This window comes from Clostridiisalibacter paucivorans DSM 22131 (assembly GCF_000620125.1).
GTDB lineage: Bacteria > Bacillota > Clostridia > Tissierellales > Clostridiisalibacteraceae > Clostridiisalibacter > Clostridiisalibacter paucivorans.
The window spans coordinates 1-40,508 of the sequence record NZ_JHVL01000035.1 but is presented as its reverse complement, the minus strand read 5'-3'; the positions used below and the strand labels follow the sequence as shown (position 1 = coordinate 40,508).

The window sequence follows — 40,508 nt, the reverse complement described above, 5'->3', positions numbered from 1 at the left end:
AAGGATACTTCTGGTCCTTCTATAAATATACTTATTAAACTTATGACCATAGTTGCATTGGTATTTGCACCTCTATTCTTAAAATTTGGTGGATTACTATAATAAGATTAATCAAAGGGACAATCTCAGGATTGTCCTTTTTTAATGAATTATTTATAAATAGGGAACAATGAAAATGTAAGTTTTCCTATTTTATAATGATTTTATGGCATTTGAAAGTAAGTTTTGTTATAATCAAATAAGATAATTAAAATATAATGAGGTATAATTACTTTACTTTATTGAATATTAATATTATATGTATAGATTTATTTAAATTAAGTAGTGAGGATGGTTAAATGCATATAGATATAGATGGATTAAGGATTAATTACATATGTGAAGGTGAAGGAGAAAATGTCCTTATTCTTCATGGATGGGGGGCAAATATAGATACAGTTATACCTATATATAATCATATTAAAGATAGGTATAAGGTATGGGCATTGGATTTACCAGGATTTGGTCAAAGTGATAGACCTCTAACTGTATGGGGTTCTGAAGAATATGCTGACTTTATAAAAAAATTTGTAGATAAATTGAATATTAAGGATATAATACTTATGGGTCACTCCCACGGGGGCAGGGTATCTATAATGTTAGCCAATAAATATCCAGATATTTTAAGCAAAATGGTACTTATAGACAGTGCAGGTATAATTCCAAAGAGGAAACCTAAATATTATCTTAAAGTATATACATTTAAAATAATGAAGGGAATATATAATCTATTATTTTTTTGGAAGGAAAAGGATAAGAGATTAGAGAAGTTTTATAAGAGATATGGCTCACAGGATTATAGAGCGGCCGATGGAATTATGAGAAAAATAATGGTTAAAGTAATAAATGAAAACTTAAGACCATATTTAAAAAATATAAATGTACCAACATTATTAGTATGGGGAAGGGATGATGATGCTACTCCACTTTATATGGGAAAAATAATGGAAAATGAAATAGAGGGTAGCGGTCTAGTAGTATTGGATAATGCAGGGCATTATTCTTATATAGACCAGATGTATACATTTAATAGGGTTATAGATAGTTTTTTGGATAGTAGTAGTTAGGAGAGTGAAAAATGGATATCATTTTAAATAATTTAGGGATTATAGGAGCTATATTATTTGTTATATGGTTAATACCTATGTATTGGACATCAAGATATACATTACATATGATGCAATTGGAGGGATACAGAAATAATCAATATAAAAGGTGGCTAAAGGAATCTGGTAAAAATGTATTTTCAAATAAGGTAAGGAATAGTGCCATTGCGTTATTCTTATTAGAGATAATAGTTATACTAATAGATTCTAAGATACTTTTATTACCAATGATATTGTTGTTCTTACTATTTTGTTTTTTATTAGTGGAAGATTTTAAAAGTAAAAACGCTAAAAAGGACTTAGTATTTACTAAAAGGGCTAAAAGATTATTTATAGCTATTATAGCAATAAATTTAATTATTATGCTGATATATGGATTAGTTGTCATAAATTTTAGTGATAGACCCTTTGATCTTATATTAATAGGTTCATTACTTATAATTTATGGTATTCCTCAGACTATAATATTAGCCAATTTACTAGTATTACCCATAGAAAAAAGAATAAATAAATATTATTATGATATGGCATATAATAAAGTAAGAAACTTTGAAAATATGAATATAGTTGGTATTACTGGTAGTTTTGGCAAGACATCTACCAAATTTATCACTGCTGAAATATTAAGGCATAAATATAATGTATTAAACACACCAGAAAGCTATAATACCCCTATGGGTATAAGTAAAGTTATAAATAATACCCTTGATGATAGTTATGAGGCCTTTGTAGTAGAGATGGGAGCTAGGAATATAGGTGATATAGATGAATTAGCTAAACTTGTAGGACCTAAAATAGGTGTACTTACTTCCATAGGACCTACCCATCTAGAGACATTTAAAAACATAGAAAACATAATGAAAACTAAATATGAACTGATAGAGAATCTACCTGCTGATGGTATAGCAATATTCAATTATGATAATAAATATGTAAGGAAATTAGCAGATAAGACTTTTAAAGAAAAGATATTATATGGTATAAAAGACCATGAATATTTAGATATATATGCTAAAGATATAGAAGTTAATGAGGGCGGCTCTACTTTTATATTGTCAGATAAAGAAGGTAATAGTGTAAAGTGTAGTAGCAAATTGTTAGGCAAGCACAATATATCCAATATATTGGCAGGGGTAGCAGTGGCCAATGCAATGGGAATGAATTTAGATGATATATCTAAGGGGATATCTAAGGTAGAGCCTATTCCTCATAGACTACAATTAATCAATCCAGGTACAGGTGTGATTATTATAGATGATGCTTTTAATTCTAATCCTGTGGGTGCCAAGGCAGCGTTAGAGGTTTTAAATCAATTTAAAGAAGGAAGAAAGGTTATAGTTACTCCAGGTATGGTGGAATTAGGAGACAGAGAAGAAGAGGAAAATAAGGAATTTGGCAAGAATATAAGTAAGGTTTGTGATTTCGTAATACTAGTTGGTGAAAAGAGAACTAGGCCAATATACCAAGGTCTTGTTGAACAAAAGTTTAATAAGGACAATATATTTGTTGTAAAGACACTGGATGAATCCACTGGAGTTATTCAGAGTTTAGTAAAAGAGAAAGATGTAGTATTATTTGAAAATGATTTACCCGATAATTATAATGAATAAGGAGGATTTTTTGTATGAAAAAAAGGGTAGGTGTATTGTTTGGAGGTAGGACTGTTGAGCATGAGGTGTCAGTGATAACTGGCCTCCAGGTAATGGAAAATATGGATAAGACTAAATATGAACCTGTGCCTATATATATAGATAAAAAAGGAAAGTGGTATACTGGAGAAGAATTAAAGAAATTTGATACTTTCAAAAATAAAGAATTTGGCAATACAAAGGAAATAGTAATAACTGCTACCCATGATGATAAAAATCTATATAATCATCCCAATAAAATAGGAATGTTTTCTAAAAAGGTATTGGATAGTATTGATGTGATTTTTCCTGCAATGCATGGAACAAATGGAGAAGATGGAACTATACAGGGAATATTAGAACTTATAAATGTACCATATGTGGGGGCAGGAGTTATGTCATCGGCTGTAGGTATGGATAAAATTATTATGAAGTCAGTTTTTAAAGCGGAAGCCCTACCTATTGTTGATCATATTTGGTTTTATAGGAAGAAATGGATAAAAGATAGAGATACAATTATTAAAGATGTAGAAGACAAACTTGAATATCCTGTATTTGTAAAACCCGCAAATTTAGGTTCCAGTGTAGGCATAACTAAAGCCACAGATGTAGATAAGCTTATAGATGCTATAGAGGTAGCTATAAGATATGATAGAAAGATTTTAGTGGAAAATGCTGTTGTTAATCCCAGAGAAATAAATTGTGCAGTGATGGGTAAGGATGATGAGTTAAAGGCATCTTTCTGTGAAGAACCTTTGGGCTGGAAGGATTTACTTTCATATGAAGATAAATATATCAATAGCGATGTAAAAGGTGGAAAGGGTCAAAAGAGGGTTATACCAGCAGAGTTATCTGATAAGATGACAGAGGATATACAAAATTTTGCTAAAAGGGCATTTAATTCATTAGACTGTAGAGGTAATGCCAGAATAGATTTCTTAATAGATGAAAATGATAATATTTTTGTAAATGAAATAAATACCTTACCTGGTTCAGTTGCATTTTATTTGTGGGAACCTATGGGCATAACATTTAAGGATATGATAACTGAACTTATAGATATAGCTGAAGACGCCCATGGAGAAAAGAATGATAATATGTATTCCTATGATGTAGACCTATTTAATAAAAAGGCCAATATAGGAGGAGTAAAGAAATAAGGTATACAAAAAGGTATATTTAGTTTAATAACAAAGGTATTAAAATAGTTACTAATTTTGTAAAATAGTTAGTAGTTAGTAGCTAGTAGTTCGTAGTTGATGTAAAAAATCCTATGGATTTAATCATTAAACTAATAACTACTAACCATTAACTACTAATTTCTATATATGTTATAAATTTTACTAAATGTACTTTTGTTTTATACTTTTATGATGAATATATGTTTGACAATAATCTGTGCACACAGAAAGGTGTGCTTTATTTTTTGAAATAAGGGTATAAAATATATTATTAGGGAAAAATAGATGGAAAAGGACAAAAGGGATTGGAGGAATTTTATGAGTACTAAGGAAAAGTTATTGGCATTTATGGAGGAAAAGGCTTATAAACCTTTAGTTAATAAGGAATTGGCTGAAATATTTGATATAGATAAAGAACAGCGAAAATCTTTTTATAAAATACTAGATGAAATGGAAAAAGAGGGCCTAGTTATAAAGACTAGGGAGGATACTTATGGTATACCTGAAAAGATGAATTTAATAGTAGGAAAATTACAAGGAAATCCTAAAGGATTCGGTTTTTTATTGCCAGAGGACAAAGATTGTTCAGATGTGTTTATTTCTCCAAATGATTTAAATGGAGCATTGCATGGTGATAAAGTTATTGTTAGATTAAATAAAAAAAGTAATATAGATAGAAAGCCTGAGGGAGAAGTAATAAGGATTTTAGAACGGGCAAATGAAAAAATAGTGGGTACCTTTGAGAAAAACAAAAACTTTGGCTTTGTAATACCCGATGATCAAAGAATAAGTATGGATGTTTTTGTGCCAAAGAGTGAGATAAATAGTGCAAAAACTAATCAAAAGGTAGTAGTAGAGATAACAAGATGGCCAGAAAAAAGAAGGAATCCTGAGGGGAAAATAGTAGAGGTATTAGGATATATAGATGAAGCAGGTACAGATGTTTTGTCAATAGTTAGAAAATATAATTTATCAGAGGAATTTCCAGAGAAGGTTCTAAATGAAGCTGAAAACATACCAGAGAAAGTAAATGATGAAGATTTAATAGGAAGACTTGATTTAAGAGATAAGACCATATTTACTATAGATGGTGCAGATGCTAAAGATTTAGATGATGCTATATCTGTAGAAAAATTGGATAACGGCAATTATATGTTAGGAGTACATATAGCCGATGTAACTAATTATGTAAAAGAAAACAGCCCTTTAGACAAAGAGGCATTAAGTAGAGGTACCAGTGTATATCTAGTTGATAGAGTAATTCCCATGTTGCCAAAGAGGTTGTCTAATGGCATATGTAGTTTAAATCCCAATACTCCTAGATTGACTCTTTCAGTATTTATGGAAATAGATAAGAAAGGTAAGATAATAGACCATAGAGTAGCAGAATCTGTAATAGAAAGTAAAGAAAGGCTGGTATATACAGATATATCTGATATATTAGAAAAGGATGATGAGAATCTTAAAGAGAGATATGCTCATATAATGAAGGATATAGAAGTCATGGCAGAACTTTATAATATATTGAAGAAAAAAAGAGAAGATAGAGGAAGCATAGATTTTGATTTTGATGAAGCATATATAGTGTTAGATGAAGAAGGAAAGCCTGTAAATATAAAAAAGGCTGAGAGAAGAATAGCCAATGGTATAATAGAAGAATTCATGCTGGCTTGTAATGAAACGGTGGCAGAATATATGTACTGGTCTCAAATACCCTTTGTATATAGGATACATGAAGATCCAGATGAGGCAAAAATTAATGAGTTTAATAAATTTATATATAACTTTGGATATACAATAAAGGGTTTACAAAATGTGCATCCTAAAGACTTACAAATACTGATAAAGAAAATAAAAGGTAAAAAGGAAGAGACAGTTATAAATACTATTATGCTCAGGTCATTGAAAAAGGCTAGATATAGTGTGGAAAATGAAGGACATTTTGGGTTGGCAACTGATAATTATTGTCATTTCACCTCTCCCATAAGAAGATACCCAGACCTACAGATACACAGAATAATAAAGAAATTTATAAATAATAGAATGTCTACTAAGAAGATAGAGAAATTAAGAAAAATATTACCTGAAGTAGCTGATCAGTGTTCTCAGAGAGAGAGACTAGCAGATGAAGCAGAGAGGGAAACAGATGAGCTGAAGATGGTAGAATATATGAGTAAAAGACTAGGAGAAGAATATGAGGGTATAATATCAGGGGTTACATCCTTTGGTATGTTTGTGGAATTAGATAACACTATAGAAGGGTTGGTACATATAAGTACATTGACCGATGATTATTATACCTTTGATGAAGAGAATTATAGTCTTATAGGGGATATGACTAAAAAGACATATAGAATAGGTGATTTAGTAAAAATACGAGTAGCAAATACTAATATAAATAAAAGAGAGATAGACTTTATATTAGTTTAGTAGCCAGTGGGGTAATAGCTTTTCTTGACAGCATTGAAAAAAATGGATATTATATTAACAAAGATATGTTAAAGGGGAAGGAATAATCTATGAAACAATTACCTAAAATAAAAGTAAAGGGAACATTGACTGAAAGAACATTCGAGATTTTAAAGGATGCCATTATAAATCTTGAATTAAAACCAGGAGAATTGATAAAAGAAGAAGAGATATCCAAACAAATAGGTGTATCTAGAACCCCTATTAGGGCGGCTTTTAATCGTCTAGTATATGAAGGACTTCTTAAAATTGTTCCAGGTAAAGGTACATTTGTAGCAGAATTGACCGAAAAGCAAGTTGAAGACCTTTTAAGTGTTAGAGAACTATTAGAAGGTCTTTCCATTGAATTGGCGGCTACATTGAGAACAGAAGAAGATCTGAAAAATATGAGATATATATTACATAGACAGGAAGAGGCATTAACAGGGGAATTTAAAAGTAAGAAAGTTTTTTTAGATATTGATTCAGAATTACACAATTATATAGCTGGAATCAGTCAAAATGAATACTTGCAGAAGCAGTTATCAAGCATTCTTATGAATTCTAGACGTTTTTTAAATGCAACCACAGCAGATACATTTTTTTTAGAAGTGATAAGAGAACATAAAGAATTGTATAAATATATAGAAAATCAAAACACAGAAAAAGCAAAGGAACATATGCAGAATCATATCCATAATATCAAAATGCGTATGATCAAAAATTTAAATATTCAGAAGGATTAGTATGTCCATAGAATTGGCTTAAATTAATAATGTGAATTTTAAAAGTGTCAATACTAGGAAGTCTTATGAGACTCCGTAGTATTGGCACTTTTTATTTTGTCAATAGTTAAAAAAGTAACAATTAAGAATTTATAGAATTGATTGACAAATTAGAAAACTTTAAATATAATATACACATACAAGTATACATGTACATGTATACATAGAAAGGAGGAGAGTTTCTACTTTGTCAATTTTGTCTTTTATTTGAAGGAATTATTTTAAAGTATAAAAAATAAGGAGGATTAAAAAATGAAGAAGAAGCACGTGTTTCTGTTATTGGTACTAGTTATTGTACTTTTGACAGCTGGTATATTCTATAAAGAAGATTATAATAAAAAAAATCCCACTTCATCTGGTCCCATTGTCATTAGGCTTTCTCATGTAGCAAATGAGACATCTCCCATACACTTATCCTGTGTCTATTTTGAGGAAATTTTAGAAGAAAGATCTCAAGGTAAATTTGATGTACAAGTATATCCCAATAGCCAATTGGGTGGAGATAGACAAGCAGTGGAAGCAGTAAGCCTTGGATCTATAACTGCATCTTTTCCAGGAACAGCAGTTTTAGCTGGTTTTGAACCTAAATTTATGGTTGGAGACTTGCCTTTTATCTTTAAAACACGTGAGGCAGCATATAAAGCATTTGATAATGAACTAGGTTATGAACTAAATAAATTACTTGAACCACATAATCTTGTTAATTTAGGATATGGAGAAACTGGTTATAGACATATAACAAACAGCGTGAAAGCGATTTCCTCGCCAGATGATTTAGCTGGCATTTCTATTAGAACCATGGAAAACCCTATACATATGGCATCATTTAGAGCATGGGGAGCAAATCCTACTCCAATTAGCTTTTCAGAATTGTTTACTGCTTTACAGCAAAATACCATTGATGCACAGGAAAACCCATTACAAATAATAAGCTCTTCAAGATTTTATGAAGTACAAGATTATTTATCTTTAACTGGACATTTTTTTGCATCAGGAAGTTTATTATTTAATAAAGAATTTCTTGACAATCTTCCACAGGATTTAAACACGATGTTAAGAGAATGTGCCAGGGAAATGATTGAATATGAAAGAAAGATTACTCAAGAAATGGAAAAAGAATTTTTGCAAGAACTAGAGGCGGCAGGGATGAATATAAATGAGGTAAGTCCAGAACAAAAAGATTTATTTATTGAGATGTCACAATCTGTTTATGAAGAGTATGAAGATATGTTGGGAAAGAGGCTAATAGAATTAGCTAAAAAATATAATGATTAGAATAGGAGGGAAAACATTGAAAGTTTTGAAATGGCTAGATGAAAATTTAGAAACATATTTTCTTATTGGAACATTGGTATTCATGGTTGTGATTATTTCTTTACAAGTTTTTTTACGGACTTTTTTTGATTTTTCATTTACATGGGCTGAAGAAATTGCTCGGTATGTAATGTTGTATCAAATTTGGATAGGGGCTTCTCTAGCGGTGAAAGAGGATGCACATTTGAGGATCACTACTTTCAGAGATAAATATTCTAAAAAAGGAAAAATGAATTTTGAAATTTTTATTATAGTGTTATGGACAGTATTTGCTGGATTTATGACTATTAAATCGGGTCAATTAGTAAAGATATTGTTTAATAGAGGACAAGTATCTCCCGCTATGCAAATACCAATGGGATATGCTTATGCTTCCGTTACCGTTGGTTGTGGTCTGATGATATTTAGATTACTACAAAAACTATACCATGAGGTCAAAAATTAGAAATTTAGGAGGGGGTAAATAATGATAATTTTATTATTTATATTGCTAGCTGTATTTGTAAGTATTAGCTTGCCAATTGGTATATCACTTGGCTTGGCAACGTTAACTACTGTATTGTTTGCAACTAATATAGATCCAATTATGATTGCACAAAATTCTTTTACAGCTTTAGATTCTTTTACATTGATGGCAATACCATTTTTTATGTTGGCAGGGAATTTCATGAGATATGGTGGCGTTTCCAAAAGATTATTAAATTTAGCTGATCATGTAATAGGATTTATAACTGGTGGGCTTGGAATGGTAACAACATTGACTTGTATGTTTTTTGCTGCTATTTCTGGTTCGGGACCAGCTACAGTATCAGCAGTGGGATCTTTTATGATGCCAGCTATGAAAGATGAAGGATATGACGGAGGATATGCGGCAGCACTAACAGCTGCAGCTGGAACTATTGGTGTAGTTATTCCACCATCTATACCATTTGTAATTTATGGTGTAGTAACTGGCACATCTATTGGAAGTCTTTTTTTAGCAGGAATTATTCCTGGTATATTGATGGGAGTAGCTTTGATGTTTTTAAATTATAGAATCGCCAAAAAAAATGGATGGTCTGGTAAAGGTGATAGACCTACGTTAAAATCTGTTTTTGTAGCAGTAAAAGATGCATTTTGGGCATTATTAAGTCCTCTAATTATATTGGGTGGTATATATAGTGGATATTTTACACCCACAGAGGCAGCAGCTATTTCATGTGTATATACTTGGATTATTGGAACATTTGTATACAAAGAGATTAGGAAAAAACAACTATTTGATTGTTTAAAAGATACAGTTGTTATAGCAGGTGCAACATCATTTATGATTGGATTATCTTCAGGATTTGGAACTCTATTGACTATGGAACAGGTACCGGGAACTGTGGCAAATGCATTGATTAATTTTTCAAGCAGTAAATTAGTTATTTTATTGTTGATAAATATATTTTTACTAATAGTAGGAATGTTTATTGATAATATTTCAAGTTGTACTATTTTAGCACCTATATTTTTGCCAGTGGCAATAGCTCTAGATATTGATCCAATTCATTTTGGTATTATTATGACTATGAATTTGGCTATTGGCTTTATTACACCTCCATATGGAGCAAATCTATTTATTGCGTCAGCAGTTGGAAAGATACCTATGGAAGGTATTATTAAATATATATGGCCAATTATTGGAACTATTATATTTGTACTATTATTGACAACTTTTATTCCACAATTGTCCATGTTATTAGTATAAAAATTTTAAAAATAGGGGGAGTATAAAATGAAAGATTGTAATGAAAGATTGAAAGCAATGCCTTTTGGAGGACTATATGAGATATTTGGAAGAGCAAATAAATTAGAAGAACAAGGAAAAAGGGTTATACATATGGAAATTGGTAGGCCAGACTATGATTCACCAGATTTTGCTAAGGAAGGAGTAAAAAAGGCTCTAGATAAAGGACAAGTTCATTATACAGATATTAATGGTATTAAACCTTTAAGGAAAGCTATTTGTGAAAAGGAAGAAAGACGTTTTGGTCTTAAATATGATTATGAAACAGAAATCAGTGTAATGTGTGGAGCAGCAGAGGTTATAGGTGTAATTATGTTGACTATGTTGAACCCTGGAGAAGAAATTATTTGTCCCAGTCCTTTCTTTTCAGCTTATAGAGAACAAGCCATTATAGCTGGAGTTAAATTAGTAGAAGTACCCGTACTTATGGTTGATAATTGGGAATTGAGAATAGAGGAAATAGAAAAGAGAATAACTAAAAATACAAAGATGATATTACTTAATTCACCTAATAATCCAGCAGGATATGTCTTGGATAAGGAAAACTTACAGAAGATTGCAAACATAGCCAAAGAAAGGGATTTGATAGTCGTATCTGATGAATGTTATGATGAATTTATTTATGGACAAGAACATGTTTCTATTTCAACATTAGAAGATATGAGGGAAAGAACTTTAGTAGTAAAATCCACTTCTAAATCATTTTCCATGACAGGTTGGAGAGTGGGATATGTACTTGGACCGTTAAATGCAATCAAATATATAAATAAAGTGCATCAAAATTTTTCTACCTGTGTTACAGCATTTGCTCAATGGGGTGCTGTAGAAGCGTTTAAACATGGTGATAATTTTATTGATGATATGGTAAAAGAATTTAAAAGAAGGGGAGATTATCTATATGATGCCTTCACTAAAATAGATGGATTAAAAATGATAAAACCCAAGGGTGCATTTTATGCATTTCCTGATATCACAGCATTTGGAATGACTGAGACGGATTTTTGTAATTATTTAATGGATGAAGCAGGGGTTGTAGGAGTCCCAGGAACGGCCTTTGGAGATTATGGAAAAGGTCATATAAGATTGGCATATTGTCGTTCTTATGAAGATATTGTAGAAGCCTGCTATAAAATCAAAGAGGCTTTAGGAAAACTATAGTTTAGAGTTTAAATGAAATAAGATAAAGGACTATTCAATATATTTAAAAATGATTAGGAGGTAATATATATGGGAAAAAAAGTTGTTTTGAGTAGTGTATTAATAAACAATCCAACCTATGAGAGAGGTTTAATAGAAAAGGCAGGTCTAGATTTAGTATTTATACCAAATGACGATCAGGAGACATTTCGAAAAGAGGTAGTTGATACAGATGCTATCATAACAGCAGATAAGCCAATAACCAAGGAAATAATTGATTCTATGAATAATTGTAAAGTCATAGTGAGGCAAGGGATAGGATATGATACTATAGATACAGATAGGGCAAGAGAGAAAGGAATTGCAGTTTGTAATATTCCAGATTATTGTATAGAGGAGGTTTCAGATTTTACCATTACTTTAATGCTCAACTTGCTAAGACATATAAATACTTATGATAAGCATACAAGGGGAGGAGAATGGGATATACGAAGTATACACAAGATTAGTGAATTTCCCGAAATGAGAAGGTTATCAGCATTGACATTGGGCATATTTGGTTTTGGGAAAATTGCAAGACTAGTTGCACAAAAGGCAAGGCCCTTTGGATTTAGGATAATTGCAACAGATCCATATATTGATCCTAAAATTGCTGAAGATATGGGGGTAGAATTAGTTGATTTTGATACGGCCATAATAGAATCAGATATTATATCTATTAATACCCCTCTAACACCTGAAACTAAACATCAATTCAATATTGATGTATTTAAAAATATGAAATCTACTGCATATATTGTAAATACTGGAAGGGGACCTTTGGTTAAGGAAGATGATTTATATGAAGCATTAAAAAATAAATTAATAGCAGGGGCAGCATTAGATGTGACTGAAACGGAGCCACTTAAACCCGATAATAAATTGTTTCAATTGGAAAACTTAATTATTACGCCCCACGCAGCATTTTTTACAAGTGATTCAATGGAAGAATTGCGAAGAAGGGCATGTGAAGAAGTAATAAGAGTTTTATCAGGAAAAGAACCAGAAAATAGAGTGAATAAATAGATATAGATTTATGATTGAGCTGGATTTTAAAATTCAGCTCAATTGCTTTAATTGATGTTGATTTGGTGATACTATATATATTGACATAATACTATATATTTGCTATAATGAACGTTGCACATAAAAATACTGGATTTGGTGATATATATGGGTAAAGGGGAAAAAAAGATAGTAGCTAGAAATAAAAAAGCTAGACATAGTTATTTTATAGAGGACACTATAGAAACTGGTGTAGTTTTGGCAGGGACTGAAGTTAAGTCCATAAGGCAAGGAAAAGTAAATATAAAGGATAGTTATGCAATGGTAGAAAAGGGAGAAATATTCATATATAATATGCATATAAGTCCCTATGAAAAGGGTAATATATATAATAAAGATCCTTTAAGAAAGAGAAAGCTACTACTTCATAAAAGAGAAATAAATAAACTAATTGGGTATATAACTCAACAAGGATATTCGCTTATTCCTTTGAGTATATATATAAACAAAAGAGGGTTAGTTAAGATAGACCTTTCTATAGCTAAGGGTAAAAAATTATATGATAAAAGGGAATCCATAGCTAAGAGGGATGCTGAACTTAGGATGAAAAAGCATATGAGTTTAAAATATAATTAAAATATATACGGGGGCGAATAAGGCTTCGACGGGGATATGGAGTTTGGAGTAGCCAGATGTGGTTGGCTTGGTACCACATAAAAAAGCTAAGCACTAAATGTAAACGCAGACGAAAATTACGCTTTAGCTGCGTAATATAACGCAGCTCCCTCTTTAAAATAGTCCCGCCTATTTTAAAGTAAGGGCCATTATATGCGGGGAACTGCTTAAGGGATGCTCCGACCTTAGGTGGAACAATTGGAGATAGCCAATGAGAAAGCTTGTTGTTGAGCGTTCTTTGCGGCGAATATAAAAACAACAACTGTTCTGGGAGAAGCTCTTTGCAAAGTATCTTCGGACGTGGGTTCAACTCCCACCGCCTCCACCAAATAATAAATAGATAGTTTACATGACTGATTGGGATAGACCCAGTCAGTTTTTTGATTTTAAAAATGAAGATTAATAATTTCACTTTAGGGTAATATAAATATGCAACAATAACATGTTTATAATGTGGGGAGGAGATGTTTTGTCTTTTTATACTAGTATTTCAAAGTATTATGATTATATATTTCCATTAAAGAATGACAAGGTAAATTTTGTTTTAGATAGAGTACAAAAAAATCAAATAATATTGGATATTGGATGCTCTACTGGAGAGTTAACTAGAAGATTAAATGAGTATGGACACTGGGCTGTAGGTATAGATATTGATGCAGATATGATAGATATTGCCAAGGGATATGAGACTGAAAATCTAGCGTATTATGTCATAGATATGTTGGATATAGATGAGAAATTTTCAGATACTGAATTTAATCAGATTATATGTTTTGGAAATACATTGGTACATTTAAATAGCAAAGAGGAAATATTAAATTTTTTTAAAAAGGTAAAATCATTGCTGAAAAGGCAAGGAAAATTTAAGTTTCAAATAATTAATTATGACAAAGTATTAAATGAGAAGCTACAAGGATTACCAACAATAGAAAATGATAAAATAAAATTTGTGAGGAAATATAAACTAATCAATGGATTTATACAATTTAATACTAATCTTATTATAAAATATGAAAATAGAGAAATAGAAAATAGTATTATGCTATTGCCCATAAGAAAAGATGAGATTATAACTTTACTTACAAAGGCTGGTTTTGAGGAAATAGATATCTTTAGTAGTTTCAATAGAGATCCATGGGATATAAAAAAATTACCATTAGTAATAGAGGCTGAATAAAAAAGTTAAGAAAATTTTAAAAATAATGTTGACTTTATTATCATTACGATAGTATAATAATAAACAATATATTAAAAATAGTAAATGCAGTGAGGGAAAGAATGATGTCCTCCCTTTAACTACAGAGAGCCAACATTTGGTGAGAGTTGGTGTTAAATAGGATATAATGATCATTCCCGAGCAGATGATTCAAAAGGCCTTTAGGTCAAGTAGATGATTTCGGTATCTACCGTTATATGGATAGGGTTCAAGGTAAACCTTCGACCTGAAAAAAAGTTGCTTAAGTATAAATTATACTTAAGAATTAGGGTGGTACCGCGAGAATGCCCCTCGTCCCTAAGGTATATATAGATTATATATCTTAGGAACGAGGGGCTTTTTTATTTAAATTTTTAGGAGGTGTATCTATGGATAAAAAGGTGTGTGTCAGGGTAGATAATGGTTTGGACGTACTTATGAGGGTTGTAGGGGTATTGAAGAGAAAGAGATTTCAAGTAAAGGGTGTAAATATGGAGAATTTAGAAGATGCCAATTTTGCCAATTTAACCATTATTCTTGAAGAGAATATGGAATTAACTGCTGAAAAATGTATAAATCAGATGAAAAAATTAGTAAATGTATATGATGCAAGGGAAGCTTAAACATCAAAAATGAGAGGAGAATGATTAAAATGACAAAAGTATATTACGATAGGGACTGTAATTTTGAACTACTAAAAAATAAAAAAATAGCTGTAATAGGGTTTGGTAGCCAAGGACATGCCCATGCGTTGAATCTAAAAGATAGTGGTGCAGATGTGATTGTTGGATTGTATAATGGAAGCAAATCATGGAAAAGGGCAGAGGACAAGGGGTTTAAAGTATTGACTGTAGATCAAGCAACTAAGGAATCAGATATAATTATGATGCTTGTACCCGATGAAGTCCAAAGAAAGGTTTATAGCCAATATGTGAAGGAAAATTTAACTGAAGGAAAGGCATTGGCATTTGCCCATGGATTCAATATACATTTTAATCAGATAATACCTCCTAAAAATGTGGACGTATTCATGATAGCACCTAAGGGTCCAGGGCATCTAGTAAGGAGGGTATATGAGCAGGGAAATGGTGTACCCGCTTTACTGGCAGTACATCAGGATTATTCTGGAAATACTAAGGATTTAGCCCTTGCATATGCCATGGGAATAGGAGCAACTAGAGCAGGAGTACTTGAAACTACATTTAAAGAGGAGACAGAAACAGACCTCTTTGGTGAGCAATGTGTTTTATGTGGAGGTATAACAGAGTTAATAAAGGCAGGGTTTGATACCTTAGTAGATGCAGGATATCAAAAGGAAATAGCCTATTTTGAATGTCTCCATGAGATGAAGCTAATAGTTGATTTGTTGTATGAAGGTGGATTTGAAAATATGAGATATAGTGTAAGTGATACTGCTGAATATGGGGACTATATGGTAGGTAATAGAATAGTTACTGAAGATACTAGAGAAGAGATGAAAAAGGTATTAAAAGAGATTCAGCAGGGAAGATTTGCTAAAGAGTGGTTATTGGAAAATGAAATGAATAGACCCGTATTTAATGCAATAAAAAATAGGGAATTAAATCATCCAATAGTTGAAGTGGGGCAGGAATTAAGGAAGATGATGTCGTGGATTAAGAAATAGGAGGATGTGAAAAGATGGAACTTAATGGGGCTCAAGTAGTATTAGAATGTTTAAAAAATCAAGGAGTAGATACTATATTTGGTTATCCAGGAGGTGCAGTAATTCCCCTTTATGATGCACTTTATGATCAGGGACAGTATTTTACCCATATAAGAACAGCCCATGAACAAGGGGCAGTTCATGGAGCTGATGGATATGCTAGAGCCACTGGTAAAGTAGGGGTATGTTTTGCTACTTCCGGTCCAGGGGCTACTAATACTGTAACTGGCATAGCTACAGCATATATGGATTCCATACCTTTAGTAATTATCACAGGCCAGGTCCCGACTAATATATTGGGACGAGATTCATTTCAAGAAATAGACATAACAGGAATAACAGTTCCCATAACTAAACATAATTTTTTAGTAAATGATATTAATGAGCTTCAAAGCGTTGTAAATGAAGCATTTTATATAGCTAGAGAGGGAAGACCAGGACCAGTGCTTATAGATATACCTAAGGATGTATTTCTAAAAAGGACGGATTTTCATAGTGTTATACTGAATAAAAAAGAAAGGTATTTGAATCATAACAATGAAGAGGAAAAATTAATAAAGAAGGCTGCTAAAATAATAAATCAATCTAAACGTCCAATTGTATATGGAGGGGGAGGAATAATAACTTCAGAGGCTAGTGAATGTTTAGCGAAATTAGTAGACAAAAGTTCTATTCCTGTGGTCAATACTCTTATGGGACTGGGAGGATTTGATAGGAACAAATCTCTATCTTTAGGCCTTGTGGGTATGCATGGATTTAAAGAGGCTAATTTAGCAGTGACCAATAGTGATTTAATAATAGCATTAGGGGCTAGATTTAGTGATAGAGTAGTGGGTAAAGTGGATAAATTTGCTCCAGGAGCAAAAATAATACACATAGACATAGATGTAACTGAAGTAGGTAAAAATAAAGATGTGGAAGTGTCTCTTATAGGGGATCTCAAAGAAATTATAAATAGACTTATAACCCATGTTGAGGAAAAAAATAGAACTGATTGGATAGATAGAATAAACAGTTGGAAAGAGCATGATAAAATAACAGAGAGAGCATTCCATCCTAAGAATATACTTAGACAAGCTAAGAAAGTTCTAGGGGAAGATGCATTAGTGATAACGGATGTGGGACAGCATCAGATGTGGTCTGCTCAATATTGGAATTTTGAGAAGCCCAGGACATTTATATCTTCTGGAGGTTTGGGAACTATGGGGTTTGGATTAGGTGCTGCCATAGGGGCCAAGATAGGAAAACCCAATGTGCCGGTGGTACATATAAGTGGAGATGGGAGTTTTAGAATGAACTGTAATGAGTTGGCCACAATATCAAAATATAATGTACCGATTACTACTATACTATTTAATAACAGCACTTTAGGTATGGTAAGACAATGGCAAAGACTATTTCAAAATGAGAGGTATTCAGAGACAGATATTGGTAATGAAGTGGATTATGTGAAATTAGTTCAGGCTTATGGTTTAAAGGGATATAAGGTTAGGAATATTTTAGAATTGAAGGAAGTATTAAAAGAAGTGAAAGATGCCAACGAATTTATATTAATAGAGTGCGTAATAGATAAAGATCAAGGGGTATATCCTATAGTTCCCCCAGGAAAACCCATAGACAATTTAATACTAGATTAATAATGTTAAGGACTATTAAAAATCATTTTTAGTAGTTCCTTTTTTATTTATGCTACTAAAAATGCCAATGTATGTTAACATATAAAATGAAGAGTAAAATATAGTTTTAAAGAGAGGTTTTAATATGGATATTTATAGTGGATTAAATAAATATTTTGGGTATAGTGAATTTAAAGCTGGTCAAGAAGAGCTGATTAATGGCATATTGGAGAGGAAGGATGTATTGGGTATAATGCCCACTGGGGGTGGTAAATCCCTATGTTATCAATTACCTAGTGTATTTTTGAAGGGCATTACTTTGGTAATTTCTCCACTTATATCGTTAATGAAGGATCAAGTAGATGGGCTTGAGGAAATGGGAATTCCAGCAGCATATATAAATAGTTCTTTAGAATATAATGAAATCAATAAGATAATGTTAGATATTAAGAATGAAAGATATAAACTTGTTTATATAGCCCCTGAGAGATTAAATACAGTATTATTTAGAAATTTTATTAAAGATATTGAAGTGTCATTGGTTGCTGTAGATGAGGCACATTGTATAAGTCAATGGGGGCATGATTTTAGACCAAGTTATGTGGAAATCCCCAAATTTATTAATGATATTAATCCTAGACCTTCAGTTGCAGCATTTACTGCCACTGCTACTGAAGAGATAGTAAAAGAAATAAAAGAATTATTGGAATTAAGAAATCCTGTCCAGTGTATGACCGGATTTGACAGACCTAATCTATTTTATGAAGTAGTAAAAACAGGCAATAAATTCAATTATCTTTTAAACTATTTAAGTAAAAACTATACAGAGGAATCTGGCATAATATATTGTGCTACAAGAAAAACGGTGGAGTCATTAGTAGACAAATTGAACGAAAAGGGATTTTCAACCGTAGGATATCATGGTGGCATGAATAGTAATATAAGGCAGACAAATCAAGAAGATTTTATATTTGATAGAAAAAGAATAATAATAGCTACCAATGCATTTGGAATGGGTATAGACAAGCCAGATGTGAGATTTGTAATACATTATAATATGCCTAAGAATATGGAGGCATATTATCAGGAAGCTGGTAGAGCAGGTCGTGATGGACAAAGAAGTCATTGTATATTAATGTATTCTGCATCTGATATAGTAAAACAAAAATATATAATCGAGAATGAAACTATGTCTGAAACAAGACAAGAGATACTATATAAGAATCTTCAATATTTAGTAGATTATTGTAATACCAATTACTGTCTAAGAAATTATATATTAAATTATTTCGGTGAAAAATCTATCAATAACAGGTGTGAAAACTGTGGTAATTGTTTAGATGATTCAGAAATGGTAGATATAACTGTGGAAGGTCAAAAGGTTCTATCTTGTATGTATAGATTGAATGAAGGGTTTGGTATAACTACTGTTATACAGGTACTTAAGGGTTCAAAAAATAAAAAAGTATTGGGTTCAGGTCTTGATAAGGTGTCTACTTATGGGATAATGAAGGATTATAGTAATAGTGGATTAAAAGAAATAATAATGTCTATGATTTCTAAGGGGTATATTAGGATAACTGCAGATAAATATCCTGTATTAAAATTGACAAATAAATCAGGTGAAATATTAAAGGGGAAAACTAGACTTTATCACAAGAGGCATCTCATAGAAAGAAGGGATACTTCAAAGAAAGAAGAAGTTTCTATAGGAAGAGATATATATGATTATGATAAGGAATTATTTAATAAGCTGAAAGAGTTAAGGGCTAGTATATCTAAAGATAAGGAGATACCTCCTTTTATGGTATTTCATGATGCTACTATAAAAGGAATGGCTGCATATTATCCTCAAAACAAAGAAGAAATGTTAAGCATAAATGGTGTAGGCAATAAAAAATATGAAAATTATGGAAAACTTTTTATTAATCTAATAAATTCATATGCCAATGAAAAAGACATAGATGTAAAGGATGCTAGAAATGAAAACATTAAGGAAACCCAATTATCAAACAAAACAGAAGACTTCAATGAAGATAGATACGATCTAACCTATCAAAGTTATCTAAAAGGGATGTCTTTAGAAGAGATAGCTAATAATAGAAATTTTTCACAACCTACAATAATAAACCACTTAAAAAAGTGTGAAGAAAGAGGTTATGACTTAGATTGGTCTAGATTTATTGAAGATGAAGGCAAAGAAAAAAAGATATTAGATATTATAGATAGGATAGGATTAGAAAAGTTGAAACCTATAAAAGACAAATTACCAGAAAATATAACATATAATGATATCAGGTTAGTAATATATAAAAACAAATTGCAGTAATTAATGTCTATAATTAGAGAAAAATTAGAAGAAAAACCATTTAATTTTTACAAAAAATTAAATGGTTTTTCTTTTAAAAATTGGTGATTTTGGCATGAAATTTGACTCTATATAAATTTTGTGATAAAATCATAGACATAGTTATGACTTGTTTATTCTAAATGAGACACAGATGATATAGTGTCTATTTTTTTGCTTTTTTAATAATTATCTGAAATTATGTCTAAATAGCCATCGATTAAGGAATAATTATTTATATAAGGGAATTTTTTAAAATTTAATAAGGTAAATTAAAGGAGGTTAAATATGAGTAAGATAGAAGTCAAAAATGTGTACAAAGTATTTGGCTCCAATCCAAAAAAAGTTTTTCCATTGATAGATAAAGGTCTGAGTAAAGATGAAATATTAAAGAAGACTGGAAACACTGTAGGAGTTAATGATGTGAGTTTTAATGTTGAAGATGGAGAATTTTTTGTGGTTATGGGGCTTTCTGGTAGTGGTAAGTCAACTTTAATTAGATGTTTAAATAGATTGATAAATCCTACTAGGGGACAAATATTTATAGACGGAGAAGATATAGCTAAGGCAAATGATGAAAAATTGAGAGAAGTAAGAAGAAAAAAGATTGCGATGGTATTCCAAAATTTTGCACTATTTCCCCATAGGACTGTGGCCAGCAATGTGGAATATGGATTAGAAGTGCAAGGAGTAGAGCCAGAAGTTAGAACGGAGAAGGCATATGAGGCATTAAGGTTAGTTGGATTGAAGGGATATGAAGAGAGTATGCCCGATGAGTTAAGTGGAGGAATGCAACAAAGGGTAGGATTAGCTAGAGCATTGGCTACAGACCCTGATATATTATTAATGGATGAGGCATTTAGTGCATTAGATCCTCTGATAAGAAAAGAGATGCAGGACGAATTATTGGATTTACAATCGGAAATGAAAAAGACTATTATTTTTATTACCCACGATTTAGATGAGGCATTGAAACTGGGAGATAGAATTGCTGTTATGAAAGATGGAAAGGTTGTACAAATAGGCACACCAGAAGGAATACTTACTGACCCTGCAAATGATTATGTTAGAGAATTTGTACAAGATGTAGACAGGACAAAGGTAATAACAGCTGAATCAATAATGAAAAAGCCTATAACAGTTATTGACTATAAGGATGGTCCTAGAGTGGCAGTGAGAGAGATGAAACAAGCCGAAATAAGTAGTATATATGTAACAGATAAGGACAAAGTACTTAGAGGAGTTATCCTCATTGAGGATGCTCTTAAATTAGTTAAAGAAGGCAAAAGGAGCTTGGAAGAGCGTATTATAACAGATATTCCTACAGTATCTCCTGATACGCCAATAGTTGACATATTACCTATGTCTGCTGGAGCAGCGTATCCTGTGGCAGTTGTTGATGAAAAAAATAGATTAAAGGGAATAATAGTTAGAGTTTCATTGATTACAGGTATTATGGGAGAGGAGGAATAGGATGTTTGTATTTCATATAGGACCGTATTTTAAAACATTTGTTGAATGGTTAAGTAGCAGTTTTGAACCGTTTTTTGATGGTATAAAGGCATTTATGGAATTTGGTATATTGAGTATAGAAAAAGGCCTATTACTTATACCTAGTATAGTATTTATAGCAATAATAGCAGTGTTAGCATGGAGACTTGCAGGTAGGGGACTGGCTATATTTTCTATAGTAGGATTAGTGTTAATAGATGGAATGGAATTGTGGTCAGAAACTATGCAGACTTTGGCATTAGTTTTAACTTCTGCTTTCGTAGCATTGATAATAGGTATACCACTAGGTATTATAGCTTCTAGAAGTAAAAAGTTTGATAGATTATTGAGACCTGTATTGGATTTTATGCAGACAATGCCTGCATTTGTATATCTAATACCAGCAGTATTGTTTTTTAGTTTAGGTAAAGTTCCAGCTTCTGTAGCTACAGTTATATTTTCTATGCCTCCAGTGGTAAGATTGACTAATTTAGCCATCAGGCAAGTACCTACTGATGTTGTAGAGGCAGGAAGATCATTTGGTTCAACACCTGGTCAGATGCTAATCAAGGTGCAGTTGCCTATAGCATTACCTACGATTTTGGCTGGTATAAATCAGACTATAATGTTAGCATTGTCCATGGTTGTAATAGCAGCCATGATAGGTGCTGGAGGACTAGGTGAAAAGGTATTAAACGGTATACAACAGTATAAAATTGGATTAGGATTTGAAAGTGGTGTAGCAGTTGTTATATTGGCCATGATTTTAGATAGAATTACCCAAGCATTGGGTAATATAAATAAATAGAAAATTAGGAGGGTTTATTGTATGTTTAAAAGATTTAAAAAGGTAGGTGTTTTTACACTAGTAGCTGTATTGGCATTAAGTGTTGTATTGACTGGATGTGGTCAAGGCACTGACAATGAAGGAGATAATGGTGCTGGTGAAGAGGCCAAAGGAGAAGTGAAATTAGGAGTTGTAAATTGGGCTGAAGGTATAGCCATGACTAATCTTGCTGAAGCTATACTAGAAGATAAAATGGGATATGATGTCACAGTAACAAATGCAGATGCAGGATTAATATTTACATCTTTGGCTAAAGGAGATTATGATGCATTTCTAGATGGATGGTTGCCTATAACTCACCAGAGTTATATGGAGGAATTTGGCGACAAAATAGAAGATTTGGGATACAATTTTGAAGGTGCAAGAATAGGATTAGTTGTACCAGAGTATGTAGATATAAATAGCATTGAAGAGATGAATGAAGTTAAAGATCAATTTGATGGAAAAATAATAGGTATAGATTCAGGAGCAGGTATTATGAGTGCTACTGAAAGAGCAATAGAAGAATATGGATTAGATTATGAATTGATGGCAGGAAGTGGACCAGTTATGACAGCTGCATTAGCTGATGCCATAAATAAAGAAGAACCTATAATTGTTACAGGATGGCAACCTCACTGGAAATTTGCAAGATATGATCTTAAATTTTTAGAAGATCCAAAAACAGTATATGGTGAAACTGAAAATCTTCACACTATAACTAGAAAGGGATTATCTGAAGATAGGCCAGAATTAGCTCAATTCTTTAAGAATTTCAAACTTGACTCACAACAGTTGGGAAGTCTTATGGGAATGATTGCTGACAGCGACAAAGAACCTATAGAAGTGGCTAGAGAGTGGATGAATGAAAATGAAGAACTTGTAAATAGCTGGATACCAGAAGAAAAATAATATATATTAAAACCCTCGGGGTTTTGATGTTACCCCCTAAATCCGGACACGGACTTAGGGGGTTTTAATATGGTCAAATAAAATATTAAAAAAATGATAAAATTGGAAATGATGTAAACTCTTGATTAATAAACTATTATGTTATATCCTAAAAACAAGGGAAATAATTTTTTGAATCTTTAAAAAATACCTTTTTATCCTTTCTATAAATAGAGTATTGATTTTGGGGAATATAATAAATAGAAGATATTATTAATTTATTTTAAAAATAGATTCAAAAGGGGAGAGAATAATATGAAAAAAATATTAATTACCGGTGCATTGGGACAAATAGGCTCTGAGCTTACTATGAAATTGAGGGATATGTATGGTAGCAACAATATTATAGGAAGCGGTATAAATAAAAGAAAAACGGAGGTAACAGAGACAGGACCATTTGAAATAGTAGATGTAACTAATGCTAAAGAGATATATGAGGCTGCGAAAAAACATAATGTAGATTGGATAGTCCATTTAGCAGCTATATTATCTGCTACAGGAGAAAAAAAGCCAGAACTAGCTTGGAATGTAAATATGAATGGTCTTTACAATATACTTGAAGTAGCCAGAGAAAATGGATGTGGTGTATTTACTCCCAGTTCTATTGCAGCATTTGGGCCATCAACACCTAAGGATAATACTCCCCAAGATACATTACAAAGACCTGAAACTATGTATGGTGTTACTAAAGTAGCTGGAGAACTATTATGTGATTATTATTTCAAAAAATATGGAGTTGATACTAGAGGAGTAAGATTTCCAGGATTAATATCATATAAAACCCTTCCCGGTGGTGGAACTACAGATTATGCAGTACATATTTACTATGAGGCATTAAAGAATAAAAGATATACATCACCTATAGCAAGAGGTACATATATGGATATGATGTATATGCCCGATGCAATAGATGCAATAATAAATCTCATGGAAGCAGATGGTGCTAAATTAACCCATAGAAATGCTTTTAACGTAACAGCCATGAGTTTTGAGCCTAATGAGATATATAATGAGATCAAAAGACATATACCTGATTTTCAGATGGATTACGATGTTGATGAAAATCTTCAAAAGATAGCTGATTCATGGCCAAATTCTTTAAATGATACTATGGCTAGGGATGAATGGGGATGGAATCCTAAATATGATTTAGCTAAGATGACCCAAGATATGCTAGAGAAATTAAAGACAAAGATTTGAACATAGATAGTAGTTATTAGTTAGTAGATAGTAGTTATTAGTTGATGGTTGAAAGCATATGGATTTCAGCATTAAGCTACTAACTACTAACCATTAACTGTTAGCTTTTATATTTTTGACTTTTAAAATCCAATCTTTTTTAATAATTTTAATGTTAGAGGCTCGGTTACTGATATTGCACCTACGGGACATATTTCTTGACAGCAACAACAACGAATACATTTTTTATGGTCTATTTTGATATAGTCATTCATTGACATGGCATTGGCAGGACATTGGTCTATACATTTTTGACATTGAATGCATGTTGAATGGTCTATTTTTATTTTTTGATTTATCAACTTTTTAATAATCCCACTTAATAATGTGTTTTCTACAAATTCCAATGAAGAAAATGATGGGATTTTGAAATCTTCTATTATACAAGAAGAGATGGGAGATCCTAATATTTCGATGTCTTTTATATCTGAACCTATAAGGTCTAATTCTTCAGAAGCCTTAAATATAGGAAACTGTGAAGGGTGCTTTTTTATTATTTCTAATACAACTCTGTCCAATGCTATGGGATTGTCGCTGGCCAGTAATACATTAGATTCTATTTTTTCTCCATTTGTAGGTCCATTGCCTTCCATTCCCCATATACCGTCTAATATATGAAGATCTGCATTTACAGACATAGCGATTTCAACTATAAGTCTACCAAACAACTGTAAATCTCTACCTGCTATGAAATGCCATTGTCCCTTTTGTCTTCCCACGACACATCCAAATAGATTTTTTGTAGCTAATGTTATACCCATTTGAGCATGAGACTTTAATTTAGGTAAATTTATTATCTTGTCATATTTATATATTTCTTCTGACAGATATATTTGATGAAATTTTTTCTTTGACAGATCAATATTATTATTTCTTGCCAATACTGGTGAACCAAAATCTAAAAAAGTAACCCCATATTTTTGTAATTTTTCTATAAGTCCTAATTTTTTTGCCACTGTTATGGCACTGCCTAATCCAGGACTATCTCCTATAGTTACTTTACAACCATAATCTATGAGTATTTCTGTAAGGGCTATTATCAATTTAGGATGGGTATTGACAGCTGCTTCAGGAGAACGAGCCGTTATAAAATTAGGTTTAAGCAAAACACTGTCCCCTGGAGAAATGTATTTTTCTAATCCTCCTATATGGGATAATAATGATAATAGATTTTTTTTAAGATTATTATCGTAGGAATGGGCATTGATAATACCTACTTTTTCCACAAAATCACCTCTATTTATTTCTATTTATTACAATAGCATATACTCACTGTTTTTGGGCCACAATGGCTACATATAACACATCCGGCAGTGGTTAAAACTATATCCTTTACATTGACTTCTTTTTCTATCTGATTTTTTATATACAAAGCATTATCTAAATCCATAGAATGGGCAATAATAATTCTAGAGTTATCTATATTATTTTTTAGTAGGTCGTTGAGCATTATATCTATGGCCTTCTTTCTTTTGCCTCTAGGTTTTTGTCCCAAGATCATTCCGCCATTTATAACTTTAACTATGGGTTTGATCTTAAATACACTACCTATAAAGTTCTGAACTGAATTACATCTACCTCCTTTATATAGGTAGTCTAGGGTATTTATAACAAAGGATTTTCTTACATTAGGCACCATTGCTTCTATTTTCTTTACTATTTCATCACTGGACATTCCTAGATTAACATAATCTACGGCCTTTAATACTAAAAGACCAATACCCGTAGAGAGATTTAAAGAATCTATAACTTTAACTTTACCTTCTTCAAATTGTCTAGCTGCCAATTTTGCATTTTGAATAGTTGAAGATAATTTTGAAGAAAGTCCTATATATATAATAGTATCACCATTATCTATAACTGGTTTAAAACTATTGTAAAAGTCTGCTGGTGAAGGAGCAGAAGTTTTTGGCAATGTGTTTAGTTTATCTACTTTTTCATAAAGTTCTTTAGGTGTTATATCAAAACCATCTTTAAAGGTCTTATTATCAAATACCACATAAAGGGGAACTATTGAAATATTATTTTTTTCAAGAATTTCTTGATTGAGATCACAAGTGCTATCACTAAATATATGTATATTATTCATGTATAAATGCCTCCTTAAAATAATGTAAAGGATAATAATAGATTTGGCAAAAAAATAAATCTATATTATTATAATATTAAATAAATTAGTATATATATTAATAAATTTATCTAATATATATATTACTAGATATATGGAAAATAATAAAGTGGTAATATAGTAACTACTTAGCTTTATAGAAAAAAACCAATGTAAATTAGTATTTGCTATAATAATATGATATATTAGTATAGTAGAGAAATACTTAGAAATTTGTCGAAAACATTCTTTTTTAGCATAAAATTGGATGATAAATTTACATAATGATTTTAATTTAAAAAGATGATTGTTATATAATATTTGAATATATTAAACAGAAAGGAGATTCTTAATGAAGATTGTAGTAGATAGTAGTTTTGATTTGAACAACAAGATTTTAAACATGTTAAATTTAAGGAGAGTACCTCTAACGATAACTGTAAATGGAAAGACATATAATACCGATGAGAATTTAGAGACGACAAAATTATTGGCAGAGATGAAAGAAGATGAAAATATACCGAAAACTGCGTGTCCCTCTCCACAGAGTTTTTTAGAAGCATATGAAGAAGACGAGGATATATTCGTAGTTACCCTATCTTCTAAATTGAGTGGTACCTATAATAGTGCTGTAATGGCTAAGGATATTGTATTGGAGAAATATAAAGATAAATTTATCCATGTATTTGATTCAAAGAGTGCATCTGTGGGAGAGACCCTAGTGGGGCTTAAAATCTTTGAATTAGCTAAAGAAAATATTGAAAATATGGATATAGTGGAAAAAGTGACCCAATATGTGAAAGAGATGAAGACCTTTTTTGTATTGGAATCTTTAGAGAATCTAATAAAGGCTGGTAGAATAAATAAACTTAAGGGGAAGATAGCATCCGTTATGTCTATAAAACCCATTATGGGTGGTACTGATGAAGGAAGCATAGATTTGGTAAAAAAAGTAAGAGGCTCTAAAAGGGCATTGAGAAAACTAGTTGATATCATAGGAGAGCAAGGAGAAAGGCTAGAGGAGAAAGTTTTAGGCATAGCCCATTGTAATGCTCTAGATAGGGCAGAAAAATTTAAGGAAGAGGTATTGGCAAGGTATAATTTTAAAGATGTAATAATAGTAGAAACATCGAGTATTAGCACTGTATATGCCAATGAAGGAGGAATAGTTATTGCTTTTTGATTTTTTATGTTAATTCTCTCCAGTTATTGGGTAAAATAAGTATGTAATGATAATTAGAGGGGAGAGAAGATAATATGCAAAAAGACATAAAATTTGGAGGCAATCCAGTCACTATAACAGGAAAAGAAATAAAGATAGGTGACAAAGCACCTAACTTTAATGCAGTTAATAATGATTTATCGGTTTTTGATTTTCATAAAGAAACAGAGGGAAAAATTAAAATAATAAGTGCAGTGCCATCGGTTGATACTAAGGTATGTTCTTTGCAGACTATAAGATTTAATGACGAAGCTTCAAAATTATCTGATGACGTTGTAATAGTGACTGTAAGTGTTGACTTGCCCTTTGCTCAAGAGCGTTTTTGTGGAGCAGAAGGTATAAAGAATATACATGTGGTATCAGATTATAAGGATTTAGATTTTGGACAAAAATATGGATTCATAATAGATGAGTTCAGATTACTGACTAGAGGAGTAGTAATAGTAGATAAAGATAATATAGTAAAGTATGTGGAGTTTGTAAAAGAGGTTACAAATTATCCTGATTTTGATAGAGCATTGGAGGAAGTAAAAAAATTGTTATAGATAATACCCTAGGGATTAATCCTTAGGGTATTATTATGATATAATTTGAAATATTAAAGCTAATAATTGGAGGTAATATATATGAAGGGATTATACTTACAAGGTGGAGGAGCTAAAGGAGCATTTCAAGCTGGAGTTATATATGGACTATATGAGAGAGGGATTAAATTCGATGTACTATCGGGAACTTCTATTGGTGCTATAAATGGGTATTTTATTTATACAGGAAATATAGAAGAAATGAAAAAATTATGGACAAGCTATAATTTTGATGGTTCTGATTATAAAGATATGTTAGTAGAAGACAGAGTGATAGAAAATAAAAGTGTAATTGATGTATTAGATACATTGGAGGGAAAAGATAGAAATATAAAATCATTTTATGTAAATTACATAAAAATTAAAAATGAAAAAATAAATGAATTGAAAGTAGATATAAGTAAGTTAACTAGAAAAGAAGGGATAAATGCTGTCAAATACAGTTCGTTGTTGCCTTATAGATTAAATGAACCCAAAACTTTAGAAGAAATATTTAAAGATTTTGATTTTCAAAAAGTGATTGAAGACTTTTATGAAGATTTAAAAACTGGTATATATGATAAATACAATCTTGATGGGGGATTGGTAAATAACAATTCATTGTCTCCATTTTTAAAAAATAAATTGGATTCGTTATATATAATTACCTTTACAAAAGATTATAAAATTCCAGATTATATATTAAATACATATGATGAAAAGAATATATTAGTGATTAAACCTAATAGTGAATTTAGTCCAAATGATACATTGAGATTTGAAAATAAGTTTTGTAAAGATATATTCCAAGAAGGATATAATTTGTCAAAGGTATTAGATATTAAGATTTAGGTATGTTAATCTGTTTATGATGAGCATATTGATTTATATTTTTAGGTATTATATTTTTTACCAATTCAAATTCATCTTTATTTAAAGATATGGAATATTTGTGTTGTTTGCCAGAATTTAATTGCAATATAATTTTAGTTTTTTCTATGTAGATATGTTCTATTTCGGTCCATCTTCTAAAGTCTATTATTGTATTGAATATATCGATGTAAGCCAATCCATTGGCAGATACAATAAGTCGTTTAGAATAATATGCATACAACCAAAGTAAACTCAAGATTCCGAAAGTTATGACTGATATAATAGGATATGTATAAAGAGTATTTGAAAAAAAAATAAGTGCCAAGATTATTCCTATATAGTGTAGAGATTTTACAATGTATTTTGGATTTTCTATAAATGCTGGTTTACCTGTAACAGAGTATTGATCTTTTCCAATGGTTTTTTTAGAAAAAAATAAATATATGTCACTAATCATAATCAATAATATAGTTAAAGTAACAAGCATAAGTAATCTCCTTTTATAATATAAAGTTATAACCTATGATAACATATTAACACAATAAAATATGTTATACAATTTAATTTTAAAATGGTTTTTAAATAAATATAATAGGGTATAAAATATATCAAATAGATTAGAATAAATCTAGGAGGTTATATATATATGGAAACTAAGCTTACAAGACTTTTAAATATTAAATATCCTATTATACAAGGTGCAATGGCATGGGTATCTGATGCAAAATTGGCAGCAGCTGTATCGGAAGCAGGTGGTGCTGGAACTATAGCTACAGGAGGTAGGGAATCTTCTTGGGTTGAAGAACAGATTAGATTGGCAAAGACCCTTACTGATAAACCCTTTGGTGTAAATATAATGTTGATGGCTGAAAATAAGGATGAAATAGTAGATATAATATGTAATGAAAAGGTCAGCTATGTTACTTTGGGGGCAGGAAATCCTGTGCCATATTTTGAAAGGCTTCACAATGAAGGCATAAAGGTTGTGCCAGTAGTTCCCAATGTCAAATTGGCTAAAAGAGTGGCAGATAAAGGTGCAGATGCTATAGTGATAGAAGGAAGTGAAGCAGGAGGACATATAGGGAGTATCTCTAGTCTATCCCTTATGACTCAAGTTATACCTGAGGTAGATATACCTGTAATTGCAGCAGGAGGATTTGCTGATGGCAGAGGATTAGCTGCTGCTTTGGTTATGGGTGCTTCGGGGGTACAAATGGGTACTAGGTTTTATGCCTCTCAAGAATGCACTGCCCATTTAGATGCCAAGGTAAAAATAGTAAATGCTAAAGATACAGATACAGTAGTGACTGGAGCTCTTCATGGGCATAGTGTTAGAGGCATAAGAAATGCAATGACTGATAAATATTTAGATATGGAAAAAGCTGGAGCGAAAGAGGATGAATTATTGAAACTAGTTGTAGGCACAAGTCGCACTGCTCCACAGGAAGGAGATATAGAATGGGGTATGGTCCAAGCGGGACAAAGTCTTACAGCCATTAAAAATATAAAACCTTGTTCAGAAATAGTAGACGATATAATAACAGAGGCAAGGAAGGCTATAACAAATGCACAAATATATTTAAGGTAGATGTATATACATCTACCTTAAATATATTAAAAAAAGAATATTTATCCATTAATTCTTTACATAAGCAATAATTAAATATAAAATTAATAATTAGAGAGAACAATATTATTTAGGGGAGATTAATAGTTTTATAAATCATTTGTTTCCCTACAATATACTATAGTTTAAAAAGTGAGTGGAGGTATTTATATATGGAAGAGAAAAAGGTAATATTTAGTGGTACACAACCCTCAGGTGATTTGACATTGGGCAATTATCTAGGGGCACTAAAAAATTGGGTGTTATTGCAAGATGAATATGAATGCTATTATTGTATTGTTGACCTTCATGCCATCACATTACCTCAAGAGCCTAAAGATTTAAGAAGAAGAACATTGGAAGTGTTGGCTCTTTATCTAGCAGCAGGATTAGATCCTGAGAAGGTAACTATATTTATTCAGTCCCATGTAAGTGCACATTCACAGCTTTCTTGGGTTTTAAATTGTATGGCATATATGGGTGAGTTAAATAGAATGACTCAGTTTAAAGAAAAGTCTAAGAAAAATGCAGGAAATGTTAATGCAGGGCTGTTTACATATCCAGTATTGATGGTTGCTGACATATTATTATATCAAACTGATTTAGTTCCTGTAGGACAAGATCAAAAACAACATTTAGAGCTTTCCAGAGATATGGCTGAAAGATTTAATAATAGATATAGTCCAACATTTAAAATACCAGAGCCATTTATACCTAAAGTTGGAGCAAAAATAATGAGTCTTCAGGACCCATTGAGTAAGATGTCTAAATCAGATAAGAATGAGAATGGATATATCTTGTTGAAAGATGATCCAGATACAATAAGAAGAAAGATAAAGAGAGCAGTAACAGATTCCTTTAATAAAGTTAGATTTAGTGATGAACAATTAGGTATTAAAAATCTTATAACTATATATTCAAAGTTATCAGGTGAAGAGATAGATGTTATAGAAAAAAGATATGAGAATAAAGGATATGGTGAGTTTAAGAAGGATTTATCAGAGGTAGTAGTGGAAGGGCTAAGGCCTGTCAGGGAAAAATTTGAAGATTTAATGAGAAATAAGGATTATCTTGAAAAGATATATAGTATGGGAGCTAAAAAGGCTGAGAAGAAGGCATTTAAGACATTAAATAAAGTATATAAAAAGACAGGATTTATACCTAGAAGCTATAGATAGCTAAAGGTGGTGTAGTATGGATACCCAGAGTATCATAAAAGAAATAACTAATTATGATAGTTATATACAAAAAAATATTCAAAAGGAAATATTTGAAAGATGTGTAGAAGGAATTGTAATAACAGATAATAATGCAAGAATAGAATGGATAAACCCTGCTTTTACCAAAATAACAGGATACGAATTTAGTGAAGTAGTTGGTAAGAATCCTTCCATATTGAAATCAGATAGACATAATAGAGATTTTTATAAATCCATGTGGGAAAGTCTAATTAACAGTGGAAGCTGGGAAGGAGAAATATGGAATCGTAGAAAAAGTGGAGAGGCATATCCTGAAAAGCTTAGCATTGGAGTTATAAAGGATAAATTGGGAAGAACAATTAAATATGTATCTGTATTTAATGATTTAACAAAAATTAAAGAGAGTGAAGAATTTATAAAGTATCATTCTTATCATGATGCATTGACAGATTTGCCCAATAGACAGCTTTATGCAGATAGGTTGAGGAAGGCAATATTAAGTGCAAAAAGAAATGGCAATGGATTGGCAGTTATGTTTATTGATATGGACGATTTTAAGAGAATAAATGAGGGGTTTAGTCATATAATTGGAGATGTACTATTGAAGAGGGTTGGAGAAAGGTTAAAGGCAAGTATAGAAGAAGATGAAACAGTGGCAAGGATGAGCGGAGACGAATTTACAATTCTATTGCCATATATAGATAAAGAAAATGATGCTATAAAAGCTGCTAAAAATATAATGGAAAACTTTGAATTACCATTTTCAATAAAAGGATATGAAATTTTTGTAAATTTAAGTATAGGAATATGTATATATCCTTATGATGGTGAAGATGTGGGAGTGCTTGTAGGTAATGCCCACTCTGCTATGTATAGAGCAAAAGAATATAGTGGTAGTAGATACCAATTATATACTACTGCTATGAATAAAATGGCTATTGAGAAAATATCTATAGAAAATGACCTCCATAAAGCGTTAGATAGAGGAGAATTATTGTTATATTATCAGCCTAAGATAGATTTGAAAACTAGAATGATTGCAGGTATAGAGGCATTGGTAAGGTGGCAACATCCCACTAAAGGACTAGTATCTCCTGGAAAATTCATTCCCATTGCTGAAGAGACAGGTATAATTATACCAATGGGAAATTGGATATTAAAAGAGGCTTGTAAACAAAACAAGAGATGGCAAGATGAAGGATATAGACCGATACCTATATCAGTAAATTTGTCTGCTATACAATTTAGAGATGAAAAGTTATTGTATAATATACATGGAGCACTTAATGAAACTGGACTTGAAAATAGATATTTAGATATTGAAATAACAGAAAATATAGCTATGGAGGCAGTGGATCATTCCATGGAGATTATGAATAAATTAAGAGAAAATGGAATAACTCTATCTATGGATGATTTTGGGAAGGCATATTCTTCTCTTAGTTATTTGATAAAATTCCCCATGGATACATTAAAGATAGATAAAAGTTTTATTGATGAGTTGGAAAAGACTAATAACGGTAAAACCATAGTTAAAGCAATAATCGAGATGGCCCATAGTTTAAATAAAACAGTTGTAGCGGAAGGAGTAGAGACAAAGAAGCAATTGGACATGCTTTATGAAACAGGATGTGATCAAGTACAGGGATATTATTTTAGTAGGCCAGTTACAGCTGATGAAATAGAAGAAATGTTTAAAGAAGAAATTAAATAGATAATAGTAATGATATTTTAAATATAAAAAATTTATAGGGTCTATTCAACGATATAAATATAGTTAGTGGTAGGAACAACTAGTAGAAACTTTACTAATATTGTTTTTGTACTACTAACTATATTTATTTTTATTTTAAATTTATAAATTATTATTGTTAGCCCATAATGTAAAGATTATTTTTTATAAATAGTTTATACAGTATGAAAGGGATATTTTAACGCAATCAATGTATATATATACATTGATTGTTTGTTTATAATATTAAGTTGTCAGAACATATGCAACTAGATAGTAAGAATTAGCAATATTGTTTTAAATAAAAACAAAAAAGGTATTGCAAAAATATGCTAATATATGTATAATAATAAAAGAAATAAAAAATGGAGGGTTATAGATGTATAAAAAGAGGATAACGAGTATTTTATTATTAATAGTTTTAATGTTTACCGTAGTTTTATCAGGATGTGGTCAAGAAAGTGAAGATACCTCTTCAGATAGTTCAAATGCTGAAGATACTAAAAGTCAATTAGAATTAATTAAAGAGAGAGGCAAATTAGTATTGGGAACTTGTGCTGATTATCCACCTTATGAATTCCATAAAGAAATTGATGGTAAAGATACCATAGTAGGTTTTGATATATCAATAGGCAAGGAAATTGCCAAAGATTTAGGTGTTGAACTTGAGATAAAAGATATGCAATTCAAAGGATTATTACCTGCATTAAAGACAGGAAAAATAGATATGATTTTAGCAGGAATGACTCCCAAGCCAGAGAGAAGAGAAGAAGTAGATTTTTCAGATATATATTATAATGCTTTACATGGTGTAATAATAAGAGTAGAAGATCAGGATACTTATAAGACATTAGAAGATTTAACAGGAAAGGCTATAGGGGCCCAAAAGGCTGCTATACAGGAGGATTTGGCTAGAGAAAATATAAAGGATGCAGAAATAAAGGCATTGGGCAAGGTTTCAGATTTAATATTGCAGCTTAAAAATAAAAGGGCTGAGGCAGTAATTGTTGAAGAGGCAGTGGCACAGGCCTATATTAATAAAAACGAAGATTTAAGTTTGATGGATTTAAGATTACAAGACCAAGAGGGCGGTTCAGCTGTGGCTGTAAACAAAGACAATCCTGACTTTGTAGAGGCAATAAATAAGACGATAGAGAGATTAAATAATGAAGACTTAATAAATAAGTTTGTTGTTGAAGCTACAGAAATGTCAGAAAATGATTAATAATTAATATACATGGCAATAGAGGGGGTCGAATATATTGGATTTGTCGTTTTTAAGTAAATACTATATGTTTTATATAATGGGTATAAAAAATACAGTACTAATTGCATTTTTATCGGTTTTATTTGGAGTTATTCTAGGAATATTTTTAGCCCTTATGAAAATATCAAATAAGAAAATATTAAAAGGGATTTCTACTGCATATATAGAATTTATAAGGGGAACGCCTGTAATGGTTCAGGTATTTATCATATATTATGGTTTACCTTTAAACTTGCCCGAGATACCTTCAGGGGTATTGGCACTTAGTATCAATAGTGCTGCATATGTTGCAGAAATAATAAGGGCAGGAATACAGGCTATAGATAAAGGGCAAACAGAGGCTTCAAGATCTTTGGGAATGAGTCAGAGCATGACAATGAGATATATAGTTATCCCCCAGGCATTTAAAAATATATTACCAGCATTGGGAAATGAATTTATAACTGTAATAAAGGAATCGGCTATAGTATCAGTTATCGGAGTACCAGAACTTATGTATAATGCAGATACTATAAGGGGAAATACATTTAAGCCTTTTGCTCCATTGGTTGTTGCAGCCATACTATATTTTATACTAACGTTCACATTATCAAAGGGATTAGGTATAGTTGAAAGGAGGATGAAGGCCAGTGATTAAGGTCTATGATCTCAATAAAAAATTTGGAGAACTTCATGTTTTAAAGGGCATAAATAATCATATAGAAAAGGGAGAAGTTGTTTGTGTCATAGGTCCCAGTGGTTCAGGTAAAAGTACGTTTTTGAGATGTCTAAATCTTTTAGAGCAACCTACTAGTGGAGAGATAGTATTTGAAGGAGTATCTATCACTAGTGAAGAAAACAATGTAGATAAACAAAGACAAAAGATGGGAATGGTATTTCAGCAATTCAATCTTTTTCCCCATATGTCTGTTATAGATAATATAACAATAGGACCTAAAAAGGTGAAAAAAATGAATAAAAAAGAAGCAGAAGATATAGCTATGAGTCTTTTAGACAGGGTAGGACTTAAAGATAAGGCATATACTTATCCAAATCAACTTTCAGGAGGACAAAAGCAGAGAATAGCCATAGCTAGAGCATTGGCTATGTCTCCAGATGTTATGCTATTTGATGAACCTACATCGGCGTTAGATCCTGAAATGGTAGGAGAAGTGTTAGATGTTATGAAAGAGCTTGCAGCTGAGGGTATGACCATGGTTATAGTAAGTCATGAAATGGGATTTGCTAAAGAAGTTGCAGACAGAGTATTATTTATGGATGATGGGATTATAGTAGAAGAAGGAACACCGCAAGAAATATTTAATAATCCTAAAAATGAAAGGACTCAGAACTTTTTAGGAAAAATTTTAGTGTAGATAGATAGGGCATAGTATTTCGTTGCTATGTCCTATATCTATGTTAGTATATATTTAAAAATTAATTATGTTGAATGAAAAAAGGATTGGGCAAAACCCAATCCTTTTATTTTTTGTAATAAAAACAAATTAATCTAGTTTTAGTAATAAAAGTGTCTTGCAAATTAGAAAGCTATCTCAAAAATGAGATAAATCATTAATTAATGATTTAGAGAGAGATTCAACTGTAAAAAAGCACATTATATTAAGAATAATTAGAATTTTTGAGACATTATATGTAAAAAAAGGAATATGAAATACTTAAAACTAGCAATTTATCAAAAACAAAGAACAAAAACAAATTGGTACAGTAGTTGCAATAAATAATAAGTAATTAAGATCAAAGGAGGTAAAATAAAAAAACATATTATATGTGGTTATAAATAGAGAGAGGTGAAGGGTTTAAAATGACTATTCTAAAATATAATGAGCAAGATTTCAATAAGCCTATTTCTTCCCGTATAAGGAGAATGAGAGAAGAAATAGTATCTTCTAAACCTATTCTATGTAGTGAGAGGGCTTTGCTTGTTACTGAACTATATAAGAATACAGAAGATATGCCTAATATCACAAGAAGAGCACTTGCATTAGAAAAGATTCTTGATAATATGACTCAAAATATTTGGGATGGAGAATTAATCGTAGGAAGTCATGGTAGCAATGGAAGGAGATCAGCACCTGTTTTCCCTGAATTTGCTATAGAATGGTTAGAAGAAGAATTGGATGTGATGTTAGAAACTAGAGAACAGGATACATTTATAGTGCCTAAAAAGGTAAAAGAAGATCTTAAAAGCATTTTTCCTTATTGGCGTAATAAGACCATCTATAATAAATATCGAGGAATGTTGCCTGATGAAACTAAGAAGGCTAGAGATGCCTATATATTTACGCGAGATCTTTTTGAAAGAAATGGCTATGGTCATACGGCCTATCAAGTTGATAAATTACTTAAAGTTGGTCTTGTAGGGATAAAGGATGAAATCCAGAAGAAACTTGTTAGTCTTGATATAACAAGTAATGAAGGATTAAAGAAAAAGCTTTTTTATGAAGGGCTTATTATTTGCTGTGATGCAGTTATTAATTATGCGAGACGTTATGCTAGAAAGGCTTTAGAATTAGCTAATAAAGAGAAAAATCCTATAAGGAAAAAAGAACTTGAGAAAATTTCTGATGTTTGTGCATGGGTTCCAGAAAATCCAGCAAGGGATATATGGGATGCTATTCAGGTTGTAGCTTTTATGCAAATTATTATCCAAACTGAAACCAATGGAGATTCTGTTTCACCAGGAAGACTAGATCAATATTTATATCCTTATTATAAAAAAGATATAGATGAGGGTCATTACACAATAGATCAAATCCAAGATCTTTTAGATTGTCTTTGGCTAAAATTCAATGAAATTGTTAAAGTACAGGATAGTGAGTCTATCCATATCCATCCTGGTTTTCCAATGACTCCAAATTTGACTGTGGGAGGACAAACTTCAGAGGGGAGGGATGCTACTAATGAATTGAGTTATTTAATGCTAAACAGCCAAAGGCATGTTCGTCTAACCAATCCCCAATTTACAGTTCGTTTTCATAAAAATACCCCAAATGATTTTAAATTAAGAGTTGCAGAAATTATAAAACTAGGCACAGGAATGCCAGCTATGTTTGGTGATGAAGGTTGTATGGCTGCTATACAGAGAGCATTTCCAGAGATGCCTATTGAACGAGTTAGAGATTATAATATTGTAGGATGCGTGGAGCTTGCTCCAAAGGGATTTCAGGGTAGAGTAAATGGTGGTTTTTTAAATGTAGCTCGGGTTGTAGATTTAGCCTTAAATAATGGTGTAGATAGATTAACATGTAATCAGCTTGGGCCTAATACAGGTGAACCAGAGGATTTAAAAGATTTTAATGATGTATTAAAGGCTGTGAGTACACAAATGTCATATTTTGTGAAGCATCAAGTCATTAATGCAGCAGTAGTAGATATGATACAAAGGGAATACACACCCCATCTATTTCTTTCAAGCTTGATAGAAGGTTGTATTGAAAGTGGAAAAGATATGACCTGGGGTGGATCCCTTTGGGGAGCAACACCTATTTTGCATGTTGGAGAAGCTACAGCAGCTAATTCTTTGACAGCTGTAAAGAAAGTAGTTTTTGACGAAAAGATTATTACAATGAAGGAATTAAAACAGGCTCTAGATACAGATTTTTCATGTGCTAGAGGAGAAGAAATTCGTAAGCTATTGATTGAATCACCTAAATATGGAAATGACAACGATTATGCAGATAAAGTTATGAAGGAAATGACAAATATTTTCTTTGATGAGATTGAAAAACATAGGGATATTGATGGACGTCCTTATACATCTATGGTACTTACCCTTGGAGGAACTGTTCCACATGGATGGAAAACAGGTGCTACTGCCGATGGACGAAATGCAACAGTACCTGTTTCTGATTCTATGTCACCATCTAATATAGGTAATAGCGAAGGTCCCACAGCTGTACTTTTGTCAGCTAGCAAAATAGATCAAAGTCGTATTCTTGAAGGAAATGTATTGAATCTCAAATTTAATAGAAATGCAATGGGAGAAAGAGAGTCTTTAAAAAAATTAGTAGATTTAGTCAGTATATATTTTGATGAATTGAAGGGACAAGAAGTACAGATAAATGTTGTAGATGGGAGAATATTGAGAGATGCACAGAAAAATCCACAAAAATATAGTGACCTTATTATTCGTATTGCGGGTTATAGTGCACGATTTGTAGAACTCGCCAAGGAATTACAAGATGACATTATAGATAGGGAAGAACATCAATATGTATAGCATAGAAAAATAATGATATTAAAAAGCATAATAATTCACTGTGGCTATATAAAAATTGTTTAGATGCAGTGAATGGACTATGAGGTGTTAAAAATGACAGAACCAACTAGTAAAGTACAGGGATTAATTTATAATATACAACGTTATAGTCTTCATGATGGACCAGGCATTAGAACAATTATATTTTTAAAGGGATGTCCCCTTCGTTGTAAATGGTGTTCGAATCCAGAATCTCAAAAAATGGAGATAGAAACTATGAAATCTAAGGAAATAGGACGTATAGCTACTGTAGGTGAAATTCTAGATATAGCTTCTAGGGACAAGGTATTTTATGAGGGTTCCAATGGAGGAATTACTCTGTCTGGAGGAGAGGCACTTATGCAACCAGATTTTGCACAAGCCCTTGTATGTGAAGCTAAAAAAAGGAATATTCATGTAGCTATTGAAACTACAGCATTTCAACGGTGGAATGTTCTATGGAAGGTTATTGAAAAAGTAGACCTGATCTTACTTGATATAAAAGTTATGGATTCTAAACTACATAAACAATTTGTTGGAGTTTCTAATGAACTAATTATTCAAAATGCTAGAAAAATGGCAAAAATGAACAAAAATATAATTGTTAGAATTCCAATCATACCGGGTCATAATGATGACTGGAATAACCTGGCCAATACAAGCAAGTTTTGCAAAAATGTGGGCATAAAGAAGATAGAATTCCTTCCTTATCATCCTTTAGGAGAAGGAAAGTATGAAAAATTAAATAGAAAATATGAGCTTAAGGGTCTGAAGCCTCCATCAAAGGAAAGGCTAAGAGATATTGCATTAAAATTACAAAAAGAGTTCGGAGTGGATGTGTTGGTAGTATAGGTATATTTTTTAATATATATAATTTTATAAAAAGCAACCTGGTAATATGTCAAGGAGAATTTTTAAAAGAAAATAAAAGAAGTGATTAAAAAAGGGCAACTTTAATAGAACCTAGGTTTTTTAGCAAAAAAAACAGGTTTAATTTAAGAGCATATTTTATTGAATCTCCCCAACTTTATCATTGGAGTAGATTTGATTTTTAGTCAGCAAGCTAAAAATCAGGCGTACTAATTTACGAGATGTTAGCGCGAGTGCTCTTTTGTGTTGATGGGTCTTAACTTCACTAAATTTTTTGTAGTAATACTCTTTGTAGTCTGGAACAAGATTTTTTACACTGTTTGCTGCTTCAATTAAGTAATATCTAAGATATTTG

Annotated in this window: 33 protein-coding genes, 1 other RNA gene, 2 pseudogenes and 1 other annotated feature; of the genes and pseudogenes, 32 read left to right on the top strand and 4 right to left on the bottom strand. The window is 31.5% G+C overall.

Annotation, left to right across the window (positions count from 1 at the left end; genetic code table 11):
- Positions 1 to 338: 338 nt before the first annotated feature.
- From Q326_RS0110225 to Q326_RS0110130, 21 genes are all read left to right on the top strand, one after another.
- Positions 339 to 1,106 (top strand): alpha/beta fold hydrolase, encoded by a 768-nt coding sequence (locus tag Q326_RS0110225; RefSeq protein ID WP_026895310.1) that lies wholly within the window; start codon positions 339 to 341, stop codon positions 1,104 to 1,106.
- Positions 1,107 to 1,117: 11 nt separating this feature from the next.
- Positions 1,118 to 2,755, top strand: a complete 1,638-nt coding sequence (locus tag Q326_RS0110220) for a UDP-N-acetylmuramoyl-tripeptide--D-alanyl-D-alanine ligase (protein ID WP_026895309.1) — start codon at positions 1,118 to 1,120, stop codon at positions 2,753 to 2,755.
- Positions 2,756 to 2,769: 14 nt separating this feature from the next.
- Positions 2,770 to 3,933: a D-alanine--D-alanine ligase family protein gene (locus Q326_RS0110215; RefSeq protein WP_026895308.1), complete on the top strand. Its 1,164-nt coding sequence runs from the start codon at positions 2,770 to 2,772 to the stop codon at positions 3,931 to 3,933.
- Positions 3,934 to 4,272: 339 nt separating this feature from the next.
- Positions 4,273 to 6,384 (top strand): ribonuclease R, encoded by a 2,112-nt coding sequence (gene rnr, locus Q326_RS0110210; protein ID WP_026895307.1) that lies wholly within the window; start codon positions 4,273 to 4,275, stop codon positions 6,382 to 6,384.
- Positions 6,385 to 6,473: 89 nt separating this feature from the next.
- A complete protein-coding gene (locus Q326_RS0110205) occupies positions 6,474 to 7,148 on the top strand; it encodes a GntR family transcriptional regulator (protein ID WP_026895306.1) in 675 nt (224 codons plus the stop codon).
- A 291-nt stretch (positions 7,149 to 7,439) separates the two neighbouring features.
- Complete coding sequence (locus tag Q326_RS0110200; protein ID WP_026895305.1) at positions 7,440 to 8,462, top strand: TRAP transporter substrate-binding protein; 1,023 nt, start codon at positions 7,440 to 7,442, stop codon at positions 8,460 to 8,462.
- Positions 8,463 to 8,478: 16 nt separating this feature from the next.
- Positions 8,479 to 8,946 carry a TRAP transporter small permease gene (locus Q326_RS0110195; RefSeq protein WP_026895304.1) on the top strand — a complete coding sequence of 156 codons (468 nt, stop codon included), beginning with the start codon at positions 8,479 to 8,481 and terminating at the stop codon, positions 8,944 to 8,946.
- 21 nt (positions 8,947 to 8,967) lie between these two features.
- Positions 8,968 to 10,233, top strand: coding sequence for a TRAP transporter large permease (locus tag Q326_RS0110190; RefSeq protein ID WP_034601869.1), 1,266 nt, complete (start codon positions 8,968 to 8,970; stop codon positions 10,231 to 10,233).
- A gap of 27 nt (positions 10,234 to 10,260) precedes the next feature.
- A complete protein-coding gene (locus Q326_RS0110185) occupies positions 10,261 to 11,430 on the top strand; it encodes a pyridoxal phosphate-dependent aminotransferase (RefSeq protein ID WP_026895302.1) in 1,170 nt (389 codons plus the stop codon).
- Between the two features lie 69 nt (positions 11,431 to 11,499).
- On the top strand, positions 11,500 to 12,474 hold the full coding sequence (locus Q326_RS0110180) for a C-terminal binding protein (protein WP_026895301.1): 975 nt from the start codon (positions 11,500 to 11,502) through the stop codon (positions 12,472 to 12,474).
- Positions 12,475 to 12,621: 147 nt separating this feature from the next.
- Complete coding sequence (gene smpB / locus Q326_RS0110175) at positions 12,622 to 13,089, top strand: SsrA-binding protein SmpB (protein WP_026895300.1); 468 nt, start codon at positions 12,622 to 12,624, stop codon at positions 13,087 to 13,089.
- Between the two features lie 9 nt (positions 13,090 to 13,098).
- Positions 13,099 to 13,456: a transfer-messenger RNA gene (gene ssrA, locus Q326_RS18235) on the top strand.
- A gap of 141 nt (positions 13,457 to 13,597) precedes the next feature.
- Entirely contained in the window at positions 13,598 to 14,305 is a 708-nt protein-coding gene (locus Q326_RS0110170; protein ID WP_026895299.1) for a class I SAM-dependent methyltransferase, read from the top strand.
- A gap of 80 nt (positions 14,306 to 14,385) precedes the next feature.
- Positions 14,386 to 14,646, top strand: a binding site (T-box leader).
- Between the two features lie 66 nt (positions 14,647 to 14,712).
- Positions 14,713 to 14,946: an ACT domain-containing protein gene (locus tag Q326_RS0110165; protein WP_026895298.1), complete on the top strand. Its 234-nt coding sequence runs from the start codon at positions 14,713 to 14,715 to the stop codon at positions 14,944 to 14,946.
- 29 nt (positions 14,947 to 14,975) lie between these two features.
- Positions 14,976 to 15,968, top strand: a complete 993-nt coding sequence (gene ilvC, locus Q326_RS0110160) for a ketol-acid reductoisomerase (protein ID WP_026895297.1) — start codon at positions 14,976 to 14,978, stop codon at positions 15,966 to 15,968.
- A gap of 14 nt (positions 15,969 to 15,982) precedes the next feature.
- Entirely contained in the window at positions 15,983 to 17,644 is a 1,662-nt protein-coding gene (gene ilvB, locus Q326_RS0110155; RefSeq protein ID WP_026895296.1) for a biosynthetic-type acetolactate synthase large subunit, read from the top strand.
- Positions 17,645 to 17,768: 124 nt separating this feature from the next.
- Entirely contained in the window at positions 17,769 to 19,952 is a 2,184-nt protein-coding gene (recQ, locus tag Q326_RS0110150) for a DNA helicase RecQ (RefSeq protein ID WP_026895295.1), read from the top strand.
- A gap of 306 nt (positions 19,953 to 20,258) precedes the next feature.
- The gene (proV, locus tag Q326_RS0110145; RefSeq protein WP_026895294.1) at positions 20,259 to 21,443 is read left to right on the top strand and encodes a glycine betaine/L-proline ABC transporter ATP-binding protein ProV; all 1,185 of its coding nucleotides are present in this window, start codon (positions 20,259 to 20,261) and stop codon (positions 21,441 to 21,443) included.
- Between the two features lies 1 nt (position 21,444).
- Complete coding sequence (locus tag Q326_RS0110140; protein WP_026895293.1) at positions 21,445 to 22,269, top strand: ABC transporter permease; 825 nt, start codon at positions 21,445 to 21,447, stop codon at positions 22,267 to 22,269.
- Between the two features lie 21 nt (positions 22,270 to 22,290).
- Positions 22,291 to 23,199 (top strand): glycine betaine ABC transporter substrate-binding protein, encoded by a 909-nt coding sequence (locus tag Q326_RS0110135; RefSeq protein WP_026895292.1) that lies wholly within the window; start codon positions 22,291 to 22,293, stop codon positions 23,197 to 23,199.
- A gap of 294 nt (positions 23,200 to 23,493) precedes the next feature.
- On the top strand, positions 23,494 to 24,438 hold the full coding sequence (locus Q326_RS0110130) for an L-threonine 3-dehydrogenase (protein ID WP_026895291.1): 945 nt from the start codon (positions 23,494 to 23,496) through the stop codon (positions 24,436 to 24,438).
- Between the two features lie 122 nt (positions 24,439 to 24,560).
- On the opposite strand, the gene Q326_RS0110125 is transcribed toward Q326_RS0110130, so the two are convergent.
- Positions 24,561 to 25,703 (bottom strand): DUF362 domain-containing protein, encoded by a 1,143-nt coding sequence (locus Q326_RS0110125; protein WP_026895290.1) that lies wholly within the window; start codon positions 25,701 to 25,703, stop codon positions 24,561 to 24,563.
- Between the two features lie 20 nt (positions 25,704 to 25,723).
- Positions 25,724 to 26,566, bottom strand: a complete 843-nt coding sequence (locus Q326_RS0110120) for a DegV family protein (RefSeq protein WP_026895289.1) — start codon at positions 26,564 to 26,566, stop codon at positions 25,724 to 25,726.
- A 370-nt stretch (positions 26,567 to 26,936) separates the two neighbouring features.
- On the opposite strand from Q326_RS0110120, the gene Q326_RS0110115 reads away from it, so the two are divergent.
- From Q326_RS0110115 to Q326_RS0110105, 3 genes are all read left to right on the top strand, one after another.
- The gene (locus tag Q326_RS0110115) at positions 26,937 to 27,767 is read left to right on the top strand and encodes a DegV family protein (protein WP_026895288.1); all 831 of its coding nucleotides are present in this window, start codon (positions 26,937 to 26,939) and stop codon (positions 27,765 to 27,767) included.
- A 74-nt stretch (positions 27,768 to 27,841) separates the two neighbouring features.
- Positions 27,842 to 28,351 (top strand): thiol peroxidase, encoded by a 510-nt coding sequence (tpx, locus tag Q326_RS0110110; protein WP_026895287.1) that lies wholly within the window; start codon positions 27,842 to 27,844, stop codon positions 28,349 to 28,351.
- Positions 28,352 to 28,432: 81 nt separating this feature from the next.
- Positions 28,433 to 29,221, top strand: coding sequence for a patatin-like phospholipase family protein (locus tag Q326_RS0110105; RefSeq protein WP_026895286.1), 789 nt, complete (start codon positions 28,433 to 28,435; stop codon positions 29,219 to 29,221).
- On the opposite strand, the gene Q326_RS0110100 is transcribed toward Q326_RS0110105, so the two are convergent.
- Positions 29,211 to 29,729 carry a hypothetical protein gene (locus tag Q326_RS0110100; protein ID WP_026895285.1) on the bottom strand — a complete coding sequence of 173 codons (519 nt, stop codon included), beginning with the start codon at positions 29,727 to 29,729 and terminating at the stop codon, positions 29,211 to 29,213. The two genes, Q326_RS0110105 and Q326_RS0110100, sit on opposite strands and share 11 nt — an antisense overlap.
- A 159-nt stretch (positions 29,730 to 29,888) precedes the next feature.
- Between Q326_RS0110100 and Q326_RS0110095 the strand changes: the two genes are divergently transcribed.
- From Q326_RS0110095 to Q326_RS0110060, 8 genes and pseudogenes are all read left to right on the top strand, one after another.
- Complete coding sequence (locus tag Q326_RS0110095; RefSeq protein WP_026895284.1) at positions 29,889 to 30,830, top strand: nitronate monooxygenase; 942 nt, start codon at positions 29,889 to 29,891, stop codon at positions 30,828 to 30,830.
- 191 nt (positions 30,831 to 31,021) lie between these two features.
- A complete protein-coding gene (trpS, locus tag Q326_RS0110090; RefSeq protein WP_026895283.1) occupies positions 31,022 to 32,026 on the top strand; it encodes a tryptophan--tRNA ligase in 1,005 nt (334 codons plus the stop codon).
- Positions 32,027 to 32,042: 16 nt separating this feature from the next.
- Complete coding sequence (locus Q326_RS17100; RefSeq protein ID WP_051531365.1) at positions 32,043 to 33,761, top strand: putative bifunctional diguanylate cyclase/phosphodiesterase; 1,719 nt, start codon at positions 32,043 to 32,045, stop codon at positions 33,759 to 33,761.
- A 397-nt stretch (positions 33,762 to 34,158) separates the two neighbouring features.
- The gene (locus Q326_RS0110080; protein WP_026895282.1) at positions 34,159 to 35,004 is read left to right on the top strand and encodes an ABC transporter substrate-binding protein; all 846 of its coding nucleotides are present in this window, start codon (positions 34,159 to 34,161) and stop codon (positions 35,002 to 35,004) included.
- 37 nt (positions 35,005 to 35,041) lie between these two features.
- A complete protein-coding gene (locus tag Q326_RS0110075) occupies positions 35,042 to 35,683 on the top strand; it encodes an amino acid ABC transporter permease (RefSeq protein ID WP_026895281.1) in 642 nt (213 codons plus the stop codon).
- A complete protein-coding gene (locus tag Q326_RS0110070) occupies positions 35,676 to 36,401 on the top strand; it encodes an amino acid ABC transporter ATP-binding protein (protein ID WP_026895280.1) in 726 nt (241 codons plus the stop codon). Before Q326_RS0110075 ends, Q326_RS0110070 begins: the two co-directional genes overlap by 8 nt.
- Before the next feature lie 446 nt (positions 36,402 to 36,847).
- Complete coding sequence (locus Q326_RS0110065) at positions 36,848 to 39,265, top strand: glycyl radical protein (RefSeq protein ID WP_026895279.1); 2,418 nt, start codon at positions 36,848 to 36,850, stop codon at positions 39,263 to 39,265.
- Positions 39,266 to 39,358: 93 nt separating this feature from the next.
- A pseudogene (locus tag Q326_RS0110060) lies at positions 39,359 to 40,081 on the top strand (glycyl-radical enzyme activating protein); the annotation flags it as partial.
- 210 nt (positions 40,082 to 40,291) lie between these two features.
- Here Q326_RS0110060 and Q326_RS18780 read toward each other — a convergent pair.
- Positions 40,292 to 40,508 (bottom strand): annotated as a pseudogene (locus tag Q326_RS18780) (IS110 family transposase); the annotation flags it as partial.

Coding starts and splice junctions, on each gene's coding strand:
- Q326_RS0110225 (WP_026895310.1), top strand. CDS start 339: ATGCATATAGATATAGATGGATTAAGGATTAATTACATATGTGAAGGT.
- Q326_RS0110220 (WP_026895309.1), top strand. CDS start 1,118: ATGGATATCATTTTAAATAATTTAGGGATTATAGGAGCTATATTATTT.
- Q326_RS0110215 (WP_026895308.1), top strand. CDS start 2,770: ATGAAAAAAAGGGTAGGTGTATTGTTTGGAGGTAGGACTGTTGAGCAT.
- rnr (WP_026895307.1), top strand. CDS start 4,273: ATGAGTACTAAGGAAAAGTTATTGGCATTTATGGAGGAAAAGGCTTAT.
- Q326_RS0110205 (WP_026895306.1), top strand. CDS start 6,474: ATGAAACAATTACCTAAAATAAAAGTAAAGGGAACATTGACTGAAAGA.
- Q326_RS0110200 (WP_026895305.1), top strand. CDS start 7,440: ATGAAGAAGAAGCACGTGTTTCTGTTATTGGTACTAGTTATTGTACTT.
- Q326_RS0110190 (WP_034601869.1), top strand. CDS start 8,968: ATGATAATTTTATTATTTATATTGCTAGCTGTATTTGTAAGTATTAGC.
- Q326_RS0110185 (WP_026895302.1), top strand. CDS start 10,261: ATGAAAGATTGTAATGAAAGATTGAAAGCAATGCCTTTTGGAGGACTA.
- Q326_RS0110180 (WP_026895301.1), top strand. CDS start 11,500: ATGGGAAAAAAAGTTGTTTTGAGTAGTGTATTAATAAACAATCCAACC.
- smpB (WP_026895300.1), top strand. CDS start 12,622: ATGGGTAAAGGGGAAAAAAAGATAGTAGCTAGAAATAAAAAAGCTAGA.
- Q326_RS0110165 (WP_026895298.1), top strand. CDS start 14,713: ATGGATAAAAAGGTGTGTGTCAGGGTAGATAATGGTTTGGACGTACTT.
- ilvC (WP_026895297.1), top strand. CDS start 14,976: ATGACAAAAGTATATTACGATAGGGACTGTAATTTTGAACTACTAAAA.
- ilvB (WP_026895296.1), top strand. CDS start 15,983: ATGGAACTTAATGGGGCTCAAGTAGTATTAGAATGTTTAAAAAATCAA.
- recQ (WP_026895295.1), top strand. CDS start 17,769: ATGGATATTTATAGTGGATTAAATAAATATTTTGGGTATAGTGAATTT.
- proV (WP_026895294.1), top strand. CDS start 20,259: ATGAGTAAGATAGAAGTCAAAAATGTGTACAAAGTATTTGGCTCCAAT.
- Q326_RS0110140 (WP_026895293.1), top strand. CDS start 21,445: ATGTTTGTATTTCATATAGGACCGTATTTTAAAACATTTGTTGAATGG.
- Q326_RS0110135 (WP_026895292.1), top strand. CDS start 22,291: ATGTTTAAAAGATTTAAAAAGGTAGGTGTTTTTACACTAGTAGCTGTA.
- Q326_RS0110130 (WP_026895291.1), top strand. CDS start 23,494: ATGAAAAAAATATTAATTACCGGTGCATTGGGACAAATAGGCTCTGAG.
- Q326_RS0110120 (WP_026895289.1), bottom strand. CDS start 26,566: ATGAATAATATACATATATTTAGTGATAGCACTTGTGATCTCAATCAA.
- Q326_RS0110115 (WP_026895288.1), top strand. CDS start 26,937: ATGAAGATTGTAGTAGATAGTAGTTTTGATTTGAACAACAAGATTTTA.
- tpx (WP_026895287.1), top strand. CDS start 27,842: ATGCAAAAAGACATAAAATTTGGAGGCAATCCAGTCACTATAACAGGA.
- Q326_RS0110105 (WP_026895286.1), top strand. CDS start 28,433: ATGAAGGGATTATACTTACAAGGTGGAGGAGCTAAAGGAGCATTTCAA.
- Q326_RS0110100 (WP_026895285.1), bottom strand. CDS start 29,729: ATGCTTGTTACTTTAACTATATTATTGATTATGATTAGTGACATATAT.
- Q326_RS0110095 (WP_026895284.1), top strand. CDS start 29,889: ATGGAAACTAAGCTTACAAGACTTTTAAATATTAAATATCCTATTATA.
- trpS (WP_026895283.1), top strand. CDS start 31,022: ATGGAAGAGAAAAAGGTAATATTTAGTGGTACACAACCCTCAGGTGAT.
- Q326_RS17100 (WP_051531365.1), top strand. CDS start 32,043: ATGGATACCCAGAGTATCATAAAAGAAATAACTAATTATGATAGTTAT.
- Q326_RS0110080 (WP_026895282.1), top strand. CDS start 34,159: ATGTATAAAAAGAGGATAACGAGTATTTTATTATTAATAGTTTTAATG.
- Q326_RS0110065 (WP_026895279.1), top strand. CDS start 36,848: ATGACTATTCTAAAATATAATGAGCAAGATTTCAATAAGCCTATTTCT.